The organism is Actinosynnema sp. NPDC023794 (genome assembly GCF_040639675.1).
Lineage (GTDB): Bacteria > Actinomycetota > Actinomycetes > Mycobacteriales > Pseudonocardiaceae > Actinosynnema > Actinosynnema luteola.
The window spans coordinates 1-57,671 of the sequence record NZ_JBFAFR010000010.1 but is presented as its reverse complement, the minus strand read 5'-3'; the positions used below and the strand labels follow the sequence as shown (position 1 = coordinate 57,671).

Annotated in this window: 40 protein-coding genes and 1 pseudogene; 19 read left to right on the top strand and 22 right to left on the bottom strand. The window is 70.3% G+C overall.

Annotated features, from left to right (window positions below; all coding sequences use genetic code 11):
- Positions 1-81: 81 nt before the first annotated feature.
- From AB0H12_RS21760 to AB0H12_RS21745, 4 genes and pseudogenes are all read left to right on the top strand, one after another.
- A pseudogene (locus AB0H12_RS21760) lies at positions 82-701 on the top strand (glycoside hydrolase family 32 protein); the annotation flags it as partial.
- Positions 702-1,169: 468 nt separating this feature from the next.
- On the top strand, positions 1,170-2,456 hold the full coding sequence (locus tag AB0H12_RS21755; protein WP_499624960.1) for a glycoside hydrolase family 32 protein: 1,287 nt from the start codon (positions 1,170-1,172) through the stop codon (positions 2,454-2,456).
- 63 nt (positions 2,457-2,519) lie between these two features.
- Complete coding sequence (locus tag AB0H12_RS21750; protein ID WP_499624687.1) at positions 2,520-3,464, top strand: carbohydrate kinase family protein; 945 nt, start codon at positions 2,520-2,522, stop codon at positions 3,462-3,464.
- Between the two features lie 38 nt (positions 3,465-3,502).
- The gene (locus AB0H12_RS21745; protein WP_499624686.1) at positions 3,503-5,374 is read left to right on the top strand and encodes a ricin-type beta-trefoil lectin domain protein; all 1,872 of its coding nucleotides are present in this window, start codon (positions 3,503-3,505) and stop codon (positions 5,372-5,374) included.
- Between the two features lie 105 nt (positions 5,375-5,479).
- On the opposite strand, the gene AB0H12_RS21740 is transcribed toward AB0H12_RS21745, so the two are convergent.
- On the bottom strand, positions 5,480-5,836 hold the full coding sequence (locus AB0H12_RS21740; protein WP_499624685.1) for a VOC family protein: 357 nt from the start codon (positions 5,834-5,836) through the stop codon (positions 5,480-5,482).
- A 139-nt stretch (positions 5,837-5,975) separates the two neighbouring features.
- Here AB0H12_RS21740 and AB0H12_RS21735 point away from each other — a divergent pair, with 139 nt between their 5' ends.
- Complete coding sequence (locus AB0H12_RS21735) at positions 5,976-7,463, top strand: hypothetical protein (RefSeq protein WP_499624684.1); 1,488 nt, start codon at positions 5,976-5,978, stop codon at positions 7,461-7,463.
- Between the two features lie 110 nt (positions 7,464-7,573).
- Here the strand turns inward: AB0H12_RS21735 and AB0H12_RS21730 are convergent, their stop codons facing one another.
- The 3 genes from AB0H12_RS21730 to AB0H12_RS21720 form a co-directional block, all read right to left on the bottom strand.
- Positions 7,574-8,377 carry a hypothetical protein gene (locus AB0H12_RS21730; protein ID WP_499624683.1) on the bottom strand — a complete coding sequence of 268 codons (804 nt, stop codon included), beginning with the start codon at positions 8,375-8,377 and terminating at the stop codon, positions 7,574-7,576.
- Positions 8,374-8,904, bottom strand: a complete 531-nt coding sequence (locus AB0H12_RS21725; protein ID WP_499624682.1) for a SigE family RNA polymerase sigma factor — start codon at positions 8,902-8,904, stop codon at positions 8,374-8,376. Before AB0H12_RS21725 ends, AB0H12_RS21730 begins: the two co-directional genes overlap by 4 nt.
- A 160-nt stretch (positions 8,905-9,064) precedes the next feature.
- A complete protein-coding gene (locus AB0H12_RS21720) occupies positions 9,065-11,782 on the bottom strand; it encodes an RICIN domain-containing protein (RefSeq protein ID WP_499624681.1) in 2,718 nt (905 codons plus the stop codon).
- Positions 11,783-12,413: 631 nt separating this feature from the next.
- Here AB0H12_RS21720 and AB0H12_RS21715 point away from each other — a divergent pair.
- A complete protein-coding gene (locus AB0H12_RS21715; protein ID WP_499624680.1) occupies positions 12,414-13,511 on the top strand; it encodes a ricin-type beta-trefoil lectin domain protein in 1,098 nt (365 codons plus the stop codon).
- 234 nt (positions 13,512-13,745) lie between these two features.
- On the opposite strand, the gene AB0H12_RS21710 is transcribed toward AB0H12_RS21715, so the two are convergent.
- Positions 13,746-13,907, bottom strand: coding sequence for a hypothetical protein (locus AB0H12_RS21710; RefSeq protein WP_499624679.1), 162 nt, complete (start codon positions 13,905-13,907; stop codon positions 13,746-13,748).
- Here AB0H12_RS21710 and AB0H12_RS21705 point away from each other — a divergent pair.
- Positions 13,897-14,262, top strand: coding sequence for a hypothetical protein (locus AB0H12_RS21705; protein ID WP_499624678.1), 366 nt, complete (start codon positions 13,897-13,899; stop codon positions 14,260-14,262). The two genes, AB0H12_RS21710 and AB0H12_RS21705, sit on opposite strands and share 11 nt — an antisense overlap.
- Before the next feature lie 155 nt (positions 14,263-14,417).
- On the opposite strand, the gene AB0H12_RS21700 is transcribed toward AB0H12_RS21705, so the two are convergent.
- From AB0H12_RS21700 to AB0H12_RS21690, 3 genes are all read right to left on the bottom strand, one after another.
- Entirely contained in the window at positions 14,418-14,606 is a 189-nt protein-coding gene (locus tag AB0H12_RS21700; RefSeq protein ID WP_499624677.1) for a hypothetical protein, read from the bottom strand.
- A 40-nt stretch (positions 14,607-14,646) separates the two neighbouring features.
- Complete coding sequence (locus AB0H12_RS21695; protein WP_499624676.1) at positions 14,647-15,093, bottom strand: hypothetical protein; 447 nt, start codon at positions 15,091-15,093, stop codon at positions 14,647-14,649.
- A 300-nt stretch (positions 15,094-15,393) separates the two neighbouring features.
- Positions 15,394-16,554 carry a S1 family peptidase gene (locus AB0H12_RS21690; protein WP_499624675.1) on the bottom strand — a complete coding sequence of 387 codons (1,161 nt, stop codon included), beginning with the start codon at positions 16,552-16,554 and terminating at the stop codon, positions 15,394-15,396.
- A 465-nt stretch (positions 16,555-17,019) separates the two neighbouring features.
- Between AB0H12_RS21690 and AB0H12_RS21685 the strand changes: the two genes are divergently transcribed.
- Together AB0H12_RS21685 and AB0H12_RS21680 are read left to right on the top strand one after the other, a co-directional pair.
- Positions 17,020-18,957: an FAD-dependent oxidoreductase gene (locus AB0H12_RS21685; protein WP_499624674.1), complete on the top strand. Its 1,938-nt coding sequence runs from the start codon at positions 17,020-17,022 to the stop codon at positions 18,955-18,957.
- Positions 18,958-19,018: 61 nt separating this feature from the next.
- Positions 19,019-19,561, top strand: coding sequence for a hypothetical protein (locus tag AB0H12_RS21680; RefSeq protein ID WP_499624673.1), 543 nt, complete (start codon positions 19,019-19,021; stop codon positions 19,559-19,561).
- Here the strand turns inward: AB0H12_RS21680 and AB0H12_RS21675 are convergent.
- Positions 19,551-19,958: a hypothetical protein gene (locus tag AB0H12_RS21675; protein WP_499624672.1), complete on the bottom strand. Its 408-nt coding sequence runs from the start codon at positions 19,956-19,958 to the stop codon at positions 19,551-19,553. The two genes, AB0H12_RS21680 and AB0H12_RS21675, sit on opposite strands and share 11 nt — an antisense overlap.
- Positions 19,959-20,071: 113 nt before the next feature.
- Here AB0H12_RS21675 and AB0H12_RS21670 point away from each other — a divergent pair, with 113 nt between their 5' ends.
- Entirely contained in the window at positions 20,072-22,315 is a 2,244-nt protein-coding gene (locus AB0H12_RS21670) for an NACHT domain-containing protein (protein ID WP_499624671.1), read from the top strand.
- 14 nt (positions 22,316-22,329) lie between these two features.
- Here the strand turns inward: AB0H12_RS21670 and AB0H12_RS21665 are convergent, their stop codons facing one another.
- Both AB0H12_RS21665 and AB0H12_RS21660 read right to left on the bottom strand, forming a co-directional pair.
- On the bottom strand, positions 22,330-22,875 hold the full coding sequence (locus AB0H12_RS21665) for an alpha-amylase family protein (protein ID WP_499624670.1): 546 nt from the start codon (positions 22,873-22,875) through the stop codon (positions 22,330-22,332).
- Positions 22,876-22,999: 124 nt separating this feature from the next.
- Positions 23,000-23,932: an SMP-30/gluconolactonase/LRE family protein gene (locus AB0H12_RS21660; RefSeq protein WP_499624669.1), complete on the bottom strand. Its 933-nt coding sequence runs from the start codon at positions 23,930-23,932 to the stop codon at positions 23,000-23,002.
- Between the two features lie 75 nt (positions 23,933-24,007).
- On the opposite strand from AB0H12_RS21660, the gene AB0H12_RS21655 reads away from it, so the two are divergent.
- The gene (locus tag AB0H12_RS21655; protein WP_499624668.1) at positions 24,008-24,457 is read left to right on the top strand and encodes an Lrp/AsnC family transcriptional regulator; all 450 of its coding nucleotides are present in this window, start codon (positions 24,008-24,010) and stop codon (positions 24,455-24,457) included.
- Positions 24,458-24,531: 74 nt separating this feature from the next.
- Here the strand turns inward: AB0H12_RS21655 and AB0H12_RS21650 are convergent, their stop codons facing one another.
- The 3 genes from AB0H12_RS21650 to AB0H12_RS21640 all read right to left on the bottom strand — a co-directional run bounded on the left by AB0H12_RS21650 (position 24,532) and on the right by AB0H12_RS21640 (position 26,936).
- Positions 24,532-24,915 (bottom strand): hypothetical protein, encoded by a 384-nt coding sequence (locus AB0H12_RS21650; RefSeq protein ID WP_499624667.1) that lies wholly within the window; start codon positions 24,913-24,915, stop codon positions 24,532-24,534.
- Positions 24,916-25,424: 509 nt separating this feature from the next.
- Positions 25,425-26,462 (bottom strand): LacI family DNA-binding transcriptional regulator, encoded by a 1,038-nt coding sequence (locus tag AB0H12_RS21645; protein ID WP_499624666.1) that lies wholly within the window; start codon positions 26,460-26,462, stop codon positions 25,425-25,427.
- Positions 26,463-26,723: 261 nt separating this feature from the next.
- Entirely contained in the window at positions 26,724-26,936 is a 213-nt protein-coding gene (locus AB0H12_RS21640; RefSeq protein ID WP_499624665.1) for a hypothetical protein, read from the bottom strand.
- 377 nt (positions 26,937-27,313) lie between these two features.
- On the opposite strand from AB0H12_RS21640, the gene AB0H12_RS21635 reads away from it, so the two are divergent.
- Entirely contained in the window at positions 27,314-28,708 is a 1,395-nt protein-coding gene (locus AB0H12_RS21635) for a glycoside hydrolase family 10 protein (protein ID WP_499624664.1), read from the top strand.
- 152 nt (positions 28,709-28,860) lie between these two features.
- Here the strand turns inward: AB0H12_RS21635 and AB0H12_RS21630 are convergent, their stop codons facing one another.
- On the bottom strand, positions 28,861-29,049 hold the full coding sequence (locus tag AB0H12_RS21630; RefSeq protein ID WP_499624663.1) for a hypothetical protein: 189 nt from the start codon (positions 29,047-29,049) through the stop codon (positions 28,861-28,863).
- 313 nt (positions 29,050-29,362) lie between these two features.
- On the opposite strand from AB0H12_RS21630, the gene AB0H12_RS21625 reads away from it, so the two are divergent.
- Entirely contained in the window at positions 29,363-32,503 is a 3,141-nt protein-coding gene (locus tag AB0H12_RS21625) for an RICIN domain-containing protein (protein WP_499624662.1), read from the top strand.
- Between the two features lie 186 nt (positions 32,504-32,689).
- Here the strand turns inward: AB0H12_RS21625 and AB0H12_RS21620 are convergent, their stop codons facing one another.
- Both AB0H12_RS21620 and AB0H12_RS21615 read right to left on the bottom strand, forming a co-directional pair.
- The gene (locus tag AB0H12_RS21620) at positions 32,690-34,345 is read right to left on the bottom strand and encodes a glycoside hydrolase family 27 protein (protein ID WP_499624661.1); all 1,656 of its coding nucleotides are present in this window, start codon (positions 34,343-34,345) and stop codon (positions 32,690-32,692) included.
- Positions 34,346-35,070: 725 nt separating this feature from the next.
- Positions 35,071-36,996 carry an alpha-L-arabinofuranosidase family protein gene (locus AB0H12_RS21615; protein ID WP_499624660.1) on the bottom strand — a complete coding sequence of 642 codons (1,926 nt, stop codon included), beginning with the start codon at positions 36,994-36,996 and terminating at the stop codon, positions 35,071-35,073.
- A gap of 269 nt (positions 36,997-37,265) precedes the next feature.
- Between AB0H12_RS21615 and AB0H12_RS21610 the strand changes: the two genes are divergently transcribed.
- Positions 37,266-38,234, top strand: coding sequence for an ArsR/SmtB family transcription factor (locus AB0H12_RS21610; protein WP_499624659.1), 969 nt, complete (start codon positions 37,266-37,268; stop codon positions 38,232-38,234).
- Positions 38,235-38,282: 48 nt separating this feature from the next.
- Here the strand turns inward: AB0H12_RS21610 and AB0H12_RS21605 are convergent, their stop codons facing one another.
- Positions 38,283-44,459 (bottom strand): RHS repeat domain-containing protein, encoded by a 6,177-nt coding sequence (locus AB0H12_RS21605; RefSeq protein WP_499624658.1) that lies wholly within the window; start codon positions 44,457-44,459, stop codon positions 38,283-38,285.
- Between the two features lie 164 nt (positions 44,460-44,623).
- Here AB0H12_RS21605 and AB0H12_RS21600 point away from each other — a divergent pair, with 164 nt between their 5' ends.
- The 3 genes from AB0H12_RS21600 to AB0H12_RS21590 all read left to right on the top strand — a co-directional run bounded on the left by AB0H12_RS21600 (position 44,624) and on the right by AB0H12_RS21590 (position 50,135).
- Complete coding sequence (locus AB0H12_RS21600) at positions 44,624-48,142, top strand: RICIN domain-containing protein (RefSeq protein ID WP_499624657.1); 3,519 nt, start codon at positions 44,624-44,626, stop codon at positions 48,140-48,142.
- A gap of 136 nt (positions 48,143-48,278) precedes the next feature.
- Positions 48,279-49,439, top strand: coding sequence for a sensor histidine kinase (locus AB0H12_RS21595; RefSeq protein ID WP_499624656.1), 1,161 nt, complete (start codon positions 48,279-48,281; stop codon positions 49,437-49,439).
- A 9-nt stretch (positions 49,440-49,448) separates the two neighbouring features.
- Positions 49,449-50,135 carry a response regulator gene (locus tag AB0H12_RS21590; RefSeq protein ID WP_499624655.1) on the top strand — a complete coding sequence of 229 codons (687 nt, stop codon included), beginning with the start codon at positions 49,449-49,451 and terminating at the stop codon, positions 50,133-50,135.
- A gap of 8 nt (positions 50,136-50,143) precedes the next feature.
- On the opposite strand, the gene AB0H12_RS21585 is transcribed toward AB0H12_RS21590, so the two are convergent.
- The 4 genes from AB0H12_RS21585 to AB0H12_RS21570 all read right to left on the bottom strand — a co-directional run bounded on the left by AB0H12_RS21585 (position 50,144) and on the right by AB0H12_RS21570 (position 55,604).
- Positions 50,144-51,835, bottom strand: coding sequence for an RICIN domain-containing protein (locus tag AB0H12_RS21585; RefSeq protein ID WP_499624654.1), 1,692 nt, complete (start codon positions 51,833-51,835; stop codon positions 50,144-50,146).
- Between the two features lie 48 nt (positions 51,836-51,883).
- On the bottom strand, positions 51,884-53,407 hold the full coding sequence (locus AB0H12_RS21580) for an alkaline phosphatase D family protein (RefSeq protein WP_499624653.1): 1,524 nt from the start codon (positions 53,405-53,407) through the stop codon (positions 51,884-51,886).
- A 9-nt stretch (positions 53,408-53,416) separates the two neighbouring features.
- Positions 53,417-54,979, bottom strand: coding sequence for a hypothetical protein (locus AB0H12_RS21575; RefSeq protein WP_499624652.1), 1,563 nt, complete (start codon positions 54,977-54,979; stop codon positions 53,417-53,419).
- Positions 54,980-55,223: 244 nt separating this feature from the next.
- A complete protein-coding gene (locus AB0H12_RS21570) occupies positions 55,224-55,604 on the bottom strand; it encodes a hypothetical protein (RefSeq protein ID WP_499624651.1) in 381 nt (126 codons plus the stop codon).
- A 1,117-nt stretch (positions 55,605-56,721) separates the two neighbouring features.
- Here AB0H12_RS21570 and AB0H12_RS21565 point away from each other — a divergent pair.
- Positions 56,722-57,573 carry an AfsR/SARP family transcriptional regulator gene (locus AB0H12_RS21565; RefSeq protein ID WP_499624650.1) on the top strand — a complete coding sequence of 284 codons (852 nt, stop codon included), beginning with the start codon at positions 56,722-56,724 and terminating at the stop codon, positions 57,571-57,573.
- A 2-nt stretch (positions 57,574-57,575) separates the two neighbouring features.
- Positions 57,576-57,671: MbtH family protein (locus AB0H12_RS21560; RefSeq protein WP_499624959.1), on the top strand; the 96-nt coding region annotated here is incomplete at its 3' end.

Sequence of the window (57,671 nt, the reverse complement as noted above, 5' to 3'; positions counted from 1 at the left end):
GCGGTGCCGAACGCGTACGCCGAGCCCTCGTTCACCGAACCCCACCGGCCGCAGTTCCACTACACACCCGCGAAGAACTGGATGAACGACCCCAACGGGTTGGTCTACCACGAGGGCGAGTACCACCTCTTCTACCAGTACAACCCGGACGGCAACACCTGGGGCAACATGTCCTGGGCCACGCCGTGAGCCGCGACCTCGTGCGCTGGCGGGAACTCCCGCTCGCCCTCCCGCACGACGACACCGAGATGGTGTTCTCCGGCAGCGCCGTCGTCGACCACGGCAACACCGCCGGCTTCGGCACGGCCGAGGACCCGGCCATGGTCGCGATCTACACCACGCACTCCAAAGCGGACGGTCGGCAGGCGCAGTCGTTGGCCTACAGCACGGACAACGGCAGAACGTGGACCAAGCACGCGGGCAACCCGGTGCTCGACATCGGCTCCCGCGAGTTCCGCGACCCCAAGGTCCAGTGGCAGGCGGGGCGTTGGCTGATGGCGGTCGCGCTGTCCACCGAGCACGAGGTCGGCTTCTACTCCTCACCCGACCTCAAGACCTGGACGCACCTGAGCGACTTCGGCCCGGCAGGCGCGACGGGCGGCGTGTGGGAGTGCCCGGACCTGTTCCCGCTGCGGGTCGACGGCGACCCCCGCAAGACCAAGTGGGTGCTGGTGGTCAGCACCAACCCCGGCGGCATCGCGGGCGGTTCGGCCGCGCAGTACTTCGTCGGCGACTTCGACGGCACCCGCTTCACCGCTGACGACGACGGCAGCTACACCCCACCGGCCGGCGTGGTCGTCCAGGACTTCGAGTCCTCCTACGGCGGGTGGACGACCACCGGCACCGCCTTCGGCGACGCACCGGCCACCGGCCCGCTCGAAGGGCAACTCCCCGTGGGCGGCGTCGAGGGAACCGGCTACGCCAACAGCTTCCACGGCGGCGACGGCGCGACCGGCACCCTGACCTCCCCGCCGTTCACCGTGGACCAGCCGTACCTCAACTTCAAGATCGGCGGCGGCAGGCACCCCCACGACCCGGCCGCCGCGACCGGTGACACGCCGCCGGCGCGCCAGGTCCTGGCCGACTTCGAGGGCGGCGCCTACGGGACCTGGACCGCCACCGGCGAGGCGTTCGGCACCGCGCCCGCGACCGGCGCGCTGCCCGGTCAGATGGAGGTCTCCGGTTGGCAGGGCGGCGGTCTGGTCAACACCTTCCTCCGGGGCGACGCCGCGACCGGCACGCTCACCTCACCGGAGTTCACCATCTCCTCGCCGTACCTGAACTTCCTCATCGGCGGCGGCAACCACCCCGCCGCCTCCGAAGCAGCCACCGCGGTGCGGCTGGTCGTCGACGGTCAGGTCGTGCGCAGTGCCACCGGCAAGGACTCCGAGGCCCTGAACTGGGCCTCGTGGGACGTGCGAGACCTTGCCGGGAAGGGGGCCCGCTTCGAGGTCGTGGACCAGAACACCGGCGGCTGGGGCCACATCCTGGTCGATCACGTGGTGCTCGCCGACGCCCCCGCCAAGCCGCGCTCCACCGAGACGTCGGTCAACCTGGTGGTTGACGGGAAGGTCGTGCGCACGGCCACCGGGGCGGACCGCGAAACCCTCGACTGGACCTCCTTCGACCTGCGCGAGCACCTCGGCAAACAGGCGCGGATCTCTCTGGTGGACCGCAACACCGCCGGGTGGGGACACGTGCTGGCCGACCGGTTCACCCTCGCCGGCGCACCCGCGAAGTCCACCGTCGAGAGGGCGGACTGGGTGGACTTCGGCAAGGACTACTACGCCCCCGTGTCCTGGGAGAACGCCCCCGACGGCAAGCGTTACGCGATCGGCTGGATGAACAACTGGCAGTACGCCGGCAACACCCTGACGTCACCGTGGCGCAGTGCGCAGAGCGTGGTCAGGCAGCTGGGGCTGCGCACCGTCGGCGGTGAGGTCAGGCTCGTCCAGGAACCGGTGCGCGCCCTCGACCGCCTCCACCAGGGCGCGCCGGTCGTCGTGCACGGCAGCACTGTCCGCGAGGGCTCGCGATCACTGGGCAGGCGTGCCGAAGGCCAGGCTCTGGACATCGAGGCGACCTTCTCGTCCAGGGATGCCGAGCGCCTCGGCCTGAAAGTGCACAGCGGTCCCGGGCAGGAGACCGTGATCGGCTACGACACCACCCGCGGCGAGCTGTACGTGGACCGCACCCGGTCCGGGCGCGTCGACTTCAGCCCCGACTTCCCCGCCGTGCAGCGCGCGCCGCTGGCCGCCGTGGACGGGAAGGTGACGCTGCGCGTGCTGGTGGACCGCTCGTCGGTCGAGGTCTTCGGCGGCACGGGCCAGGCCGTGATCACCAGCCTGGTCTTCCCCGACCCGGCCGCCGGTGACGGGGTGGAGGTCTTCGCCGAGGGCGGCGACGCCCGGATCGACCGCCTCACCGCGTGGCACATGGGCTCCTACCGACGCTGACAGCTCGCGGTGGTGGAGCCACCTCTCCCGGCTCCACCACCGCTTCCCGACAAGGAACACGACATGATCATCGTTGCCGGCGAGGCCCTCATCGACCTCGTGCCCGACCGCGTCGGCGGCTACCGGCCCCTCCCGGGTGGCAGCCCCGCCAACACCGCCGTCGGACTCGGCAGGCTCGGCACCCCGACCGCGCTGCTGGCACGCCTCGCCGACGACCGCCTGGGCTCGCTGCTGCGCACCCACCTGGAGACCTCGAACGTCGACCTCCGCCACATCGCCGAGTCGACCGCGCCGACCACCCTCGCCGTGGTGGACGTCGACCGGGACGGCGTGGCCGACTACTCGTTCTACATCGACGGCTGCGCCGACGGCGGCTGGCAGGTCGCCGACCTGCCGGCTGAACTCCCGCCGGACGCGGCACTGCACGTGGGCGGCTCCTTCGCCCTCGCGATCGAGCCCATGGCCACCGCGTTCGAGACCTTGCTCTCCCGCGAACACCCGCACCGCGTCACCACCCTGGACCCCAACATCCGCCCGATGCTCATCGACGACCACGCCACCGTGCGCGCCCGGCTGCGGCGCTGGCTCGGCATGGTCGACGTCGTCAAGGTCAGCGCCGACGACCTGCGGTGGATCGCCCCCGACCGACCGCTCGCCGACGTCGTGTCCGAGTGGCACGAGCAGGGGCCGGCATTCGTCATCGTCACCCGCGGGGCAGACGGCGTGCACGCCTCCGGGCCCACCGGGCACATCGATCTCCCCGGCCTCCCCGTCGACGTCACCGACACCGTCGGCGCGGGAGACGCGTTCATGGCGGGGCTGCTGGCCGCCTTCGACCGCGACGACCTGCTCACCCGGACCAACCTGGCCACCGTCACCCGCTCCGAGTTCACCGACGTCCTCGCCTACGCCCAACGCGTCGCGGCCATCACCTGCACCCGCCCCGGCGCCGATTCCCCCTGGTTCGACGAACTGCTCACCGCCGGAATCCGTCCCGCGACCGCTTGACCCGAACTCTCTTCCCACAGACGTGAAGTGAGGCCAGCATGCGCAGATCCGTTGTCCTGTCGGCAGTGGCGATCCTGATGGCGATCACCGCGATCGCCGCGCCCTCGGCGCAGGCGGCGCCCTACCCGGAGTACCCCTACGACGCGACCGACTACGACGAGCCGTTCCGCGGCCAGTTCCACTTCAGCTCGCAGGGCGGCTGGATGAACGACGTGAACGCGCCGCTGTACCACAACGGCGTCTACCACCTGTTCTACCAGCACAACCCGCACGGCCTGAACTGGGACACGATGCACTGGGGCCACGCGACGAGCAGGGACCTCGTGCACTGGACGCAGCAGCCGATCGCCCTCGAGCCGGGCACGCACAACGCGACCCTGTTCTCCGGCGGCGGCTGGGTGGACACCACCAACGTCACCGGCCTCAAGACCGGCGCCGACGCCCCCATCCTGCTGTTCACCAACACCAACGGCGTCTCCATCGCCTACAGCACCGACGGCGCCAGGACGTTCCGCATGTACGACGGCGGCGCCAAGGTGATCTCCACCCCGTACGAGTCCCGCGACCCGAAGGTGTTCTGGGACGCCGCGCGCAACCGCTGGGGCATGGTCTTCTGGGGCAACGAGGGCGGCAACGCCGCGAAGTTCTACAGCTCCACGAACCTGCTCGACTGGACCTACCGCGGCGAGTTCCGCGCCGACTGGCTGTTCGAGTGCCCCGACCTCTACCAACTCCCCGTCGACGGCAACAGCGCGAACCCGAAGTGGGTCCTGCAGGACGCGAGCGGTGAGTACGTCATCGGGACGCTCGACAGCGCCGGTGCCTTCGTGCCGGACACCGGCTGGTCGCGTCCGCAACGCGTGGACGTGGGCCGGACCGACTTCGGCGGGACCGCCTACGCCGGCCTCACCTTCACGAACATGCCCGGCAACCGGGTGGTCCAGATGTTCTGGCAGCCCGGCAACAAGGGCTCGACCTGGACCGGCAACGCGTCGTTCCCCGCTCAGCTCGGGCTCAGGACGTTCCCGGGCGAGGGCGTCCGGGTGACCCGCAACCCCGTCAGCGAGATCTCCACCATCCGCCAGGCCGCGCAGACGTGGAGCGACCTGACGATCTCCAACGACCTCGCGACCAACCCGTTCAACGGCATCACCGCCGACACCTACGAGATCGAGGCGACCTACGACCTGACCGGGGCCACGGCCACCGACTTCGGCGTCGAGCTGCACCGCCGCGCCGACGGCACCCGCGACGCCGCGATCGGCTACGACCGCGTCCGGCAGACGCTCGCCGACGCCCCCATGGCGCCGATCGACAACCGGGTGAAGCTGCGGGTCCTCGTCGACCGGGGGCAACTGGAGACCTTCGGCAACGACGGCCGGATCTCGGTCACCGACAACGTCGACTTCAACTCCTCCAGCGGCAGCCTCGGCATCCGCACCTACGCCAACAACGGCACGGTGCGCGTCGAATCCCTGACCTTCCGACGCTTGAGCAAGGCCTGGGCGAACGCGCCCAGCGGACCGGACCAGGGCATCGGCATGATCAAGTGGAACGGCGCCGACAAGTGCGTCGACCGCGACAACGCCACGGCCCTCGTGAACATCTGGGACTGCTGGAACGGCGGCAACCAGCGCTGGACGTTCACCGCGGCCGGGAAGATCAAGATCGGGAACGAGTGCCTCGACCAGCCAGGGGAGACCATCGGCAACGGCGCGAAGCTCAAGACCCACGCGTGCTGGGGTGGCGACAACCAGCGGTGGACCCGCATCGGCACGAACCAGTACCAGAACGCGTGGTCCAAGCGCTGCCTCGACCTCACCGCGGGGGACGCGGCCAACGGCCGCCAGTTGCAGGTCTGGGACTGCGTCGGCGGCCCCAACCAGCGGTGGAGCATGCCGACCACCTGACGATCGCCACAACCTGACGAAGGGCGGGTGGCGCCACCCGCCCGCCCTTCACCCTCACCCGCGCGGGCCAGGACCGGGTACCCCGCTCGAGGGTCGCCGGCCGGATCAGTTCACGCAGAGGCAGAAGGGGTGGCCTGCCGGGTCGAGGAAGACCCGGAAGGACGTGCCGGGCTGGTGCGGGTGCTTGGTCGCGCCGAGGTCGAGCACGGCCGCCTCGGCGGTGTCGAGGTCGTCGACGGTCACGTCGAGGTGCATCTGCTGGGGCGACTCCTGGCTCGGCCACACCGGCGGCGCGTACCCGTCCACCTGCTGGAAGCAGATGCACTGGCCGTGCTCCGCGCGGACCTCGGCCCAGTCGGAGGAGACGTCGACCCGCCAACCCAACAGGGCGCCGTAGAACCTCGCGAGCGCACCGGGGTCCGGGCAGTCGATGACGATGCTGGGGAAGCGGGCGACGGCCATGCCGGTCATGCTAAGGGCGATTGCGGACGATCTACGTCCGGATCACGCCGGGGAACGTTCAGGCACGATCGGTAACCATCGCCACTCCGCCGACGACATCCCCGTGACAACCCGTGACGAGCGTTCGGTGGTGTGACAGATGCAGTTGACCAAACCCTTCTCCCGCGGCGTGGTGATCTGGGACACGGACTGGGACGAACCGAAGAAGCTCGAGGTGCTGGACGCCAACACGCCCGATGATCACATCGGGCTGTTAACCGTGGCGGGGAGGAAGATCGCGGACCCGGCGGTCGCCCGGGACCTCGACTTCATCGTGGCGCGGATCCGCTCCAACGGCTTCGACACGTGGACGAGGTCGAACGCGCACAGCCTCCGGAACAGGCTCCGCGACATCGGCCGGGACGACGACGTCCGAGCGGTCGAGGTCGTCATCCGGGGCAAGGTGGCGGCCGTCGCCCCGCACGCGTCGCACTCGCAGCTCAAGACACCGTCCGGCAACACCCGCGCGCTGCACGTGAACTACACGACAAGGGATGACGGGACCCGCTTCGACACCGAGTACCAGCACGTGGAGTTCTTCGTCCGCTGCGCCGAGGAGCTGGGTTTCCGACTCCACATCTTCACCACCGAGCAGGGAAGCGCGGACCTGGGGTCCGCGGGTCTGCTCGGCGGCGCCGGGGTCGAGGTGCTCAGAGCCGCGTACAACCCCGCCAAGTGGGCGGAGGACAGCGTGGAGTTCCTGGTCTCGGGCCAGGTCGCGGTGCTGGAGAAGTTCGTCCCCATCGGCTTGGCCGAGGGGTTGACCGCCGGCCGCCGGCAGCGCTGGGCAGGTCTGATCAGCGATCCCGCCCACCAGGGCAAGCCCTTCGACCGGATGCGGGTGCGCGACTGGGTGCCCGAGGGGTTGTCCGTCAACAGCAGCCCGACCGGCGACGACCGCGCGCGGGCGGTGGAGGCCGCCGGGGCGGGGCCCGTGCGGCGCCTGCGCTTCTACGGCGAGGGCGGCAACCTCGTGACCGGCGACCTCGCGGACGGCCGGGTGGTCGTCCTCGTCGGCAGGGACGCGATCGCCGCGACCAGGGCGGAGTACTTCTTCACCGATGACGACGACGTGCTGCGCATCATCGCCGAGGACTTCGGCCTGGAGACCGGGCAGGTCGTGCCCGTGGAGCAGCCGGGCAAGTTCCACCTCGACATGGGGTTGATGTTCGTCGGCCAGGGCAGGGTGGTCCTCAACGACTGCCGGGCCGAACTGGAGGCGGCGCGCGGCGCCGTGGCCGACGGGGGCACGGACACCGAACTCGTCGCCAAGCTCGAACTGCGCAGCGGCCTGGAGGCGCTCGCCCGGGCAGACCTCGAGAGGGCCGGGCTGGAGGTCCGCCAGGTCACGTTGGAGGCCGGTTGGGCGCACAACTTCTTCAACGGCGAGTTCGTCACCGGACAGGACGGCAAGGCGTACTTCCTGACCAACGGCACGGCCAACGCCGAGGCGAAGACCGCGTTGGAGGCGCTGCTCGTGCAGGAGCTCGGTGTGGTGGCCGGGATCCGCTACTCGCCGGTCAGCGCCGCCGCCAAGAGCCTGGCCGAACAGGGCGGTGTCGGCTGCCGCGCCAAGGGCTCCCAGTGAGGTGACGACGAAGGGGCCCCGCACCGGGGGCCCCTTCGGGTCGGCGGCCGGCTCAGCGGGGTCACGACCTGAGCGCCGTGACCGGGTGAGGGCGCCGCCGGGGTGTGTCCTCACCCGGCGGGGGTGAAGCCACCCCAAACAGCGTGAGCGCCGTCGGCGGCCGTGGCTAGCGCGCCGTAGCTGTCGGTCTGGGCGTCGCGTGTGCCGTTGTGGTGGTTGTACTGAGCGGCGAAGGCGTGTTGTCCGACCGGCAGGGTGCGGTCCGGTTTGAGGGTCCAGCGGTGGACCACCGTGCCGTCGATCTCCTGGACGGTGGTGGTGAAGTCGTCGTCGGGGCCGGTCTGCCACTGGTCGGTGGGCTGCACGTCGCCGGTCTGCGTGATGCGCAGTTCCACGGTGAGCGCGGTGAGCGGCTGGGTGGTGGTGAGGGTGAGCCGGTTCTGGGTCCAGTAGGCGAGGCTGTTCGGATCGATCGAGCCCTTCGACGACAGCGGCCCGTCCGAGAGCTGGTCGTCGGGGGGCGGAGTCGAGTTCGGATCACCTGTCGACCGACCGGTGGTCGTCAGGTCCGGCTGGCCCTGCGCGGGCGGCGGGGCCGGGGTGTCGGTGGTGCGAGCGGGGTGGGTGGGGGCGGGAGTTCCGCTCGGGGATGCGGCAGCGGCACTGGTCGCGCTGTCCGGGTGCGTCGGTGCGGTCCCGACGATGCCGGCGACGGCGAGGCCGGCGGTGGCCAGGATTCCGGCCGCGGCGACGCCGGCGAGCGCCACCTTCGGCCAGGACCGTGCGATGCCGGGTGCCCGGGTGCGGACGGTGGCCCCGGCCATGCCGCGTTCCACGCGTGCCAGGATCCGGCCGCGGTCGGGCTGGTGCGCCTCGGCGGCCTCCCGCAGTTGCCTGCTGATCTCCTCGTTCACCGACTCCTCCTCCCCGCTACCACGTCCCCGGCCGCTTGCACGCCGAGCATGCGTTCCAACTCGGCCAGCCCCTTCGAGGTCTGGCTCTTCACCGCGCCGACCGAGATCCCCAGCGCGAGCGCGGTGTCCTTCTCCGACAGGTCGAAGGCGTGGCGGAGGACGACGCAGGCCCGCTTGCGGAACGGCAACCGGCCCAAGGCCGCCCGCACGTCCACCACGGCGGCCACGTCCGGGCCCTGTGTCTGCTGTGGACGATGTGACCAGAACAGCGCGATCCGGCGGCGCTCGCGCGTCGCGCTGCGGATCCGCTCCCGCGCCAGGTTCGCGACCACGCCTCGGGCGTACGCCACCGGGTGCTCGGCCTGGCGCAGCCGGTCCCAGCGCTGCCACAGGGCGATCAGGGCGTCGGCGGCCAGGTCGTCGGCGGCGTCCGTCTCGCCGGTCAGGAGACAGGAGAGACGTGACAGCTCGGCGTAGTGCTGTTGGAAGAAGGCGTGGAACTCCGCCGACGCGTCATCACGGAGCATGTCTCTCTCGGCTGCCTCTCCCTACCCATCCGCCCTCCAGGGCGGCAACGTACCAGTGGCCGATGACCACCTCCGGATGCCGGGCACCCCGCCGGCCCGGCCGTGACCGCCCGTCGGGCCGGCGCGAACGCCGGCCCGACGAACACGACGCGTCCGGTGCTCAGGACGGGTCTCCGTACAGCACGCCGCGGCCGTTGGTGCCCACGTAGACCCGGCCGTACACCTCGGGGTCCCCGGTGATGACGCCGCCGACGGCTCCGCCGAACTGGTTCCGGTCGTCGTTGATCCTCACCCAGGCGGCGCCGCCGTCGGTGGAGCGGAAGATCCCGGTGGCGTCGTCCACCGTGCCGATGAGGTAGAGGGTGTGGTAACCGGCACCGGGTGCGGCCTTGCCGAAGCCGACGGCGGCGGCTCCCCGCACGCTGCCCAGCTCCTGGAAGCTCACCCCGCCGTCGGTGGAGCGCGAGAGCCCGCCGCCGTCCGCGATCCACAGGTCGCCGGCCTTGCCGGGAGCCGCCTTGAGACGTCCCCCGCCGAGACCACCGGCACGGGCGGCGAAGGTCTTGCCGCCGTCGGTGCTGGCGAACAGGGTGCCGCCGCTGAGCGCGTAGAAGGTGTCCGCCGCGGAGCGGTCGGCGACCACGGCCGTGCCCGCGGGCAGGCCGGAGGACGCCGTCCAGGTCTTGCCCCGGTCCGTGGAGACGTAAGGCACCTGCCCCGACGCGGTCCACACGACGGTGCCGCCGTCCGTCGAGATCGCCACGGTGCCGCCGCCCGCCGCGCTCACCGGAGCCCCGTCGAACGGCGTCCAGGTCGCGCCGCCGTCGGTGGAGTAGGCGCCGCGCTCTTCGCCGCCGTACCCGACGCGCACCACGACGTTCGGCTCGGCCTGCGCGAAGTCGATGCCGGTCGTGTTGCTGAAGCGTGGCCCGGACGAGGCCGCGGCCGGCACCTCGTCCAGGTCGTCGTGGCGGAATCCGCCGATGTCGCCGAGCGCGCTGATCAGCTTGCCGCTGGGCGGCGCGACCAGGCCCAGGACCGCGGTCTCCTCCAAGCCCTTGACGGGGACCGTCCAGTGCGTGTCGCCGCCGCTGTCCGCCGCGGTCACGTCCTGGCTGGCCCACAGACCCGCGCCGGTGCCGTACAGGACGTGCCCGGAGTCGAACGGGTCGATGGCCAGTGCGCCCATCCAGTGGCCGATGCCGGTGCCGACGTACGGCGCCGCGGAGGCGTCCCGGACGGACGTGCCCCCGAGGGCCTTCCAGGTGGCGCCGCCGTCGGTGGAGCGGTACAGCTCGTCCGAAGGCCACCATCGGTCGAGGGTGGTGACCATCACCGTGGACGGGCGCCGCGGGTCCACCGCCAGCCCGGCGTAGCCGAAGTTGGTGCCGGGGATCGGCGAGATGTCCTTCCAGGCCCCGCTGGACGGCGTGTGCTTCCACACCGAACCGGCCTTCACCCCGTTCGGGCCCGGGACGTCGGTGTACGTCAGGTACAGCGAACCGTCGCCCGACAGGACGCCGTGGTGCGGCAACTGCCCCGTGGGCTGGCCGGGCACGGCCTGCCAGGTGCTGCCGCCGTCGGTGGAGCGGTACAGCGACGTGGTCTTGTCGGCGGCGCCCACGTAGATCGTCTTGCTGCCGGCGGGTCCGAAGGTCACGAAGGACAGGCCGACACCGCTGCTGCCGCCGTCCTTGACCGGGAAACTGGCCACCTGGCTCCACGTCACGCCGTGGTCGGTGCTGCGCCACAGCCCGTTCTTGCGGGTGCCCAGGTACAGGGTGCGGTGGTCCGCGGGGTCGATCGCGAGCCGTTCACCCATGGACCGGCCGTCCTCGTTGCCGCCCAGCTTGAACGGCAGGTCGGTGCGCTGGAACGTCCTGCCCTGGTCGGTGGAGCGCAGGATCGCCCCGTTGCCCGCCCAGTCGTTGGTGTAGGTGCCGGTCGCGAGGTACAGGCGTTCGGGGTCGACCGGGTCGGTCGCCACGCTCTCGATGCCCAGCATGTTCCAGTCCGCGACCCAGTCGGTCAGCGGCACCCACTGGCCGGCCTTGCCGTCCCAGCGGTACGCGCCGCCCATGTCGGTGCGCGCGTACAGCAGGCCCTTGCGGTTGGGGTTGAAGACGAAGCCGGTGACGAAGCCACCACCCGCGATCTGGACGTTGCGCCAGGAGTAACCGCCCTGGCCGGCCGCCGGCTTGGACGTCGTGGTCGGCGCGGCGGACGTGCTGGGGGAGGGCTTCTGCGCGGCGGCCACCGCGGGGGGCGAGGGCGTGGCGGCGGTTTCCGCCCTGGCCAGCTTCCACTGCTGGTCGGCGCCGCCCCGGTCGGCGGACTGGACGACCGCTTGGCCGTCGGAGCCGTCGTTCGCGCCCAGGACCATGCCGCTGTCGCGCGAGACGATCTTCACCGCGCCACCGCCGACCTCGGTGAGCTTCCACTGCTGGGTGGCGGCGCCGGTGTCCGACTGCTGTTCGACGTTGGCCGGCGCCGTCGAGCCGGTCCGCACTCCCAGGACCTTCCCGCTGTTGTGGTTGACCAGCTGGTAGTAGCCGCCGTCCACCGGCTTCAACCGCCACTGCTGACTCGCGGCATCGGCGGCGAGCTTCTCCTGCTGGATCCGGACGCCGTCCGCGTTGTCCGCCCCGGCCACGTCCAGCGCGTTGCCGTTGTGCACGGAGACGAACTGGTAGTAGGCGGCGGCGTCCACCGTCAGCGCCTCCGGGTCATCCTGCACGAACAGCAGGTAGGGGCCGACGAACGCCGCCACGCCCAGCGTCACGGCGATCGCCGTCCAACGCCCGCGGTGGCGTCTGCGCGGCACGGCGCCACCGCCGTGGCGCACGCGCCGGCCGTCGGCGGACCCGGACTCACTCATAGCAGCACTCCTCGACTCTGCCGTGCCTCGCACACGGCTCAGGGCGGCGCCACGCCTCCCGAGCGCGCTGCGCAGCACGCAGCGGTCAGGACCGGGCAACCCGGCGTTCGATCCTCATCGGACTGCCCCCAAGTTGCCGCTGCTGCCGAGAAGGTTGCCGCCGAGTCGAAGATCTTCTTCAGACGTCGTTCCCGCCGTGCGGACTCGCGGTGCGGGGCACCCCCGTGTGCGGACGAGCCCGGTCAGCGCGACGGACGCGCTGAAGCCGCTGAGCGGTCGACCACCGCTGGGGCTCTCGGGGCTCGCGCTGCGCGGATGTGAACGCTAACGCCACGGATTTATGGCCGCAAGACCGGTAAACCTGTTAAGACGACGGGAACGTATCAAATGCGCGCCTCGGGTGTGACGCCGGCGTTAGCGCCAACGCACGCGATTGTCTGGCAGCAGCGGACGTCTAGCGCGCAGTCTGTCCGGCTGTACGGAAGTTCTGCCGGCGGTTCCGTCGTCAGGCCACCAGGACCTCCGGGTCGGCGGTGATCGTCTCAAGTGGATTTGCTTCTTGACATGCCGTTGTCCCCACCTTCCAATGTGAGCGCTAACGCAACAGTATTAAGCGACCAGGGAGAACATGATGCAGGCAAGATCGCGGCGGCTCATCGCCTGCGCCGTCGCTGTGATCACCGCCTCGCTGCTGCCCGCCGCGCCGGCGGTCGCGGAGTCCAACGGTGGCACTCGGGTCATGCCGCTGGGCGACTCGATCACCGAGGGGACGCAGGTGCCGGGCGGCTACCGCATCGGGTTGTGGCAGCGGTTCGGGGGCGGGAACTACCGAGTGGACCTCGTCGGCTCGGAGTTCAACGGCCCGGCGTCGTTGGGCGACCACGACCACGAGGGCCACCCGGGCTGGCGCATCGACCAGATCGACGCGAACGTCGTCACCTGGCTGCGCAACACCAACCCGCGAACCGTGCTGCTGCACATCGGCACCAACGACGTGCTCCAGAACCACGACCTGGCCAACGCGCCCGCGCGCCTGTCGGCCCTGGTCGACCGCATCACCGCGACCGCGCCCAACGCCGACGTGTTCGTCGCGACGATCATCCCGATGGGCGGCGAGTCGCGGGAGGCCGCCGCGCGCGCGTACAACGCCACGATCCCCGGGATGGTGCAGGGCAAGGCCAACGCGGGCAAGCGCGTGCGCCTGGTCGACATGCACGCCGCGCTCACCGCCGCCGACCTGATCGACGGCGTCCACCCGACGGCCACCGGCTACGACAAGATGGCCGCGACCTGGTACAACGCGCTGCGCGCCGTGCCCGGCAGCATCGGCGACCCCGTCGCGCCGGCGGGCAGGCAGATCGTCGGCGTGCCCTCGGGCCGTTGCGCGGACGTTCCGGGGGCGACCACCACCAACGGCACGCAGGTCCAGCTGTGGGACTGCCACGGCGGTGCGAACCAGAACTGGACCTACACCTCCGGCAGGCAGCTGGTGGTCTACGGCACGAAGTGCCTGGAAGCCTCCGGCTGGGGTTCCGCCAACGGCACCCAGGTGGCGATCTGGGACTGCCACGGCGGTGCCAACCAGCAGTGGAACGTCAACGCCGACGGCACGATCACCAACGCGCTGTCCAACCTGTGCCTGGACGCCTCCGGCTGGGGTTCCACCAACGGCACCCGACTGGTCCTGTGGTCCTGCTCGGGCCAGGGCAACCAGCAGTGGAGGTCCTGACCGCGATCGGGTGCCGGTGATACCGGGTTGGACGAACGGCATTCCGTGACCGGGGGTGCACGTCGCACGAACGCGACGCGCACCCCCGGCGGGGTTTCCAGGTCGAAAGAGCACGTCCCGGCGCAGGATCGCCTCCGGGCGCACCGGCGACCGGATCCGACGGAGTTCGGCCACCGGAGGTCGGTGCGACCTCGTCGGGCCGCGACGAACCCGGCCATCGCGTGCGAGGTCGGATCAGCAGGGGCGATTGGAGGTGGTGAAGGAAGCGCTGGTGCTTCCGCCGTAGCCGGAGAACGTCAGCACGTTGGCCGGACTGCTGGTGGGCACCGAGAAGTAGGACGGGGTCAGCGTCACCACCGTCCCGGCGGGCACGCCGGCGGGAGCGGTGAGGTTCACCCTGGTAGGCGAGGCAGACGACGTCTGCACGGCAGGGTTGCTCGACCCCACGTGCAGCGACCACGGCGAGGCCGAGCGGCTGGCGGTGATCGACCAGGTGCTCCCCGCCGGGACCGCGGTGGCGGCGTTGAGGGTGAAGGCGAACACGTTGCTGAACGGCCCGGTGCACGTCTGCCCCAGTGTGACGCTCGCCGTCGAGGGTGCCGCGGTCGCGGCAGTGGCCGGGACCATGGTCAGCGCCGCGACCGCCCCGAGTGAGACCGTAACCTGCAGTACCTGTCGAATTCGCGTGATCATGTTCTCCCCCTTGTGCGGCGGCGCGAAGCGGTCGGGTGCGCCACTGAACGATTTGTGACTCCTGTATATCGTCGAAATCGACCGGGGCGCGGACCATTCGGGGTATTCGACGTGGAGTTGACCCGATCGGTCTAGTTCGCCAACGCCGTTCGGAACCCGTGAATGCGTGATTCCGAACTCTGATGACGCGATTCCGGATGTCGTCCGTGCAGGTCAGGCGACGCGGTGGTGCTCGTCGGGGATGTCGCTCGGTCGTCGCCCGGTGGACGTTCCGGGACCGCGATCCGATGCAGTGCCGGGATTGCCGCGTTTCACCGTCGTCGCCACCGCCGGATACGTTTGGATCGCACCGGCGATCTGCGTGTCGGAGGCGGGCAGCGCGGCCGATCCGGTCGGGAACATCAGCCTCGAGCGAGGCCACCGCCCGCACGAACGATCCGGGCTAACAGGCCGTCCAGGCGCCGTTCTCCTTGACCAGCTTGATCACACCGCCTGCCCGGACAAGTCGGATCGGCATCGGGGCGGCCATGGTGTCCAGCGCGGCACTGGCTTCGTCGGAGAGGTCGTCCGGCCCCGGCATGCCTTCGACCGGCAGCTGGTCGAGGACTCCGGTGGCCGTCGTGTCGGTCTTGTCGCGGACCTCTACCGCACGAACCGGGTACTTGACGTCGGCCAGCCTGGGGTCCAACCGGGCCATCTCCGCCAGCGTGCTCCGGAAGGTGTACTGCTCACGCCACTCCTCCGCGCACACCAGCTTCTTGATCGCGTCGTCATCCTGGTCGTTGGTCGCCTGAGCCAGCGCGGCCAGCGCACCCTCCGGCGTGTCCGCGGACTCGGCGGAGCTCGAACACCCGACAAGCCAGCCGCTCAGCCCGATCACACCGGCCACCAGTCGCAATCGCGCTGTGCGCGCACAAATGCTCACGTGCGCTGACGGTACTGACACGGCCCCCACCTCCGAACCGGAACTTTCCGCCTCGACGAGCACCCCGCACGCGTCAACCCGAACCGTCGCAACGAAACCGGGTGCAACCGACGGAGGCGCGGGATCAGCCGGTGGGCGCCCGGCCCGGTTCGGGCAGGAACCCTCGGCGCCACGCGGAGCAGGCGCCGACCCGGCCGGTCTTCGGGTGGGGAAGAAGGCCCGCCGGGTCGGTGCCGCCACGGGGACGTCCGGGCGATCAGGCGATCAGGACAGGACCAGTGACAAGCCGTAGGCGGACAGGATCGGGTTGACCTCCTGGTAGTACGTGGTTCCACCGCTGGAGCAGTTGCCCGAGCCGCCCGAGGTCACGCCCTGGGCCTGGTTCGAGCTGAGCCACGAACCGCCGGAATCGCCGGGCTCGGCGCAGACGTTCGTCCGGGTCAGGTTGTAGACGACGCCCTGCGGGTAGTTCACCGTCTGGTTGCGGGCCTGGATGTAGTTGCACCACATGCCGGTGGTCGAGCCCGAGCGGCACACGCCGGAGCCCACCGGGACCTGCGCGGAACCGCGCACGTAGTACCAGTAGCCGTTGTAGCCCTCCATGTAGCCCCACAGGTTCACACCCGCGACGGTCTGCACCCACGCGTAGTCGTAGTAGGGGAACGTGGAGCCGGCGAAGTAGCCGTAGAGCGCGCCGTACTGGTCGGTGGCCTGGGAGCCTGGAGCACCACAGTGACCTGCGGTCACGAACCCGCCGTACACGGCGAAGCCGATAGAGCACCGGCCCGCGTTGTTGATCCAATACGGCCAGCCGCCGACGACGTCGGCGTACGGCACCGGCGAGTGGTCCTCCTCCACCACGCGCACGGCCTGGTGGCGGGCCTTGGCCTCGTCGACGAACGCGCTCACGGCGGCGTCGACCTTGTTCCGGTTGACGGTGACGACGACCGTGTTGGTCCGCACGTCGACGTACCAGCCGTTCACACCGGCGGGCGCGGACTTGGCGGCCTGCCGGTCGAGGGCGGTCTTGACGGCGTCGAGCTGGGCGTAGCTGTGCGCGACCGGCACGACGTCGACGTCGAGACCGGTCTTGGCGGTGGCCGCCTCACCGGCGACCGCGACGGCGAGCTTGCCCGTCGCGGGGTCGAACCAGCTGCCCGCGTAGGCCGAGCCGTAGAGCTTGCGGGCGACGAGTTCGGCGCCGCGGGCCTTCTCCTCCTGGGCCAGACGCGTTTGGACGCCCTCGGCGGTGAGGTCGAAGTCGCGCTTCATCGCCTCGGCCATGCCGAGGGAGACCCGCGGTGCGGATGTGGGGGACGTGGTGGCCACACCGGTGGGCGCGGCGACTGCGGGCAGGGATGGAATGGCGAGGCCGATCGCGAGGACGACCGCGCCGGCTAATCGGGCAGTGCGTGCAGGAGTCACTTGGGCAGCCCTTTCACACAGAGATGCAGGGGAATGCTCCGGCCGGTCACCGGGGATGTGCGTGCGGAGCCCGGTGCCGCCCGTATCGCCGTCGAGGAACCCGGCGGATTCGGAACGATACATTCCGGCCCAATGCGCCGATACCGCCGAGTCGGTGGCGTCCGACCGCTATTTCGCAGTTCGTGACACTTGGAATTTTTCCGATCGTGCGGCGTGGTTGCCGATCGGCGAATTCGTCCTTCCGTAGTTTTCGGCCACCGCGGATCGGGTAACGTCATCCGGTTCGGTCCGACGGGGCGCCTGCCGGTGCCGGAACGAACCCCGGCGCGCAGGCCGGCACCGCACTTTGCGGGGGGCACGCCCACTGAGAATCCGCCAAGCCCTCGCGGGCGACTCGGACGGACCAATCGAAAGCACTCGATCCGGGTCTGTCAGCGACCGCGTCGACTGCCCGAAAATCTGGCGATGTCACGAAAAGCTGACGCACCCGGTCTACCCGGTGTCATCGTCGTGGGCGCGGGGATGTCCGGGTTGGCCGCGGCGCGGGCGCTGCGTGAACTCGGCCACCCCGTCACCGTCCTGGAAGCACGCGACCGGGTCGGTGGGCGGATCTGGACCGACGAGCACGGGGTCGACCTGGGCGCGCACTGGATCCACGGCACGGACGGCAACCCGATCACCGAGCTGGTCGAGGACCTGGGCATCCCCTACAGCTACGTGGGCGGTGACAGCGCCTACACCGGGGGTTTCGACAGCCTGGACCTGTTCGGCGCGGACCGCCGCCCGACGAACCACCGCCGCAAGAGCCGCACCCTGGAACTGGCCGACGACGTGCTGCACGAGATCGAGCGGCGGGCCTCGATCGCGCGCAAGGAGCAGCAACCGGACATCTCCCTCGGCGAGGCCCTGCGCGAGGTCCTCGCCGAGCGCCGGTTGCCGCCGGAGGACGAGCAGGCGGTCCGCTACCACCTCAACGTGCTCCTGCGCGAGGACGTCGCCGAGGACGCCGACAGGCTGTCCCTGCAGTTCTGGGAGGACGGCTACTTGGTCTACGGCTACGGCGACAGCACCCTGCACCAGGGTTACCAGTCGGTGGTCGACGCCCTCGCCGAAGGGCTGGACGTCCGGCTGGGTCACGTGGTCAGGCGAATCGACACCGGCGACGTGCCGGTGCGGGTCACGACCGACCGGGGCGACTTCGAGGCGGACAGGGTGCTGGTGACGGTGCCGCTCGGGGTGCTGAAGTCCGAGGCGGTGCGCTTCGAGCCGCCGTTGCCCGCGGCCAAGCGATCGGCGATCGCCCGGCTGGGGTTCGGCACCCTCAACAAGATCGCCCTGCACTACCGCGAACCCTTCTGGCCGACGGAGCAGTACGTCTTCGGCTACTTGTGCCGCGACACCGACCGCTATCCCACGGTCGTCATCAGCATGTGGAAGTCCCACGGCAAGCCGGTCCTGGTGATGCTGCTGGGCGCGTCGCTCGGCCGTGAGGCGGAGACGTGGTCCGATCAGGAGGTCTCCGCCTACGCCGGCTCGATCGTCGAGGACCTGTTCGGCGCCGCCGTGCCCGCGCCGGAGCACATCTCCCGCACCGCGTGGTCGTCCGACCCCTTCGCCCTGGGCTCGTACACCTGCATCGGCGTCGACTCCTCGTCGAAGGACATCGGCACGCTCGCCGAACCGGTCGGCGACCGGCTGTACTTCGCCGGTGAGGGCACCAATCCCTACCACTGGGGCTGCGTGCACAGCGCCTACGAGTCCGGCCTGCGGGAAGCCGCGCGGATCAGCGGCAACCCCACCCTCTACACCCCGCCGAGCGCCGGGACCCCGCGTCGCCGGACGCGCAACACCGACCGAGTGCTCCGCTTCGCGCGCATGCGGATGACGCACATCACCGAGCGGGAGCTGACCGAGCGGGTGGCGTGCCTGCGCGAGGGCGTCGACCCGCACGGGGTGCGGCTGTTCGCCTCGCTGGCCGACTCCGAACTGGAGACGCTCGCCTCGATGTTCGACGAGATCCCGTTCACCGCGGGCGATGCCATCTGCCGCGAGGACGACGCCGCGCACGGGGTGTTCCTCGTCGCCGGCGGCGAGGTCGAGGTCGACTTCGGCGGCATCTACGAACGCGTGGTCCTGGGCCGGGGTGGCCTGCTCGGCCACTACGACCTGTTCTTCGGCGCCCGCACCACGTCCGTCACGGCGCTGAGCGACGACGTGGTGGTGTTCTACCTGGACCACTACCGGTACCAGAGCTTCCTCCACGCCTTCCCCGACGTGCTGATGCTGATGATGTCGGACCTGGTCACGCGGTGGGAGCAACTGGAGAGCACGCTCGGCTCCACGACGCTGTCCGCTCCTGAGCGCACCCCGGGAGCGGCCCAGGTCGGGCTCGGAGGTGGGTGACCGGCGGCATGCCGGTCCGCATCAATCACGGAGAACTCGTCGACCGAAAGGGGAATCCGTCATGTCGCGCATCGCCAACACGCTCGCCGCGGTCCTGATCACCGTCGCGTCCATGGCGTTCGTCGCGCCCGGCGACGCCGCCGCTGACGGGCTCGACCTCACGTGCGCGCCACCCAGCAGCGCGGGCTTGCGGTTCGATCCGCCGGCGACCAACTACCCGCAGACCGAGACGCTCACGTCGACCAGGCGGTACGGTCCTTGCGTTTCCCCCACGCACCCGGACATCACCTCCGGCGTGTCCGACGCCTCAGGCACGTTCCCTGGCGCCACCTGCCTGAGCCTGTTCGGCGCGAATTCGATCACCATTCAGATCACCTGGAACACCGGGCAGACGTCGACCCTGTCCGGCAACAACGTCTCCAGCCTGGCCGGCGCCACGCTGACGGTCGTCACGACCGGCACGGTCACCGCGGGCGTGTTCGCCGGTGGGACGTTCGTCCACACCGTCGTCTACCCCAGCCCGGACATCCTCCTGTGCAACCTCGGCCTGGGAACGCTGTCCAGCCTGTACGGCCAGATCGTCCTGGAGGTCGTCACCCCGTGAGCGGGGTCCGCGACCCGGCGACCACCACCGGGAAGTCAGGGTTCGACGTGGCCCGCACGGCGCAGGAGCGGTACGCGAAGGAGAACCGGGCGTTGGTCGTCGCGACCAGCGCGCCGGCCACGATCATCTTGGTGCTCACCACGGTGCCCAGGCCGGTCGCCGTCGTGCCCCGGTGGTGGCGCCGCTCGCCGCCACGGCGCCGATCCCGGTGCCGACGGCCCGCGCCCCCGACCCCGATCGCGCCCGCCACCGCGGCCGAGTTGTGGTGCAGGTCCCGGCCGGCGATCAGGGTGTCCCGACCGCTCTGGATCACCGTCGAGGCGCTGTCGGCGATGGCGGTCTGGTCGACGTCGGGCTCGTCGTCTTCGTGCTCCACCGCCACAGGCCAGGTTCCCATCCCCGAACGGTGCCCGCACGAATGCGGCTCTGGTCGCCTTGCCGCCGCAGCTCGTCGAACTCCGGGGCGGGCGGAGGTGAAACACGCGGTGGCGGTTGTGACGATGAGCGGGCATGGCGGGTTTACCACGGTGGCCGATCCGATCGCTGGTGCTGACCGGCGCCGGCTTGGTGCTCATGGCGGGGGCGACGTGGTGGTTGCTGGCCAAGACCGGCGCCGACGACGGCGCGGGCCTGGCCAACGTCCTCGCGTTGCCCTTCGGCGTCATCGGTGCGGTGGCCGCCGTGATGGGCCTGCGTTCGGCCGGACCGGTGGAGGAAACCTCCGCCGTCGCGCGCCGCTTGCTCACCGCGGTGACCACGGCCGAGGCGACGACGTTGGCCCGTCTGCTGGGCGACACCGGCGCGCCACGTCCCGCCGACACCCCCTTCCAGCAGCCTCCGGCCGCCGCCGTGCACTGGCGCACGGATGGTGGTGCCACCGACGGCACCTTGAGCACGATCGCCGACTACTACCAGTCGTTGACCATGGGTCGACTGGTCGTGCTCGGCGAAGCCGGGGCCGGCAAGACCGTCCTCGTGCTCCAACTCCTGCTCGACCTGGCCGTACGCGCACAGGCCACGCTGGACGGTGCGGAGCACGCCCGGGTCAGGATCCCGGTGCGACTGAGCATGCCCACCTTCCCCGCTCCGGACGAGGACGCCGACCCGCAGACGGTCCGCCGGCAACTCGACGCCTGGGTCGCCGACCACCTGACCGCGGTGCGGGACATCCCCCGGCGGCAGGCCAAGGCACTGGTTTCCGGGGGACAGCTGCTGCTCATCCTGGACGGGCTCGACGAGATGGATCCCGACCAGGACATCTCCCGGCGAGCTCGCCAGGTCCTCGACGCGCTCAACCAACCTCAAGGCCCGGCCCCCGTACCGGTTGTCCTGACCTGCCGCACCACCTTCTACCGGCGTCTGACCGACCCGTCCCCCGTTCCGGGGGTGCCCCATCGCCCGCTGCAGGACGCGACCACGATCGTCATGCAGCCGCTCATGCCCGACCAAGTGATCACGTGGTTGGCCTACCGGTTCCCGGACTTCAGCCAACCGGACTCCATCCAGAAGCGCTGGCGGCCGGTCGTCGCCGTCCTGCGCAATCGCCCACGAGGCCGCCTGTCGCAGTGTCTGGCCTCCCCACTGCACCTCTACCTGGCGACCGCTGTCTACGCCCACCCCACCACGACACCGAAAGACCTGACCCACCTCGAACCCGGTGCGCTGAAAGCGCACCTCTTCGACCGCCTGGTCCCCGCCATCACGGCCAACCACCCGACGACGGGTAACGAACACCACGATCCGGCCGAGGTGACGACGTGGCTCCGGACACTTGCCCGTCACCTCGCGATGATGTCCACGCTGGGACGCTCCGGTACCGACTTCAACCTGGCCGACCTGTGGCAGACCATCGGAACCCCGCCGGGCGTTCGAATGCACAGGTGGGCCGTGCTGTCGGCCATGTCCCTGACTGCTGTGCCGCTCGTCCTGGCAGGAGCACTCGAGTTCGCACGTCGCGGTCTCGACCGCGAAAATCCGGCACAAGTTGTGCTGCTCGCTCTTGGCGCCCTGGTTCTCCTGGACCGTCTGAGGGATTTTCGCGGACCGACGGAGAACGTCTACAAGAACCTCGATGTGAAGTACATCCGGACTCGGGTGGCACGTCGGCGTATGCGCAGGAGCTTTCGCTCTGCGGCGGCAATCGGCGCCGTCGGGGCGCTCGTCTTGTGGTTCTTGCCGTCCAGGTACGACTCTTCGCCGATTCGACTGGCCGCTCTCCTTGCCGTGTTGATGTTGCTCTCGAGTCTGCTGTTCGGTGTTCTTGGTGTGCTCTTCGATTGGCTGCTCCTGGCTGAACTTCGTGCGCCTGCGCGGCCGAGTGATGTGCTGAGCAGGCATGTCGCCTGGACAATCGTCGTGGTTGTGTCGCTTGCCTGCCTGTTCAGCCTGCTGCTTGCCCTCGTGACAGATTGGCGGGTCGCGGTAGTGGCTGGTGTCGCGATGGGGCTCACCCGTGCTTTCCTGGGGGTACGTCCGCCTTCCGGGTGGTCTGACGCGCTCGACCGATTCAAGAAGAGGATCCGATGGCCGTCGGGGTCGGACTCCGGAGGCCGGATAATGTACGGGTCCGGGCTCCTCTTGCCGCGCTACGCCCTTGCGTACCTCGTGTTGAGGCGTCAGGGGCGGCTGCCGAGTCGTCCGGGGCGGTTCCTGGACTGGGCGTACGGGGCCGGGCTGGTGCGAATTTCCGGAACTGCCGTGCAATTCCGGCATCGTGATCTGCAGGCCTGGCTGATCGCTGCCGATCGAGCGTGACCCGGTGCTGCTGGTCAACCCCGACCTTGTTGTGCCGGTGGAGCCGCAGCGTCGTCACCACGCCCTCGCCCGGTCTCCTCCGAGAGCCACTCCCGGATCCCGTGCGTCAGCGCGTACTCGGTGGCGCTGGACACGGTGGTGCGGTTGACCACCGGCGGCAGGTCGTCGTCGAAGGCCTGGCCGAGGAACCAGGCGGTCGGGTGGGTCTCGCGCACGCGCGTGAGCACCCGGTGCCAGAAGCCCGCCGGGACCGACCACGCCGAGTCGAGGCGCCACCCGGCGATGCCGCGGTCCAGCCACGACGTCATGACGTCCGCGACGTAGGACCGGTAACCGGCGGAGTCGTAGTCGGGTGTGACGAGCGAGTCGACCCGCCACGGCGCCAGGCCGCCCTGGTGGTCCCGCGCGAACCGGTGATCGTCGAGTTCCGCGGGGTCGGCCAGTCTCCAGAACGCTCGGGAGGCGTGCGCGAAGACACCGTCGAGGACCACGCCGACGCCGTGCGAGCCCGCGGCGGCGACGACGGTGCCCGGACGGTCGTCGACCGCCCGGTGGGTCACGGTGTCGTGAGGAGGCTGAGCGGGAAGGCGTGCCGGAGCAGCGAGGGCGCTCCCGGCCTGTCACAGCTGGTCCCGGCCCACATCGCGCATGGTGCGAGCCTGGTGCCGCTCACGCCACGCCGTGCTACGCGGGCAAGTTCGGGCCGGGCGAACCGGGAGCGACCGAGTAAGGCGGACGGGCGCCGTTCACGTTGAACAGCAACGTGTATACCGACGTGGTGGCGGTGATGAACAGGCGGTTGCGCTTGGGGCCGCCGAAGCACACGTTCGACACGACCTCGGGCACGCCGATCCGGCCCAGCAGCGTGCCGTCGGGGTGGATGCAGTGGACGCCGTCCCCGGCGGCGGCCCAGATCCGGCCCTGCTCGTCCAGCCGGATGCCGTCGAACTGGCCGTTCGTGCAGCGGGCCACCTCGTCGCCGCCGTGCAGCCTCGCGCCGTCCACGTCGAAGCCCCGGACGTGGTTGCGGCGCGTGTCCACGACGTAGAGCCGCGCGCCGTCGGGGGAGAAGGCGAGGCCGTTGGGGCGCACGAAGTCGTCCGCGACGACCTCGACCGCGCCGGTCGTGGGGTCAGCCCGGTAGACGTGGCAGGCCCCGATCTCGGACTCCGCGCGCACGCCCTCGTAGTCGCTGAGGATGCCATAGGGCGGGTCGGTGAACCACACGCCGCCGTCGGGCCCGACCACGACGTCGTTGGGACTGTTGAACCGCTTGCCGTCGAAGCGGTCGGCGATGACCGTCGTCGAGCCGTCGTGCTCGGTGCGCACGACCCGGCGCTCGCCCTGCTCGCAGGTGACGACGCGGCCCTGCGCGTCGAGGGTGCGGCCGTTGGCGTAGCCGGCGGGTGAGCGGAACACCCCGACGTGGCCGGTGGTCTCGTCCCAGCGCAGGACGCGGTCGTTGGGGATGTCGCTGAACAGCAGGTACCGGCCGGCGGGGACGTAGGCAGGGCCCTCGGTCCACTTGCACCCGGTGGCCAGGCGCTCCAGCAGGTCGTCGCCGAACAGCAGCAGCCGGTCATCGAACGACTCCACCGTCGTCGGGATGACGTCCATCGTTTCCCCTTTGTCGCCGAACTACATCTGGTCGACAACCTATACTGCTTGATGACATCAGGTGAAGGTGGGGAGATGGACGATACAGATCGGGCCGTGCTGGCCGCGCTGCGGGAGGACGCGACGCAGTCGTACGCCGTGCTGGGCGCGCAAGTCGGGTTGTCCGCGGCGGCAGCGCACGAACGGGTGCGCAAGCTGCGCGAGCGAGGTGTGATCAGGCGGACGACGGTGGAGATCGACCCGAGCGCGCTCGGGTTGGACGTGCTGGCGTTCGTGCTGGTCGACTCGTCGGCGTGGGTCGGCTCGCCGGAGACGGCCGACGCGCTGCGCGCGCTGCCCGCGGTGGAGGAGGCGCACATCGTGGCCGGGACGGCGTCGCTGCTGCTCAAGGTGCGCACGGCGGGCACGCGCGCGTTGCAGGCGGTGCTGAAGGACGTGCACGACATCGCCGGCGTGTCCGGCACGAATGCGATCGTGGTGCTGGAGACCTGTTTCGAACGGACGCCCGACCCGCGCCCCGCCTGAGCGGACATCCGCCGGAACAGGGCCCGCTCAGGTCTCGCCAGGCTCGGTCGGTCGATCCGCCGGTGTGCCCGGACCTACAGGTAGCCGCCCTGCCGGCACGCGTCCAGCACACTTGTCGCCGCGTTCGCCGCTTCCTGCGTCGGGTAGGCCGGGTCGGTGCCGGCGTTGAGCGCGGACTCCAGCGCGGTGAGCCTCGCCGCCAGGAAGGCCAACGGCACGTCGAAGTCGGGATCCGTCGTTCTGGGCAGCTGGATCGAGAGCAGTTGTTGCGGATTCGTCAGGTCGGTGGACGCCAGGTGGACGCACAGCCGCTGTTCCCCGCCCTCGGACGGGGTGGTGGTGGTCGTCGTCGTTGTCGTGATGGTGGTCGTTCGCTCCGCGACGGACCCGCCACCACTGGGGGAACAACCGGAAACCGCCAACGCGGCCGTCCCCACGACCACCGCTCGTCGGATCATGCGTACACGGTAGCGATCGCGGCAAGAGACCGGTCCCGGCCGCGGCACGCAGCGGATCCGACGAGCTCGAGCGGTGGGGCCGTCGACGTGGACGAGGTCCCCAGGGTGGGGCCCGGCCGGATCTGCGCACCCGGCTGGGGCGTCGGGTTCGGGCGCGGGTCCACCACTGGTTGCCCCGGCCGTTGCAGGTCCAGGTGATCACGGGTGCCGTTGGTGGTGCCCTGGTTGTCGGCGTCGAGGCACTCGGCGGGCGCGGGCGGGACCGAGGACCAGCGCGTGCACGTCGCCGAGAGCGCGGGCACCGACCCCACGGGGCCCGTACACCTACAAGGGCCAGGTGTTCGGCTCGAACACCTGGTGGGGCATCGATGTCCAACCCGTGGACCGTCACCGGCCGCGCACCCGCATGTCGGGCAGGTGCTGCCCGACTCCCTGCTCGTGGTTGTGCTGGTCGTTAACGTTCTGCTCAGGTACTCGAACGTTACTGGAGCGCGTTGACCACCGTCACGTCACCTCGCGGGCCGGGTAGTGCTGGCGCGCGGGATGAGTTCGGTGGTGAGCATGAGGCGGTTCTGGGGGAGGGGGTCGCCCTGAGAGAGCGCGACGATCATGCCGGTGGCCGCGGCGGCCATGTCGCTGAGGGGTTGGCGGACCGTGGTGAGCGCGGGGATGGCCCACTGGGCGGACGGGAGGTCGTCGAAGCCGACGACGCTGAGGTCGTGGGGGATGCGCACGCCGGCCTCGTGGGCGGCCTGGTAGACGCCGAGGGCTTGGGCGTCGTTGAACGCGAAGATCGCGGTCGGGGGGTCGGCGAGCCGCAGCAGTTCGCGGGCGTGGGTGAGGCCGTCGACGACGTTGAAGTCGCCGACGCGGATGAGCGCGGGGTCGACGGGGACGCCGACCGCGTCGAGCGCGGCGCGGTAGCCGTCGAGGCGGGCGCGGCTGGACAGCACGTGGGAGGGGCCGGTGATGGCGGCGATGCGCCGGTGGCCGAGGTCGACCAGGTGGCGGGTCGCGGCCAGGCCGCCGTCCCAGTTGCTGGTCCCCACGGACGGGTACTCGTGAGTGGGGTCGCTGATGGGGTCGACCAGCACGAACGGGATGCCGCGGCTGGCCAGTTGCGCGCGCTGGGCGGAGTCGGGTGCGGAGAACACCGTGATGACGCCGGCGGGTTTGCGGGCCAGCACGCCGTCGATCCAGGTCCGGCCGGGGGTGTGGCGGCCGTGCAGCTCGGTGAGCACGACGGCGAGCTCGTGCTCGCCCGCCACGCGCTCGACGCCCTTGATGATCTCCATGGCGTAGGCGCCTTCGAGCTCGTGGAGCACCAGTTCGACCAGCGTCGCGCGGTTGGCCTTCTTCTGCCGGCGGTACCCGTGCTCCCGGATCACCGCCTCGACCAGGGCACGGGTCTCCGGTGCGACCTCCGCGCGCCCGTTGACGACTTTGGACACGGTGGCGGTCGACACGCCCGCCAACTCGGCGATGCGGGCGATGGTCGCACCACCGCGGTCGGCGGCGTCGGTCGACGGGTGGTCGGTGGAGGTCATGGCGGGAGTCTAGTACGGCATTTCGGCCGAACATTTCGGAAAGTTTCGCACTGACTCTTGACGGCCGACGTGCGGCGGCTTACTGTCTGCCGCGTTAACGATCGGAAATCTAGTCGAAACTTTCGAGCGGCCCGTGCACCGACCGCCCGCAACGCCACACCACCGCAGATCGCGGGGTCGCTCCCACCCGGGCACCTCCCGACCTCGCCCTCCCCGTCCACACTGGAGACACCCGCCGTGAACCTCCGCCGTACCACCTGGTCACCCGCCCTCGCGGAAGGCGTTCGTGGACAACGCGGCGACCAGCGTGTTCTCCCAGGCGGTCAACGAGGGCGCGCGGAAGTACCACGACGACCGCGGCGAGCTGACCCACGCGGGCATGGCGCAGGGCCGGTTCGCGACGCCGGCCGCGCCGTCGTGGATGCTCAACGCCATCCGCAGCGAAGCCCCGGACGGCAAGGGCAAGCGGGACATCGCCAAGTGCCCGGCGAGTGGGGCAACTGGGGCGGCGGCGATCCGGTCACGGCGTGGGACGACGCGGTGCGCAACACCGAGACCGCCATCGGCAAGTGACCGACGTGACCGGAACCCTCACCCCGACGCGCGTCGCCGCACCCGCGGTGAGGGCCCACCGGCACGACACCACCCTGGCCGACCCGTCGAGGACGGGTCGCGACAGACCTGATCGGCACCACGACGCCGATCACGGCCCCGGTCGGGAACATGCGCCCGACCGGGCCACGAGCGGGTGCGCGGCACCTCCCTCCCGCACCCGCTCGGCCGCACGGGCACGCCACCCGCCCTGGCACGCCCGTGCGGCCGGTCCCGACACCGATGTCAGGAGAATGAACATGTCAGCACCAGCAGGCCGCGCACGCCGCGTCCTCGCCGCCGCGACCGCCGCCGCGGTCACCGGCACGCTCGCCGTGGGAATGGCGGTCGCCGCGCCGTCCTCGGAGGCCGCCGCGCCGACCCTGGGACAGCTCGCCGCCGCCAAGGGCCGCTACTTCGGCTCCGCCACGGACAACCCGACGCTGAACAACTCGGCCTACACCGCCGTGCTGGGCAGCGAGTTCGACCAGATCACCGTCGGCAACACCCAGAAGTGGATGTACAGCGAGCCCAGCCGCGGGCGGTTCGACTTCACCCAGGCCGACCAGATCGTCGCCTTCGCCCAGGCGCACAACCAGATCGTGCGCGGCCACACCCTCGTCTGGCACAACCAGCTCCCCGACTGGGTCAACAGCGTGCCGGCCGGTGAGCTGCTCGGCGTGATGCGCAACCACATCGCCAACGTGGCCGGCCACTACAAGGGCAAGGTCGTGCACTGGGACGTCGTCAACGAGGCGTTCGAGGAGGACGGCACGCGCCGTCAGTCGGTGTTCCAGCAGAAGATCGGCGACAGCTACATCGCCGAGGCGTTCAAGGCCGCCCGCGCCGCCGACCCGAACGCCAAGCTCTACTACAACGACTACAACGTGGAGGGCATCAACGCCAAGAGCGACGCCATGTACAACATGGTCAAGTCGTTCAAGCAGCAGGGCATCCCGATCGACGGCGTCGGCCTGCAGGCCCACCTGATCCTCGGCCAGGTCCCCAGCACGCTGCAGCAGAACATCAAGCGCTTCGCCGACCTCGGCGTCGACGTCGCCATCACCGAGCTGGACATCCGGATGCGCACGCCCCGTGACGCGGCCAAGGACGCCCAGCAGGCCGCCGACTACCGCACCGTCACCAACGCCTGCCTCGCGGTGACCCGCTGCGTCGGCATCACGGTGTGGGACTTCTCCGACGGCTACTCCTGGATCCCCTCGGTGTTCCCCGGCGAGGGTGCCGCGCTGATCTACGACGAGAACTTCAACAAGAAGCCCTCTTACTGGGCCGTGTACGAAGCCCTCGGCGGCACGACGACGACCACCACCACCACGACCGGCAACAACGGCACCGGCTGCACCGCCACCTACCGCGTGGTCGGCCAGTGGAACGGCGGCTACCAGGGCGAAGTCACCGTCCGCAACACCGGCTCCGTCCGCATCACCGGCTGGACCGTCAAGTGGACCCTCGCCCAGGGCCAGACCGTGGGCAGCCTGTGGAACGGTGTGGCCGCCACCAGCGGCCAGGAAGTGACCGTGCGCAACGCCAACTACAACGGCACCATCGCGCCCAACGGCACCACCACCTTCGGCTTCACGGGCTCCTCCACCGGCGCCAACCCGGTCCCGACCGCCGTCTGCACGACGGCCTGACCACTCGATGACGGGTCTCGTGGAGCGGTCGCCACCTCTCCACGGGACCCGGTTCAGCGCCCGATGTCCTCGGACGGTGCGCCCTGGAGGTGGTGGTGACGCGCCGGATCGACGGTTTGGAGGCGGGCCGCCGTAGTTGGTTGCGGACGGGTTCACCCGTCGTCGTCGTGCGGCTCGAAGGCGTGGGGTGAGCGGATCTCCAACGGCAACGTCGCTGCGGGCGCCGACGTCCGCGCAGGGTGCAGTTCTGCGAACAGGTCCTCGATCGCCGATGTCCGCTGATGTTTGTCAATGTCGTAAAGCGTGCGGAATTGATCGAATTGAACCTTAGGGCTGTCCAAACGACTCCTTGACAAGCATAGCGACCGTGGTGAAAATCTATCGGGACGTCAAACGAACACCATCGAACACGATCGCACAAATGCGTCTCGGCGTCCTGGATCAGGATTCGAGGCATCCGCCGTGCGGTCGGACCTCTTCACCTCGCCAAGGAGTCGCCGCGTTCGGCTCGTCCTCCCGCCTGCGTGCGCAGGACCGGTGGGGCCGCCCGACGCGCGGTGACCCGCGAGCTGTGCAGCGTTGCCGTGTCAGGTCCCGATTGGAGAAGTCATGGTCCCTGGTCGTTCATCTCGACCGAAGTCGCGGTGGCGTTCGGTGAAGCCACTCGTCGCGGTGTTGACGGCAGTCGGGCTCCACGTGTCCGCGTTGCCGCCCACCGCCGCCGCCCAGGACGCGGCGGTCACCTACGTGACGATCGTCAATCGGGCCACCGGGATGTCGGTGGACGGCATGGGCCGCACCGCCGACGGCGCCGCCGCGGCGCAGTACCCGCCTTCGGGGTCGGCCAACCAGCAGTGGCTGATCGAGGAGTCCGGCTCCCACGTCCGGATCAGGAACCGGGCGACCGGGCTCTACCTCGACAGCGCCGGGCGTGCGGCGAACGGGGCGGTGTGCGCCCAGTGGCAGGCCACGTCGTCGCAGGGCCAGCAGTGGACGCGCGAGAGCGTCGACGGGCACGTCAAGTTCCGGAACGCGGCCACCGGGTTGTACCTCGACAGCGCCGGACGGACCGATTCCGGCGCCGACCTCAAGATGTACGCGAGCAGCGGTAGCGCCAATCAGCAGTGGTCCGTGGTGGGGCCGCCCGACCTCTCCCCTCGCGCCGTCGTGGTGGACGGCGACGACGTCCGCGCGGACAACGTCAACGGCCTGACCTTCAAGGGTTTCGGCCTGCTGAGCGGCAACAGCTCGAGCGAGCTGCTGATGGACTACAAGTCCGAGCAGCCCGCCAAGTACCTCGAACTGCTCCAAGTGCTGTTCGGCGGGAAGAACCCCGTGCTCACCAACGTCAAGGTCGAGATGGGCAACGACCGGAACAACTCCACCGGCCCGGACCCCTCGACGATGCGCTGGGAGACCGAGGACGTCAACGTCACGCGGCACCAGGGCTTCCAGCTCGCGGCGGACGCGAAGAAGATCAACCCCTCGCTGAAGGTGTCGATCCTGCGGTGGAACGCGCCCGCGTGGGCGAACACCAACGACAAGATCTACACCTGGTACAAGAAGTCGATCCTCGCCGCCTACCGGGCCTACGGCTACATGGTCGACTACGTCAACCCGGGCGTGAACGAGCACACCGCGGACCTGAACTGGTCCAAGCGGTACGCCGAGCTGGTGCGCACCGACAGCACGGGTTTCGCCGACACCACCGAGCGCGACCTGTACCGCCGGATCGGCGTGACCATCTCCGACGAGGCCGGCCTCGGCACCTTCGGCGACGAGATGGTGGCGGACGCCTCGCTGCGTGACGCCGTCGCGGTGGCGGCCTACCACTACAACACCGACGACACCGCTGCGGGCGACTTCAAGCGCCTGGCCGAGTCCTTCGACGAGGAGGTCTGGAACAGCGAGGCGCAGGCGACGTTCGGCAACTCCTCGTTCCGGCCGAACAACAACATGGCGGACCCGACCGTGGCGGGCACCGGGGTGGGCGGCAAGAACAGCGCCCTGGAGATGGGCAACACCGTCATCAAGGGCTTCGCCAACTCCCGGCGCACGAACTTCATCTACCAGCCCGCCGTCGGCTCGTTCTACGAAGGCGGCCAGTACGGCTACAAGGAGCTGGTCAGCGCCCGCGACCCGTGGTCGGGATGGCTGCACTACGACCTGGCGATCGACGTCCTGCGCCACTTCAGCTGGTTCGCCAAGACCGGGTGGGAGAACCCGGACAACACCGCCGGCATCTGGCGGGCCGTCCCGCAGGCCAGCCACACCGGAGCCACCGGCACCAACCCCGTCAACGGGCGCAACGGCACCCCCAGCTACCTGACCCTCGCCGCACCCGACAAGAAGAACTTCTCCACGGTCTTCGTCAACGACAGCGAATGGCCTCGGGTCTACCACCTCAGGGCGGTCGACATGGCCTACACGGGCCGCCAGGTCCTGAAGTTGTGGGAGACCCGCGCGGCCGATGCCGGCCAGCGCTTCAACGCCAACCACCTGCGGCACGTGGGCAACGTCAACAGCGGCCCGGACGGCACGTACACGATCACCGTGAAGCCGTACTCCGCGTTGACCGCGACCACGCTGCCCAACATCCCCAGGCCCGCGTTCGGCACCCCGCTCCCCGTCGAGGGCGAGCGGACCGTCCTCGACACCGACCGCACCGGTTCGGGCCACGACACGGGGGACGACGTCCTGTACGCGGACGACTTCGACTACCGCGACAAGACCGTGCCGGTGGTCGGCTCGGGCGGCGAGGTCGTCGGCAGCCAGGGGTTCGTCGAATCGCGCGGTGGTTCGAAGAGCGCGATCCCGCTCTACACCAGTGATCGGAACGGCGCGTTCGAGGCGCACCTGCCCGACGGGTCGGGCAACTACGTCCTGCGGCAGCAGGTCGACGAGGTCGCACAGGGTCTGGGAGGCGCCTGGAACCCCGGTGACCCGGTCACCCGGATCGGCGACAACCGGTGGCTCGACTACGAGGCCGGTGTCGACGTCTCCTTCGAGAACAACAGCACGCAGTCGGGCAAGAACTACGCCGCCATCGGCGTCCGTCAGCAGCACGGGGACAAGGCGGCGCCGTACAAGCTGAAGTTCTGGTTCGACGGCGGCTGGAGCGTCCTGGTCGAGGACCGCGTCGTGGCCGGCGGCAACGTCGCCACCGGCGCGGGCGGGGTCACCATCCCGGGTTTCGACACCGCGCACACCGCGTGGCACAACATCGCCCTGCGGGCGGTGGGGGACAAGGTCACCGCCTACCTCGACGGCGCCGCCCTGCACACCCTCGCCGACGCGACCCCGAAGCTGTCCGGACGGGTGGAACTGGGCAGCGGCTACTACTACACCCGGTTCGACAACCTCCGCGTCCAGACGGTCGGGACCAACCCGTCCAACTACGCCGAACTGCTGGACAACCTGGAGATGCACGACCTCGGCCAGACGCCCGCGGTCAAGCTGCGCTACGGCGGGTCGTGGTCGCACGTCAACGGCACCAACATGTACGACATCCAGCGCACCCTCTCGACCAGCCGGGGCGCCGGTTCCACCCTGACCTACACGTTCACCGGAACCGGACTCGACATCGTGGGGCAGAACAACGGGTCGGCGGTCCTGGAGGTGACGGTCGACGGGACCGTCGTCCACGCCTCCGCGGCCACCGTCGCGTCACCCCAGTTCCACCAGACGTACGCCTTGCGGGGTCTGGCGAACCAGGAGCACACCGTGCAGGTCAAGGTGCTGAGCGGCACCCTCGTCGTCGACGCCGTCGGCGTGGTCGCCGGACGGGCCGGCTGAGCACTGCCCGGTCTCGCCCGCCTCGACCGGCGGGCGAGACCGGGCAGGACTCGTTCCAGACACACCTGTAGCCGGACCCCGAGCACCCGGGAGCGGTCGCGCGAGGCGATGGTCGGGGTACTCGGGGTCCACACCCGCGTCTTGGCGGTCAGGGTCGCGCGGCGGCCTGACGGGTGATCGGCCGGATCAGGCTCGGGTCCAGCGCTGGTTGGTGCCGTCGTGGCAGGTCCACACGATCACCGGCGTGTTGTTCGCGGTGCCGTTGTTGTTCACGTCGAGGCACAGCCCGTTGCGCGTGTTGCTGATCGTGCCGCTGCTGTTCAGGGTCCACTGCTGGTTCGTGCCGCCGTTGCAGTCCCACAACTGGACCGGCGTGCCGGCCGTGGCGTTGGTCGGCGTTTCCAGGCACTTGCCGAGCAACTGCAAGGTGTTGCCGCTGTGCGTGAACTGCTGGTTGGCCGCGCCGTGGCAGTCCCAGATCACCGGTCGGGTGCCGTTGGTGGTGGAGCTCTCGGGCGCGTCCACGCATCGGCCGGCCGATGCGCTGCGCAGTGCGAAGGTCGTGGGTGGCGTGGTGGTGCCGCCGCCGCTCACCCGGAACACGGCCGTGCCGTGAGCGGGGACGCTCGCCGAGACGGGTCCCGTGGTCGTGGAGGTCGCCCCCGTCCAGAGGTCGCGCAGGGTGAAGGAGCTCCCGGTCTTGCCGATGGTGCTCGCGGTCGTCGAGATGGTCGTGGTGGTGTTGCCCTGGTTCAGCATGGCCACCGCCACGTCCCCGTTGGCCAACCGCTTGGCGAGCACGCGCCGGGTGCCGTCGAAGGACACCTGGACGCCCTGCAGGCCGAGCGGGTCCTGGTTGACCGCGATCAAGTCGCTGTTGTTGAGGATGCTCAAGGTGGCCGAGGACGCGTTGCGCACGTCGTTGCCGGCGATCAGGGGCGCGGCCATGATCGCCCACATCGCGAAGTGGCTGCGCTGCTCGGTGTCGGTCATGCCGCCGTTGCCGACCTCCATCATGTCGGGGTCGTTGAAGCCTCCGGGCCGGGCGTACGAGGCCAGCGGGACGGTCCAGTCGATGATGTTCTTGACGCCCATGAACGAGTTGCCGTCGCTGCCGGTGTCCCACCGGTTGGTGATGTCCTCGGTGGTGCGCCACATGTTCGCGACGTCGCCCCAGTTGCGCAGCGGGCCGGTCTTGGCGTGGATGCTGTTGGGGTTGATGCTGTAGACGATCGGCCTGCCGGTGGCCGCCAGGGCGTCCCGCATCTTCGCGAAGTCCCGCACCTGGTCGTCGATCGTGCCCTGCGGCGAGCACCAGTCGTACTTGAGGAAGTCCACGCCCCAGGCCGCGAACTGGCGTGCGTCCTGCGCTTCGTGGCCCTTGCTGCCGGTGGCGCCGGGGAAGGCGTTGAAGTACTGCGCGCACGTCTCGGCCGCCGGCACCTGGTAGAGGCCGAACTTCAACCCCTTGCCGTGCAGGTAGTCCCCGAGTGCCTTCATCCCGCTGGGGAAGCGGGTGGGGTGCGCGCGGAGGTTGCCCTGGGCATCGCGGTTGGGGTCGAACCAGCAGTCGTCCACCACGACGTACTGGTAGCCCCGTGAGGCCATCCCGTTGGCGACCAAGGCGTCGGCGGTCTGCCGGATGAGCTGTTCGTTGATGTCGCAGCCGAACGTGTTCCAGGTGTTCCAACCCATCGGTGGCGTGCGGGCCACGCCGTTCTCCAGGGCCTCGGCCGGAGCGGCCGTGGTGGTCGCGGCGACCGTGCCGGCGAGTACCAGGGCGGCGGCTGCCAACAGGGTGGCGAACCGCCCGCGGCGTGCGGATGTGAGCGATCGGGTCATGGTGTTCCTTTGTTGATGGATCGTTCCATGGACTGGTGATGGGTTGCCGGGGGGACGTGGAGGGTCAGAACGGTGCGGCGGCTGTCTGGACCGGATCGTCAGGACTGGCGCGCGAACAGGTCACCGGTCATCGGCGGGGGATTCCCGACGCGCGGTGGGCGGCGTCGACGTGGCCCGACCAGTGCTCGCAGCTGCGACGAAGCTGTGGACATCTCGGCCTCTCCGCTGTGACAGGCGCAAGTTCGACACTTCGAGGTGCGACCGGACCGGCGGTGTCGGCGTCGAATCCGGGGTGGTGGTTCGGTGATGTTAGCGTTAACAATTCGGGCTGTGTGACGGCACGTCGGCATTCGAAGGTGGTGACCCGCCGGCGTCTTCCTGCGGTTCGCGCGGCCGAGGTCGTCGTCCAGCACGCGCCTCGACGTACGACAGGAGTTTCCCGATCGGCCGACTGTCTGTCAACGACCGAACTGGATCGCTGCCCCCGCCAGGGAGCCGCCGCGGACGTCACGGAGCGTCGGCTTCTCGGCCGGCAGAGTCGCCGCACGCCCGGTGCGCGTCGCCGAGCCCCGCGTGCGGTCGCGCACTCGCCCGCGCCGTTGAGCGCGGGCACCACGGCCGCGCGGTCGCCGGTCTCCCGGAGGACCGCGAGGCTTTTCCCGGTACCCGGCGGCGAAGTCGCCCTGCCAGTGGTGGACACCGCACGCCGACTCGCCCCGGCCGGGTCAGCCCACTTGGAGCAGCGTCACGGAGTGAGGCGGAAAGGTGTGCGTGAGACCGCCGCCGGTCACCGGCAGCGTCGCGGTCCGCATCGTCACGCCGGTCACCGCCTCGTCGTTGTAGCTGGTGAACGCGGCGCTGTCGGTCGCGCGCAGGTGGGCGGCTCCCCCGGTGGACCCGCCGGTGAAGGTCAGGCGCGCGGTCACCGCGTCGGACTCGCCGGGCAGGCGGTTCACCACCATGACGTAGGTCCGGCCGTCCGCGCCGCGCGTCGCCGCGACGACCAGTGCCCCGTAGCAGCCGTCGTTGCCGTTGCCGCAGTTGGCGGGGTCGACCACGCGGATCGGGTTGCCGGTCACGGTGCGGGTCAGCCGCCGCCCGCCCGCCTCGAAGAGCGGCTTGACGACCTCACGGGTGACCGCTTCCGACGTGAACACCGGCTCGGCGCCGAAGAACAGGCCGTACCGGGCGGGCGTGGTGAACAGGTCGTTGCCCTCCGCGAACCGGATGTCGTGGTAGAGCCACCGCACCCACTGCGAGGCCATGTAGAGCGCATGGGTCATCGAGGTGTTCCACCGGTAGTACGGCGCGGGCAGGCCCGGATCGGGTCCCCACAGCGCGCCGAACTCGGACAACCCCAGGTAGGCCTTGCTGCCGTTGGCCGTGATCGCGGCCTTGAGCGCCTGGATCCCCTCGACCTCGGACCACGAGCCCATCATGTGCTGGTCGTGCCCGTCGAGCGGGTTGGACCAGGCGTCCCTGGGCTTGCCGGCGGCATCCTTGTCAGCGGCGAAGTTCGTGTACGGGTGTGCCGTGAGGCAGTCGTACTCGCCGGCGTGGCCCAGCGCCCTCATCCTCTTCGGGAACGCGACCGTGCCCCAGCTCGAACACACCTGGATCGTCGGGTCGACCTGCTTCATCGCCCGGTAGAACGCGGGAAACCCGCGGTGCGTCGACTGGTAGGACGCGGACACGCGCCCACCGGGCGGCAGGCGGCGGCCGTGGACGCCGTCGCCGAACCTGACGTGCCCGTCGACGGGGCGGTCGACCGCGAAGACGGGGTCGTCGGGTCCGGCGGACGCCAGGTCGGCCACCCGTCGCCACGCCACCCCGTCGACGGTCACCCGCACGCTCTCGGTGACCACCGGCGCGTGCTTCACCTCGAACACCTCGCCCGCCACCCCGCTCGCCGCGACTCCGCCGACCGGGTGGGCGCAGTCCTTGCCCAGCGGCTCCGCGGTGAGCTGGACCGTGCCACCGGTGATGTACTGCTCGACCGCCACCGCCGGGTCCTGGTCCATCCAGTAGCGCTGGTCCCGCAGGTAGTGCTCGTTGCCCAACTCCCAGTACCGCACCCCGTACGGCTCCGCGTGCCCGTGGTCCGCGCGGACCTGCGCCCACGCGGTCCCGCCGTTCGGGTTCGTCCCCACCTCCGCGTTCATGAACTCGACCCAGTCGGCGGCGTTCTCCGGGGTGATGACCGCGAACGGCACCATGATCTGCGCCTGCGCGCCGACCTGGGACACGAACCGCATGTGCTCCATCGGCCCGTACGTGCTGTCCGCACGGGTCCAGTCCCGGCCGTCGATCTGGCACCCGCGTTGCGCCGCCGGTCCGATGGCCCTCTTCCAGCGGAAGGTGTTGGCCACCGTGCCGCCGGGGTAGCGGATCACCTTGAGGCCCGCTCGTCGGACCGCTTGCACCGCCTCCGGTCTCGGCGCGTCCGCCGCCGGGTCCCACATCCCGTAGCCCAGGCCGGTGTGGCGGTGGTTGGCGCCGAGCAGCTCGGCCCGGACGGGCCCTTCGTCCCGGTCGACCGCGACGGTGATCAGGACCGGTTCGGCGGCCGACCGGGACGCCGCGGCGGCTGGGAACCCGGCGAGGGCGGTGGCGGCGACGACGGCCGCGGCAAGGCATCTGCGTGGTACCACGGGCCGGACGCTAGGGATGCCGGAGCACGCCCGACAAGCGTTTCGGCCTGCGTGGAAAGGTTCGGGAGGCGGCGTTCGCACGAACGGCTTCGCGCGCGAGCACGAGTCGGGGATGAGCCGTTCGTCGTCAATCGTTGGCGGTATAAACCTAAACTTTGGCGGTATTTTTCCGTCCACCGATGCCGTCGAAGTCCCGCCGTGCCCTAGCGTCGGACGCCGGGTGGGGGATCACCCGACGCAACGTTCGACGGAGCGCTCCGGGGGGAGCAGTGCTGCGCATCTACTTCACGCCTGAAGACCTTGCCAGAACCAGGATCAGCGCCGCACCCCATCCGATGTGGGAGACGCTGCTCAGCCTGTACCGGCTGCGGACGCGGACGGGTGAGGTGATCTTCGAGGAGTGGCGGAGATCCGTGGGACCCAAGGCGCCCGCGGACACCCGGCTGCTGACCGACCTCGTGCCGAGGTCCGGGTACGCGGCGGACTTCCTCACGCCGGTCACCGACGACCTCACCCTGGCCCACGGGCTGGAGGCCCTGCGCCTCACGCCGAGACGAAGACTCCGCGAGGACCTGTCCATCCTGGCGGGTGCGCGACGCCCGCCGTCGTGGACGACCGCGCTCGCCGAGGGGCGTGCGGACACCGTCGTGCGCCTCGCCGACGCGGTCGAGCGGTACTTCGAAGCCTGCCTCGCGCCGTACTGGACGCACGTGGCCGGCCGCATCGGTCAGGAACGCGCCAGGCAGACGGCGCTGATGGCGGACGGCGGCTGGGAACGCGTGCTCGAGGACCTGCACCCGACGGCGCGGTGGCGCTACCCGGTGCTGGAACTGGGCTACCCGGCCGATCGGGAGCTGCTCCTGGACGGCAGGGGCCTGCAACTGGCGCCGTCCTTCTTCTGCCAGGGCCTGCCGATCACGTTCCTCGACGGTGACTACGAACCGATCCTGGTGTACCCGGTCGAGCACGAACTCGGCTGGTCCGCGCTCGGTGGCACGCGTGCCTCGCTGGCCTCCCTGCTCGGCCGGACGCGTGCCAAGGTGCTGGCGGCCATCGGCGAAAGCCCTTGCACGACCAGCGAAGTGGCCCGCCGCACGGCGACGACCCTGCCGACCGCGAGCCAGCAGGCCTCGGCCCTGCGCGGCGCCGGCCTGGTCACCAGCCGTCAGAACGGGCAGTCGGTGCTGCACTCGATCACCTCGCTCGGCCTCGCCCTGCTGGCCGGCGGCTCCGCGTAGTCGGATCGGGGTGGCCCTGGGCACCTCGGCGCCCAGGGCCACAGCCGTTCAGACCTTCTGCGACCAGTGGTTGTCGTCGTAGGACCAGCTCGCCGGGTAGACCACGGCATCCTTGGCCAACAGGCTGCCGTCGATCAACTTGTTCCGGAAATCCATCTTCTCCAGTCCTTGCACCTTCGACATGGCCTGCGTGTGCAGCCGCGCGGTTCCCGTGAGGGCGCTGCCCTGGACCCTGACCGCGACCTTGGCCGTGTCCAGGCCACGGTCGATCTTGGTCCCGATGCCGAAGGTGACGATGCCGGCGACCTCCAGCCCGGCCTTCCCCCTGTCACCCGCTCGCCACGCCACCACCGCGTCGACCGCGCTCATCACGGCGACAACAGCGCCGCAGACCGTGCAGCCGAAGAACATCGCCGCCACGCCGAGGCCCAGCTTGACCGCGCCCCAGGTCTTCCCACCGGGTTTGAACTCCGACAGCACCTTGCCGGCGCCTTCCAACACATTCCCGATGTCGCGCCCAATGCGCTTCTTGGCGTTCTTGAGCGTGTTCGAAGCAGCCTTCTTGGCGCGGTTGAAGTGTTTCTTGGCCTTGTCGACCTTTGGTTGGACGTGTTTCTTGTAGAACTTCTTGACCAAGCCCTTCGGGTCCTTGACCACCTTCCGGATCGTCTGCGTCACCTTCTGGACGCTGGGGATCTTCTTGATCACGTTCTTGACGACCGGGACGGTGACGGCCTTCAGCGTCTCGACGGCGTTGTGGATCATCGGGGTGTACTTGGTGACCCACGACGTCACCGGCTGGACGACCGTCTTCACGATCGGCTTGAAGACGGTCTTGGTGATCGTCTTGATGCTGAAGCCCCAGCGACCGTCCGGGTCGGTGTAGGTCACCGGGCTGTTGTTCGCGTAGGCGTAACCGTTCAACTGCTGCGGGTCCTCGTGGTCGATCACCGGGTCCACGGAGATGAACCGGCCGGTCGACTGGTCGTACTCGCGCGCGCCGAGGTGGACCAGGCCGGTGGTGGGATCGTTCGTCCCGCCGACGAACCCGCGTTCACCCGGCCATGCCGACGGCGACGCACCGCGCACCTCGCCGTACGGGGTGGTCCGCCGTCGTTGCACGGCTTGGGTTTCCGAGTCGATCGACAGCTGCGCGGTGTTGTGGTGGTCGGTGGTCTGCCACGTCAGCTTGCCGTCCGGGGTGCGGACGGCGACCACGTGCCCCGAGTGGCTGTAGTAACGGGTGGCGGACAGGGCGGCGTTGGCGTCCAGGCGCACCTCGGTCGGACCGAGGTACAACGTGGTCCCGTTGGCGTCACGCCGGATCAGCCGTTCGCCGGAAGCGTCGTAGAGGAACGACGTGGTCTTGCCGCCCTCGGTCACCTTCGACACGCGGCCTTCGGCGTCCCAGTCGAGCGCCTGGCCCTTGCGGGCGGTGGTGTTGCCGACCGCGTCGTAGGCGTGCTCGTCCACCTTGTCGCCCGTGGTGACCTTGCGCAGCGTGTGCGGCTGCGGTTGGCCCGGAGCGGGATAGGAGTAGTCCGACGTGGTGGACTTGCCGTCCGCGCCGGTCCTGGTCTCGCTCAACCGGTTGCCCACCTTGTCGAACGCCCACGACGTGCCGTACGGGGCCGGACCGCCCAGCTCACCCGAACCGCACTCGCCGGACTTCGGCGTGTGCGCGTTCGTGAGCCGGCGCAGGTAGTCGTAGGCGAAGCACTGGGTGTCCGCATCGGCGGCGTCGGAGATCCGCCTGATGTTCCCGGCCGCGTCGTACCGGTAGGACACGTCGGACAGGTAGCTCGCGCTCGAATCGCTCTGCACCACCGCGCGGGACAACCGGCGGGTGCCGTCCTCGTACTCGAACGACTGCTGCACCGCCTTGCCGCCGGTGGACAGCGTCGCGTTCTCGATCTCCCCGTACGGGGTGTACTTGGTCCCCGTGACGTAGGAGGTCTTGCCGCTCAACGTCGTCGGCAACCCGTAGTTGTCGTACCCGTAGGTCAAGGTCTCCTCGGCGAAACCCGCCACCGCGGGCAGTTTCTGGGTCGCGATCCCGCCGTCGACGGTGTACGTGTTGGAGAACTCGTACGTGCCGGCGAGCTTGCCCTCGTTCGCCGGGATCGTGAGCTTCGACCCGGTGGGCTTGCCCGCCGGGTCGTAGCCGGTCACCGCGAAGGTGTACGCGGCGTCGTCCACCCACCGGGTCGAGGTGGCCGGCATGCCGGGAGCCACCGTGTCGAAGGTCCACTCCGCGCGCTTCTTGCCCGACGTCGACCCCTCGTACAACCCGGTCTGACGACCGAGGTCGTCAAAGGTGGAGACGAGGGTGACGCCGCGGGCGTCCTTGACGCTCGTCATCTGGCCGACCTCGTCGTAGCCGTACTCGGTGAGGCCGCGATCCGGGTCCAGGCTGCTGGTCTTGCGGCCGCGCACGTCGTAGGTGTAGCGCCACGCGTTCCCGGCCGGATCCGTGACCGACAGCAGGTTCCCCTCGGCGTCGTAGCCGTAGGTGGTCCGGTCGTAGTCGCCGGTCGGCGTCTCGCCCTTGTACTGGCGCAGCTCCACCACGTTCCCGTCGACGTCCAGGATCCTGGTCTCCGGCGTCTCACCGGTCGGCGGGTCGACGTCCTGCCGGTCGGGCTTGTTCGAGTAGGTCGTGCGCCACTTCTCGACGCCCCTGACCTTGAAGATCGACGCCGTCGGCCGGTCGCCGCCGTCGTACTCGGTGATGGTCTGCGAGGTCAGCAGGTCGTCATCGGGGATGAGGATGTCGTAGCCGGGTGGCGCGTCGTTGAGGTACGGCCCGTTCTGCTTCACCTCCAGGCCGCGCGAGTCGTAGACGTGGTCGATGACCGTGCGGCCACCGCCCGGCGCCGGGGCCTGGGTCTGCCGCAGGCGCATGTCGCCGTCGTACAGCTCGTAGTCGGTGTCGTAGGAGCCGTCCGGCTGGAGGTCCTTGGTGGTCACCACGCTCGGACCGTCGTTGCGGAACAGGTAGGCGTGCTCCCGGTCGGCCGGACGGGTGTCCGGGTTCGCCCCGGGCAGCCACTCCTTGAGCACGCGGCCCAGCGCGTCGTAGGTCGTGCGGGAACGCCGGTCGCCGGGCAGGACGACCGAGGTCTCCTCGCCCCACGCGGGGTCCACTTCGGTGACGGTCCGGTGGCCCAACGCGTTGGTGACCGCGATGCTCGTCGGCGCGCCGGTCGCCGGGGTGTAGGTGGTCGTGCCCTTCCGGTTCTTGGCGTCGAGGACCTCGATCGGCCGCCCGTAGCCGTCGTGCTTTGCGCGGGTCGTCGTGACGTGGACCGGGGTTCCGTCGGCCCAGCCGGAGAGTTCCTCGATGCGGGTGACGTCGCCGACGGTCGGCGCCGCGCCCAGGGTTTCGCTGCCGTCGTAGTAGAACCGGTCGTCGTCGGTGACGTTCGCCGGTGTGACCGGCACGTCGCAGCCGTCGGACACGGTCTGCTTGCGGTACGGCAACTCCACCAGCGATCCCTGCGTCGCGTAGCTGTAGCGGGTGCAGGTGTCGTCGTCCGGTGTGCCGGTGTCGTTCAGGTCGAACGTCTGCTGGAGCACGCCGCGCGGGTCGTAGGTGTTGTCGCTGCCGGTCTCCCGCCAGGTGCCGTCGGAGAGCAGGTTGCTCTGCCGGGACTTCTTCTCGCCGGTCTGGAACGACTCGGTCGTGCCCCAGGCCGCCTTGCGGGTCGCCGTCGGGCCCTGCACCCAGTGGTCGGTGATCGACCGGGAGCGCACCGCCCCGCCGGCCTTCGCGTAGGTGATCTCCTCCAGCTCGTAGCCCGACAGCGGATCGCTGTCGCGCCAGTGACCGCTCTTGGAGTCGACGACCTCGACCGACTTCCGGCCACCCGCCGCGGTCTTGTCGCCGTCCATGCCGCGGTAGTACCGGGTCTCGGTCAGCGACTGCTCGCCGCCCGCGTCACCCTTCTTGACCAGCACCTTCTCGTACCCGCGCCACTGCGACCACGTCTTGCGCTCGACCGGGACGAGGCCGTCCTCGTCGTCGTGCCGCCACGCGGGCGTGCCGGCGTACTCGACGGTCGTCTCCTCGGCGACCACGCCCGTGGTGAGGTCCTTCTCGGTCACGCCGCCGACCACGTACTTGTGGAACCAGTCGGTGCGCTCCTTGGCCACGCCGTCCGGGGTGTCCGGTGACCACTTCAGCGGGTGGCACCGCAGAGCGTTGGCGTCGGGCGCGGGCCGCGTCCCGGTCGGGGCGCAGTTCGGCGGCTCGTAGGTGACGACCACCTGGCCGCCGGACTCGGTGTTGATCTTCTTCATCCGCCACCAGTTCATCGGCGGCACCATGTCGTTGGTGGCGTCCACCCGGTTGTTCAGCTGGATGCCGTCGAACGTGGTCGGCGGCAGCTCGACCGGCGTGCCGGCCTGGCCGGTCTGCCTGATCGACGACAGCCACAGGCCGGCCCTGGTGCCGTCACCCGGGGCCTGGAAGTTGTGGGTGAGCTTCCAGGTGTTGACGTCGCGGAACGCCGAGCCGGTCCACACCTTGGTGGTCACGCTCTCCAGCCGCTTCTGCGTCCAGAACGTCTGCGAGTACTTGTCCTTGCAGCTCGTCGTGCCGGCACACGACTGGTCCCACGGCGTGTCCGGCCAGTTCGCGGGCTTGGACGCGACGCAGTCGGCGGCGGGGATGCCGGGGATGCACCGGTCCGCGGCCTTGAGCACGACCTGGCCGACCGGCTTGCTGGTGTAGATCTTGTCCTTGGGCTGGCCGTAGTCGATCCGGGCCAGGCGCCCGGCGCGGACGTAGGACGAGACCTTGGTGGCGGTCAGCTCACGCCCGTAGTTGTTGGTCTCGGTGTCGTAGAAGTAGCTGATCGTGTTGCCGTGCCGGTCGACCACGTAGTCGAGGTTCCACCGCCAGGCCTGCACGCAGGACGAGTCGGCGAACGCGGTTCTGTGGCACGGCTCGTTCGCGTGGTTGCCGTACACCCGGTTGGTCCACACCGACTCGGTGATCTCCTTGCCGGTGCTCCAGCCGGGCAGCTGGTTCAGGCCGAAGTAGAACTCCGTGCCGTCCCGGGTGGTGATCTTCCAGTGCTCGCCGTTGTCGTCGGGGTTCTTCCCGCCGGTCAAGCGCTCCACCACGGTGCCGTCGTCCTTGCGCGGTCGCCACTTCTTGGTGGCGTCGTCCAGCACCAGCTCGCCGCCCTTGCCGTTGAGCGTGAACGTGGCGTTGTCGGTGCGCCAGCACGTGTCGCCGGTCTTCTTGGTGTTGTTCGCGTTGGTGTTGTTCACCGGTTTCATGTCCGTCGAGCAGGCGACGTACCGGCGTTCGACGTACCCGCCCGGCTCGAAGGAGAAGCCCTCGCCCGCCCAGGACGGCTGGTTGTTGGCCGCCGACGTGCGGCCGTCCATCGAGCCGGACGAGTAGGACAGGTTGAGCTGGGGCGCCGCGGCGTTCACGTTCGGCGGCACGGCCATCGGGTAGTTCCAGCTGAAGTCGCCGGAGGAGCCGCCGGCCACCCAGGTCGAGGACGGCGACAGCGACGTCTCCTTGTAGTCCCCGGCGCCCGAGGACTCGCCCGCCATCACCCCGTACAGCCCGGACTTCGCCTCCGGAGTCGCGGTGGCCCGCGCGGTCAGCCGCCCGGAGCCGTTGTTCCGGGTGGCCAACGGGGTGGCGCGGCACTCGCCCCGCTCCGGTGTGGTCAGGGCGCACTCCGGCAGCGCCACCAGCCGCAGTCGGACCGACCAGTCGCCGCCGTACGCCTGCGCGAAGCCGGAGTAGTCCACCTCGACGTCGACGGGCCCGGCCTGCCGCACGCCGTCGGCGCGGTTGATCCGCAGCACCGGGCCTTGCAACCGCTGGTCGAGCACCTCGACGCGGACCTTGCCGGGTAGGGCGGCAGCCGTCGACACGTCGCCGTGCACCCGCCCGACGGAGACCGGTAGATCGCCCGCGCGGGCGGTGTCGCCGGCCGTTCGCAGCCCGTCCAGCGCCACTTCCGCGACGCCCGCCTTGGGCCAGGTCACCTCCGGTGTCCTCGTCACCGCCGCCGCGTCGGCGACGTTCGGTTCGGGTGGCACGGCACGGGCGTCGTGCCCCGGAACGGACGGCTCGCGGTGCGGCTGGAACACGGCGGCGCCCGGCTGGGCCAGGGCCGGTGCGGACACCACCGCGGTCGTCGCCACCGCCAAAGTCACCACGCCGGCTATCAACCGGCGCACAGGTCTTCTCATCAGTCGCCTCCTCGGCATCGAACGCAGAACCGAAACCACAGCGACAGCCGAGCGTAGGAACGGGCGATTTCACCGCGACAGCGTTTCAACGCTGCTGGAAACGCTTTCCGCCGCACGACGCGCCCCCATAACGTCCAAGTGATCCCTCACGCCTAGGAGCGCTGATGTCCTCACCCCGAAGATCGGCACCGCGCAGGTCGGCCGCGCACCTCGCGCTGGCCCTCTGCGTCGCGGTCTCGCTCTGCACGCCGCCCGCGCAGGCCGCCGGAACCGCCCCGGCGCCCGCCCGGGAGCCGGTCGAGCTCGTCGAGCTCCGCACCGAGACCACGCGGGTGTTCGCGAACCCGTCCGGCACCAGGACGTTGGAGCAGTACGCGGCCCCGGTGCGGACCCGGAATGCCGGGGCCTGGGTGCCGATCGACACCTCGCTCACCCGTGCCGCCGACGGTTCGATCAGTCCACGTGCGACGGTCACCGGGCTCCGGCTCTCCGGTGGCGGAACGGGGCCGTTGGTGACGGTCGAGCGCGACGGCCGGGAAGTGGCGCTGTCCTGGCCGGACGCCCTGCCCGCGCCGCGACTCGACGGTGACACCGCGACCTATCCCGAGGTGCTGCCAGGGGTGGACCTGCGGGTGCGGGCCGACTCCGACGGGTTCTCGCAGGTGCTCGTGGTCCGCGACGCCGCAGCGGCGGCCAACCCGGCGCTGCGGGCGATCAGGTACGGCACGGCGACCAAGGGCCTGACCATCAGACCCGGCGCCGACGGTGCGACGGCCGCGGTGGACGACACCGGGCGGGTCGTGTTCGCCTCGGACACCCCGATGATGTGGGACTCGCCCCGCCAACGGGTCGCGGCGGCGGGCAAGGCGCCGAAGGGCCGGGAGCGCGCGATGGACCTGCGCGTCGGCGAGGACGAGCTGGTGGTCACGCCGGACCCGGCGATGCTGACCGGCCCCGACACCACCTTCCCGCTCTACCTCGACCCGTCGTTCAGCGCCGGGCAGAACCGGTGGAGTTACGTCAACAGGGACTCGCCGGGCACGTCGTACTGGAGCACCAAGGAGACCAACAAGGCCAAGGTCGGCAAGACCTGGGGCACCGCCGGGCTGTACCGGTCGTTGTTCCAGATGAACTCCGGCGCGATCGCCGGCTCGAAGATCACCCGCGCGTGGTTCTCCATCACGATGGACCACTCCGCCGCCTGCGCGGCGACCTCGGTCGACCTGTGGAGCACCAAGGCGATCGCCCCCGAGGTGCCGTTGACCTGGAACAACTCCGGCAGCCACTGGTTGACCTACCTGGCCTCGGCGAAGGGGACCGCCAACGAGTCGACGGCGTGCCCGAAGCCGGACTTCCCGATGGAGTTCTCGTCGGCCGCGCTCACCAAGGTGGTGCAGGACGCCGCGACCGCCAACAAGGACACGGTGGCGTTCGGCCTCCGGATCGACGCGGACGTCGAGACCAGCCAGGACCAGTGGAAGTACTTCTACGCGAACACGGCCAGGATCAACGTCGAGTACAACTCCAGGCCGCGAGTGCCGACCGGCGTCGGCACGGTGCCGCCCAAGCCGTGCGGCACGGCGACCGCCCCGACCCCGTTCAACACCGGCACGCCGACGTTCTCCGGCGTCCTGTCCGACCCCGAGGGCGACAACGTGTCCGGCATCCTGGAGATCCTTCAGGGCGACACCGTGATCGCCACGTCGACCACGCCCCTGATCGGCTCCGGAGGCGCGGTGAGCTGGCCGTCGCTGACGCCCGGCGCGTTGCCGGAGGACCAGCCCGGCACCGTGTTCAACTACCGGGCGCGCGCCAAGGACGCCGCGTTGACCAGCCCGGACACCACGCGGTGCTACTTCACCGTCGACACGGTCGAGCCGGACGCGCCGAGCGTGACGTCGGCCGACTACCCGAACGGCACGGCGGTCCGCGCCGTGGGGGAGACGGGCGTCGTGACCTTCCACCGCGCCGCCGCCGACACCGACATCGCCGGGTACCGGTACGGCTTCCAGCCCGACCGCGTGCTGTCGTGGGTCGGCGCGGAGGCGGACGGGCGCGCGAGCGTGCCCATCACCCTGTGGTCCGACTCGCCCGGCGGGACCATCGGGATCAACCGGACGCTGTACGTGCGGGCCGTCGACCGGGCCGGTCACCCAAGCCTCGACCTGACCAGCTGGAACCTCACCGCCACACCCCGCGCGGTCACGACCCCACCGGTCCGCGGCGACACGAACGGCGACCGGCGCGCGGACGTGACGACCGTGTTCGACCAGGGTGACGGCCGCACGGCCGCCTGGAACTTCATCTCCACCGGCGCCGGGTTCACGGCCGGGCACATCGGCTGGGACGGCGGCGTGAACGGCGGCTTCCCGGCGCACCGGACGATCAACGTCCGCGGCGACTTCACCGGCGACGGGCGCGGCGACGTCGCGGTCTTCCGGGAGGATCCCGACCGTCGGGTCCGGCTCTACTTGCTGCGCTCGGACGGCAACCGCTTCGTGGTGGAAGGCGAGTCCTGGTCGGGCACGACCTACCGGCTGTCGTACCTGAAGGTGGTCGCCGGCGACTTCGACGGCGACGGCGACGACGACATCGCGGCCTTCCAGGGCTACCAGGGCGAGCAGACCAAGCTCTGGGTGCACACCGCGAACGGCGGCCGGTTCGGCGAGCCGGCGCTGCGGTGGGACAGCGGGGCGGCCAAACTGGACGTGACCACGACGAGCTTCGTCGCGGGTGACTTCGACGGCGACGGCCGCGCCGACCTCGGCCAGCTGCGCGGCTACGACGGCGCGCGGACCGAGCTGTGGGTCCAGCACGGCTTCGCCGACCCGGTGGTGCGCTGGGACAGCGGCGCGGGCAACCTCAACCGCGCGAGCGCGACCTTCGTCGCCGCCGACGTGAACGGTGACGGCGCGCGGCGGGACGAGGTCGTGGTCATGTCCGACCGCGGCGGCAACACCGCCCGGCTGAACGTGCTCGCCCCCGGCGACGGCGCGTGGACGGACCAGGTCTGGTGGACCGGCACGTCCTTCGACACCAACGCGGCGGTCGTGTCGGCCGGTGACTTCTCCGGCGACGGCAAAGCCGACGTGGCCGCGCTGTACGCGACGGGCGACGGCAACCGCCGCGTCTACACGTTCACGTCGACCGGAACGTCGTTCGCGGACAAGCGCGCCGACTGGGAGGGCCGGATCGGCGACACCACGACACCGTTCTACGTCGAGCCGGGCAGGGTGTACCGGATCCACCCCAAGCACAGCGAGAAGTGCATCGGCGTCGCGAACACCGCCAAGGACACCGTGCTGACCCAGTCCGACTGCGTGATCGGCAACAAGAACCAGCAGTTCACCGTCGAGCGGCAGGGCGCCACGGACTACTTCATGCTCCGGGTCGTCTCGTCGAAGCTGTGCGCGGACGTGAAGACGTGGCAGCACACCGACGACGTGCCGCTGCTGCAGTGGACCTGCAACGGCGCCGGTTTCCCGCAGGCCAACCAGCAGTTCCTCTTCGACTACGTCGAGGGCAGCGGCGTGGACGTCGCGGTCCGGCCCCGGCCCGCGCACAGCTTGAAGTGCCTGGACATCAGCGGTGCGAGCCAGGGCAACGGCGCCGCCCTGATCCAGTGGACGTGCGGCGACGCCACGAAGTCCAACCAGCTCTTCTACCTGCGTCCGGAACCGTGACGTTCCGGGGAGCGGGCTCCTGCCGCGACGAGTCGCGCACCGCGGGCACCGGGGCCACCACGGCCTCGGGCCCGCGGTGCGCGGGCAACACCACCTCGTAGTCCGCGTGCTGTCACTCGGCGCCTATGCTGGTTTCATGCGCGGGGGCCGCAGGGGGACCATCCCGGCGTTGGACACCGCGGCGGCCGTCGCGATGGTCGCGACGGCCTGGCTGGTCGGCCGGCAGTACGCGCCCACGAGCTGGGGCGCCGACCCGGTGGCCTACGGGCTCACCGCGGCGATCTTCCTGCCGTTCGCGCTGCGCAGGCGTGCCCCGGTGCTCGCCCTGGCGACGAGCACCTCGGCGCTGGTCGCGTTCCTGGCACTGGGCTACGACCAGCTCGCGTTGAACTTCTGGGGACCGGTGCTCCTGCTCTACACGGTCGCGGCGCTGCGCCCGCCCAGGGTCACCGCCCGGTGCACCGCGGCGGTCGTGCTGACGTTGCTGTGGGCGGCGCTGGTGGCGGACCTGCCCTGGTACATCGCGGTGGCCGAAGCCGTGGTGATCCCGACGGTCGCGTGGGCCATGGGCAACGTCGGGCGTGAGCTGGCGCTGCGCAACCGGCAGCTCGCCGTGCTCACCGAGCAGCTGCGGACCGAGCAGGAGCTGCGCACCGAGCGCGCGCTGACCGAGGAGAGGTTGCGCATCGCGCGGGAGCTGCACGACGTGGTCGCGCACCACATGTCGGTGATCGCCGTGCAGACCGGGTTGGCCGGGTACGTCTTCGACGACGACCCGACGACCGCGCGTGCCGCGGTGGACACCATCGGCGCCACCAGCCGGGAGGCGCTGCGGGAGATGCGCCGCCTGCTGATGCTGCTGCGCACCGCCGACGAGCCCGGCGACAGCGCGCTGAACCTGGCGCACCTGCCCGAGCTGGTCGAGCGCCTGCGCGCGACGGGCCTGCCGGTCACCCTCGACCTGACGCCGTCGGAGGTCGAGCGGCTGCCGCCGGGACTCCAGCTGTGCGCCTACCGGGTCGTCCAGGAGGCGCTCACCAACGTCATCAAGCACGCCGGGCTCGCCGCCACGGTCGTGCGGGTGCGCCACGAGGCCGACCAGCTCACCGTGCGCGTCGCCAACGAGCCGGGAACACCGTCGGCGAGCGACTCGGGCGCGGGGCTCGGCCTGATCACCATGACCGAGCGCGCCGCGCTCTACCAGGGAACACTGTCCGCGGGCCCCCGGGCGGACGGCGGTTTCGTGGTCGAACTCACGCTGCCGACGGCCCTCGACCCGACGGCGCCGACGATATAAGTGTCGGTGATGAGGGGATCACGCGAGGCCACGGTCCTGGTCGTCGACGACGAGGTGCTGATCCGCGCCGGCTTGGCCGCCCTGCTGCGCGCCGCGCCGGGCCTGGAGGTCGTCGGCGAGGCGGCGGACGGTTACGAGGCCGTGGCGCTCGCCGCGCAGACCCGTCCCGACGTGATCCTGATGGACATCAGGATGCCCGGCGCGGATGGCATCACGGCCACCGAGCGCATCCTGGCCGACGCGCCCGACCCCAAACCGCGCGTCATCGTGCTGACCACGTTCGACCTGGACGAGTACGTCTACGCCGCGCTGCGCGCCGGGGCGTCCGGCTTCCTGCTGAAGGAGACCGAGCCGCACCAGGTGATCGCCGCGGTGGAGACCGTCGCCGCCGGGGACGTGCTGTTCGCGCCGTCGGTCATGCACCGGCTGGTCGAGGCGTACGTCCGGCAGCCGCGCCGCGTCCCGACGCCGGCCCCTCCGAGCCTGGGCCAGTTGACCCCGCGGGAGCTGGAGATCCTCCGGCTCGTGGCGACCGGCCGGACCAACCACGACATCGCAGACGTGCTCACCGTCAGCGAGGCCACGATCAAGACGCACCTCAACCGCACCATGATGAAACTCGGCCTCACCAGCCGGGCGCAAGCCGTGGTGGTCGCCTACGAGACCGGCCTGATCACCCCTCGCAACCAGGCTTGATCCGTGGGTCAGGAGGTGCCGCGGGCCTGGAGGTGCCAGAGCTGGGGCCCGGCGCCGGTGCAGTTCCAGAGCTGCGCTTGGACGCCGTTGTTGAGCGTGCCCTGCGGGATGTCGAGGCAGAGGTCCTCGTCGTTCTGCGCTGTGAACAGGTAGGCGGAGCGGCCCGTCCGGGATGGCTTCCAGTTCTGCGCCCCGGTGTTGTTGCAGCTCCAGAGCTGGATCCTGTCGCCGGGGTCCACCGAGATGTTGCCGTTGGGCATGTCGACGCACGTGGTGGGTGACGAGCCGGCCTTCGTGACGGCGAACAGGCCGCTTCCCCGGGCGACCGCCTTGAACTCCTGGGCCGCCCTGGTGTCGTCGCAGGGCTGCTGCACGACCCGGGTCCCGTCAGCGGTCGAGTTCCCTTCCGCGGTGAGGCACTTCCCGCTCTTCAGGTTGACGATCCGGTAGGTCACCGCGGTGCTGATACCGGCGCTGTCCAACGAGCCGTAGGTCGTTCCCGTGGCGAAGAACGCCTCGCAGCGGTCGTCGACCCGATCGGTCGTGAGGTGCAGCACACTCCTGCCGTCCGCGGACGGCAGGAGTGGTGAGCTGTAGTTCTGGCACGTCGTGTGCGCTTCGTCGGCGCCGAAATCCGTGATCTTCACGGGTGAGTCGAGCTCGTACCAGCGGCCCAGCCCGTTGCTGGTGTTGGCGAAGATCGTGCTCCCGCTCTGCGGGTGCAGGACCGGGGCGGGACCGGTGTCGGGGTCGCCCTCGGTGTCGGCGCCGCGCACGAGCCGCCCGATCAGGAGCAGCCGCCCGTTGGGACCTCCTCCGGGCGCCCAGGCGAGCGTGGGCGCGTGGGCGAAGTGCTTGCCGTCGGCGGTTCTCGCGATCGTCCCGCGATCCGTCGGGGCGCCCCAGTCCCAGCCGTCGGGCGAGGTGCGGGTGTAGATCCGGCACCCGTGGCCGGCCTCTCCCACCGGCCCGATGTTGCAGTACTCGTAGGCCATGGCGGACGTGCCGTTCGGCAGCCGCCGCACGACGGCCATCCCGGGGGAGTCCTCCTTGGCGAGGTCTTCGTCGTCGTAGGCGTCCACCGCGACGGTGTTGACCGTCGGTCCCCAGGTTTCGCCGCCGTCGGTGGATCGCTTGCGGGCGAGTGCCTGCCCGTACCTGGGCTGCTGGGTCTTGTCGGAGAAGTGGACCACGAGTTCACCCGCGTTGGTCACCGCGAACTCCGGTTCCCACACGCCGTGGCCCACGGTCCCGGTCACGAGCGGCGTGCTCACCTGGCGCCAGACGCGGCCGTGGTCGGCGCTCTTCCACGCCACGATCCTGGAGTTCGGGTTCGGCCGGTCGCGCCCACCCCGGAAGGTGTTGATCGAAGTGGCCCAGATCAGGGTGCCGGCCGGGTCCGCGCCGAGTGGCCGGGGGAACTCGAACAGCGTCGAGTTGCCGGACCACTCGCCTGCGGCCGGTCGGGTCTGGATGGTCGCGATCGGGTGGAACGAAGCACCGCCGTCGGTGCTCTCGTGGATCGTCCCGCTGTCGGTGGTGTTGGTCGAGGCGAGGATCCGTCCTCGATGTGCGGCGTCGGCGTGCTCCAGCCTGATCACCCGCGGATACGACGACGTCCCGTCGGTGAGGGCGACACCGCCGGGAGCGTTCACGGGGGTCAGCAGCGCGGCGGTGACGAGCCCGACGAGTACGAGCATCGTGACTCCCTTCGGGGATCTCGATCTGGTTCACCGACCACCTGGTGGTCAGGGGTTCTGCACGCCTGGGCGGCCTTCTTCGATGACGAAGGACCGTTGGGTCGACGCCGCCGCGCCCCGCGTCGTGATCTTCGGGACGACGCGGAAGTCCACGTCGATCCGGGTCTGGCTCACCTTGGTGCGGACGTAACCCCGGTGCTGGGAGTGGAACTTCAGGTGGGGGTTGTGGGCGCCGTGCGGGATCGTGGTGCTGTCCGTGCCGTCGCCTCCCGACGAGACCGAACTGGTGACGAGCTCCGTGCCCACGACCGGTGCGCCGGGGTTGGTGTAGTCGATCTTGAGGTTGTTGGCCCACGCCCGGTGCACGTCTCCGGTCAGCACCACCGGGTTGCGCACGCCGCGCTGCACCCAGCCCTTCTGGATGCGGTCGCGTGAGGCCGGGTAGCCGTCCCACGCGTCCATGTTGCCCGCGTCGCCCGCGTCGACCTGGCGGGCGAAGAACACCTGCTGGCCCATCACGTCCCAGATGCCGTGACGCCGGCCCAGGCCGTCCAGCAGCCAGTTCTCCTGCGTCGTGCCGGGCAGGCTGCGCGCGGGGTCGCCGGCCGGGGGGCAGTACCGCCACCCGTCGCCACACGCCTGGTCGTGGCGGTACTGCCGGGTGTCGAGCAGGTGGAACGTGGCCAACCCGCCCCAGCGGATCCGGCGGTACAGCAGGATGTCCGCGCCGTTGGGCTTGGCCCCGCCGCGCAGCGGCATGTTCTCGTAGTACGCGCGGTAGGCGTCGGCTCGTCGCTGCTTCCACTGCGCCGCGGTGAGTGTCGGGGAGTTGTTCGCGCGCGTCGTGTTCGCGTAGTTGTTCTCCACCTCGTGGTCGTCGGGAACGACCAGCCAGGGAGCGGCGGCGTGCGCGGCTTGGAGGTCGGTGTCGGTCTTGTACTGGGCGTAGCGCCGCCGGTAGTCGGCGAGGCTCACGATCTCCGCGCCCACGTGGTGCCTGACCCCGTCGTCGCCGGCGCCTCCCTCGTAGATGTAGTCGCCCAGGTGCAGGACGAGGTCCGGCCGGTCCTCGGCGATCCTCCGGTACACGGTGTAATAGCCGTCTTCGTAGTGCGCGCACGACGTGAACGCCATCAGCAGGTCGCGGCCCACGACGTCGAACGCGGGTGCGGTGCGGGTGGTGCCGACGGGGGAGAGGTGACCGCCCGTGCGGAACCGGTAGTAGTACGCGTAGTCGGGCTGGAGGCCGTGCACTTCCACGTGCACCGAGTGGGCGTCGGTATAGTGCGCCGTCACCGTCCCGCTTTGCACGACGTCGGCGAACAGCTCGTCGGTGGCGACCTGCCACTCCACGTCCACGGACTGGTTGGGCATCCCGCCGTGCCCGTCGCCGTTGAGCGGGGTCGGCGCGAGCCTGGTCCACAGCACCACACCGTCGGGCAGCGGGTCGCCCGACGCGACGCCGAGGGTGAACGGGAACGCCAGGGCGGCCGACGCGTTGCCGCTCCAGCCCAGCGCACCGGCGGTGGCGATGCCACCGAGGACGAAGATGCGGCGGTTGAACTGGGTCATGTCCGGCCCCTAGCGAGGTGAGTCGAGGTTGTCGTTGAGCACGTGCGCGCCACCCGCGATCGGGGCGCCCGGTCCGAAGCCGGACGGTGTGCCGATCTCCGCGCGGGTGAGTCGTCGCGAGCCGGTGACCGCGAGGGCGTCGCCGGACAGCCGGATCGTCAGCAGGAACAGCGCGCCGGTCTGCGTCGAACCGCCCTCCCACGGGGTCGCGACGACGAGTTCCGGTGTGCCGTCACCGGTGAGGTCGAGGATGCGCAGGCCGTAGCCGAACCCCTCGCCGGGCTGTTCGTCGCCGTTGATCGGCGCCGCGTTCTGGCCGAAGGCGGTCGGTGCGGTGGCCAGCAGCCCGTTCGGGGAGCCGCGGAACAGGAACACGCTCCCGGCGCGGGTGTTCTCCTTGATCGCGCCGGCGGCGAGGTCGTCGACCTTGTCCCCGTCGAGGTCGCCGACGGCCAGCGCGCCGCCGAAGTGGTCGCCCGCCTCGGTCCCTCCCGGAACGGACGGGGTGTCCTGGTCGATCACCTGGACGCCGCCGGTCAGCCCGGTCCGGGCTCCGCGCACGGCGACCAGCGCGCCGGAGAACGCCGGCCCGCCACGCCGGTGGTCGGCCTGCACCACCAGGTCGGCGTTGGCGCCGCCGTGGAACTTGCCGATCACCACGCTGCGCCACTTCCCGGCGGTGGCCGCCACGCCCACGCTCACGTATGACGACGCGGTCGCGGCCAGGCCGTTGGCCGAGCCGTGCAGCAGGTGCACCGAGCCCCAGGCGCCGGTCGTCCCCGTGATCACCTCGCCGGCCGACAGGACGGCGAGGTCGTCGCGGTTGTCGCCCGTCACGTCGCCCGCGGCCAGCGCCCACCCCATCAGGTCGCCGGCTTCGGCCGCGCCGGCGAGGTCCGGGTCGTCCTGGTGGAATCCGGCCACACCACGGGTGGCGAGCCCACCGCCGCCACCGTAGAAGACCCAGGCGCCACCGGCGCGGGCCTTGGTCTCGATCGCCTCGCCCGGTGCGCCGACACCGAGGTCGGCGTACCCGTCGCCGTTGAAGTCACCGGCTGCCAGCGACGCGCCGAACAGGTCACCGGCCTCCACCGCCCCGGGCACGTCCGCGGTGTCCTGCGTGATCGTGCTCAGGGCGCCGCTGATGGTCCGCAGGTAGGGCGCGGTGCTCCGGCCGTAGAGGACGGACACCGCGCCCGCGCCCGCCATGCCGTTCACCGACTCGCCGGGGTTGCCGATCGCCACGTCGGCGAGGCCGTCGCCGTTGAAGTCCCCGGTCGCCAGGGCGGCGCCGAACCGGTCGTCGGCCTCCATGCCCGACCCGACGCCCGTGGCGTTCTGGTTGACCAGCGCCGCCGGCGCGCCGGGCAGCACCGTCCCGCCCGGGACGACCTGGACGGAACCACCGAGGTCGTGCGGCATGAGGTGGGTGTCGCCGCTGTAGGTCAGCTGTGCGCCCGTGGACATCACGAGGTCGGCGACGCCATCACCGTTCACGTCCGCGCGGGCCGCCGCCGGGGTCTGCGCTGCCGCCGCAGCCGGCGTGAGGGCGGATCCGAGCGTGACCGCCACGACAAGTGGGACAAGCGATCTCTGCATCGACACGGGTGCGACGCTAAGAACGGGCCGCGACCGCCGACAAGCCTTTCCGCCACGCTGGAAAGGGTCCGCCGGAACGGACCCGTTCGCCTTGGATCCACTTCGGGAGGTGCATGCGAGCGGCCGGTCTGACGGGTGATCGGTGTGGTGGGTGCGCCGGACGTGCCAGAGGGTCGATCGTCACCTGTTTCCGTTGCAGAACAACGAAAACGGGTGTTCAGGGTCGGGGGATGCTGGCGACGAAGTGCTCGTCGCCGCTGTGGATGAGGGTGATGTCGACCCGCGTGAAGCCGCCGGCCGGGCCCGGCTCGGTCCAGCCGAAGGGCTTGACGCCGTTGGACGCCGTCCGCGTCTGGACGTTGAGCAGCCTGGACGCCTGATAGAACTCGAACTGGACCGTGGTGCTGCCCGCGGTCTCGTAGTCGAACACGTCGCCGATCACGCCCACCGAGCGGTTGTACCAGGTCAGATCACCGACCACGCCGCCCCGGTTGGTCCAGGTGCCGCTGAAGGGGGACGTCGGCTCGGCGACGGCCGCGGTCGGGGCCACCAGCAGGGCCAGGGCGGTCAGGGTGGCACACGCGGCGAGGCGTTTCATGCTGCTCCTTTTCGAGGCGATTCCCGGCGGGAAGCATAGCCGCGGTCTCGGTGTCCGGAGCGCGTTTGCGCGCGATCCGCGTGCGTGACATGCCCTTCGCGCCGGCCCGTCGAGGAGCGGTGGGGTGGGCGCCGGGCTCGGCGGGCGCGCCGAGAAGCGACCTGGCCCACCTGGAACGGCTGCGGCGGCCGGCCCTGCTGGTCGTCGACTACGCCGAGACCAAACCCGAGCTGATCACCGTGCTGCTGGAGCACCTGCGCGCAATGAGTGGGAACACCCGGTCAAGTTGTTGCCACTGGCCCGTTCCACCAGTGCCTGGTGGCGGCTGTTGCGGAGCAGCACCGCTGCCGTCGAGGAAATCCAGGACAACGCGGAGGACCGGCGGCTGGCGGACCGGGTGTTGTCCCCCTGGCCGCCGAGAAGTGCTTCGACCGTGCGCTCACCAGGCTGGTGGGACTCCTGCCTGCCGTTCCCCGCAGCCGCGGTGTCGACTGGGCCACGGCGGCGTAGAAGGTTCAAGCCGGTGATTCGACCTCCGTGTCGATGTCGACACGGAGTTGCAGTTCTTTCGCGCTCCGCCGCGACGCTGTGCGACGTCACGGGCCAATGCGATCGATCCGGCGCGGCGGGGCGGCGGCCTGATCGACTCGTCGCGCCGGTGACGGCAGAAGATCGGTGCCGGATTCGTTCCAGAACCGCCGTGCCTCATTGAAGGCGAACACCTTGGAGGATCATGCGGACCTGCGAACACGCTGTAGGTGGGAGGTGTTCGAGGTGTTCGAGTCGACCTCGAACAGATCCGAACGCGCCACAACTTGTCCTGTGCGAAGCAGCACGTCACTGTTGATCGCAGGTGATCGACTCCGAGGGGGCGCGGCACGGTTGTGCCACGTCGGTCGATCCCTCCGCACACGCGACACCGGTGCGGTGTCGGGCGGCTCCGCCGCTCATGGGGCCGGGCTGTGCGCATATCGCGCCAAGAGCCCTGGTCGTGCGCACGCTGTTGGAATTCGATGAGGTTCCGTCGTCGTGAAGGGGTGTTGGGCGACAGCGTCGTTGTCCGTGCGGCTGAAACGTCGTGGAGAACGAGCGGAACCACTGGGGGTGTGGGGAAAAGGTGAGTACTGTTCAAGTCAACTTCGGTCTGCTCGGCCCGTTGGAGATCCGGCGGAACGGGCAGGTGGTTTCCGGTCCTTCGGGCAAGAAGCGATCCATGCTCGCGATGCTGTTGCTCCACCCCGAAGGCACGGTCACGAGGGACAGGCTGGCCGGCGAGCTGTGGGGCGACTTCCCGCCACCGTCGGCGGCGGCCAACCTGCGGACGCACGTCTCCGGGTTGCGGTCGTGGCTGGGAAAGCTGTTCCACGACGCCGCCGAGAGCGAACTGGTGAGCACCGGCACCGGCTGGGCGCTGAACATGACGAAGTGCGGGGAGGCCACGACGGACGTGGACCGCTTCGAGGTCGACCTGGCGCACGGCAGGAAGTTGGCCGATGACGGGCACCTCGTCGATGCGGAACCACTCCTGCGCCGGGCGGCGATGTCGTGCCGCGGCCTTCCGCTCCAGGACGTGCCGCAGGGTGCTCGGCTCGCAGCTCGCGCGGCCGTGCTGACCGCGCAGTGGCTCTCGGGCGTCGAGGAGTACGCGGACGTGCTGATCCAACTCGGCTCGTACGAGCACGCGCGCATAGTGCTGCACGAGTTGGTCGGCGCGCACCCTACCCGCGAACGGGCTTGGGGACAACTGATGATCGCCTGCTACCGCGACGGCGACCTGACCGCGGTGGTGAAGGCCTACCGCGGCGCGCGGGAGGCGTTGGTCGAAGAGCTCGGGGTCGAGCCGAGCGTCGAGTTCACCTCCCTCTACCAGGCGATCCTGCGGCGGGAAACGGCTTTGGAGGAGATCAGGCCGTTCCGGGTTGTGCGCCCGCCTGTGCGGAGGAGTGTGCGCGAACCGATGACCATGTAGTGGTGACGAATCCGTTCGAGGACCCCGACGGCACCTACCTGGTGCTGGTCAACCACGAGGAGCAGTACTCGCTGTGGCCGCAGTTCGCCGACGTGCCG

What these genes read in the sequence shown, in the direction of transcription:
- AB0H12_RS21755 (WP_499624960.1), top strand. Translation starts at nt 1,170, where the DNA reads ATGGAGGTCTCCGGTTGGCAGGGCGGCGGTCTGGTCAACACCTTCCTC.
- AB0H12_RS21750 (WP_499624687.1), top strand. Translation starts at nt 2,520, where the DNA reads ATGATCATCGTTGCCGGCGAGGCCCTCATCGACCTCGTGCCCGACCGC.
- AB0H12_RS21745 (WP_499624686.1), top strand. Translation starts at nt 3,503, where the DNA reads ATGCGCAGATCCGTTGTCCTGTCGGCAGTGGCGATCCTGATGGCGATC.
- AB0H12_RS21740 (WP_499624685.1), bottom strand. Translation starts at nt 5,836, where the DNA reads ATGGCCGTCGCCCGCTTCCCCAGCATCGTCATCGACTGCCCGGACCCC.
- AB0H12_RS21735 (WP_499624684.1), top strand. Translation starts at nt 5,976, where the DNA reads ATGCAGTTGACCAAACCCTTCTCCCGCGGCGTGGTGATCTGGGACACG.
- AB0H12_RS21725 (WP_499624682.1), bottom strand. Translation starts at nt 8,904, where the DNA reads ATGCTCCGTGATGACGCGTCGGCGGAGTTCCACGCCTTCTTCCAACAG.
- AB0H12_RS21720 (WP_499624681.1), bottom strand. Translation starts at nt 11,782, where the DNA reads ATGAGTGAGTCCGGGTCCGCCGACGGCCGGCGCGTGCGCCACGGCGGT.
- AB0H12_RS21715 (WP_499624680.1), top strand. Translation starts at nt 12,414, where the DNA reads ATGCAGGCAAGATCGCGGCGGCTCATCGCCTGCGCCGTCGCTGTGATC.
- AB0H12_RS21700 (WP_499624677.1), bottom strand. Translation starts at nt 14,606, where the DNA reads ATGTTCCCGACCGGATCGGCCGCGCTGCCCGCCTCCGACACGCAGATC.
- AB0H12_RS21685 (WP_499624674.1), top strand. Translation starts at nt 17,020, where the DNA reads ATGTCACGAAAAGCTGACGCACCCGGTCTACCCGGTGTCATCGTCGTG.
- AB0H12_RS21680 (WP_499624673.1), top strand. Translation starts at nt 19,019, where the DNA reads ATGTCGCGCATCGCCAACACGCTCGCCGCGGTCCTGATCACCGTCGCG.
- AB0H12_RS21675 (WP_499624672.1), bottom strand. Translation starts at nt 19,958, where the DNA reads ATGGGAACCTGGCCTGTGGCGGTGGAGCACGAAGACGACGAGCCCGAC.
- AB0H12_RS21670 (WP_499624671.1), top strand. Translation starts at nt 20,072, where the DNA reads ATGGCGGGTTTACCACGGTGGCCGATCCGATCGCTGGTGCTGACCGGC.
- AB0H12_RS21660 (WP_499624669.1), bottom strand. Translation starts at nt 23,932, where the DNA reads ATGGACGTCATCCCGACGACGGTGGAGTCGTTCGATGACCGGCTGCTG.
- AB0H12_RS21655 (WP_499624668.1), top strand. Translation starts at nt 24,008, where the DNA reads ATGGACGATACAGATCGGGCCGTGCTGGCCGCGCTGCGGGAGGACGCG.
- AB0H12_RS21650 (WP_499624667.1), bottom strand. Translation starts at nt 24,915, where the DNA reads ATGATCCGACGAGCGGTGGTCGTGGGGACGGCCGCGTTGGCGGTTTCC.
- AB0H12_RS21645 (WP_499624666.1), bottom strand. Translation starts at nt 26,462, where the DNA reads ATGACCTCCACCGACCACCCGTCGACCGACGCCGCCGACCGCGGTGGT.
- AB0H12_RS21640 (WP_499624665.1), bottom strand. Translation starts at nt 26,936, where the DNA reads ATGTCCCGCTTGCCCTTGCCGTCCGGGGCTTCGCTGCGGATGGCGTTG.
- AB0H12_RS21635 (WP_499624664.1), top strand. Translation starts at nt 27,314, where the DNA reads ATGTCAGCACCAGCAGGCCGCGCACGCCGCGTCCTCGCCGCCGCGACC.
- AB0H12_RS21620 (WP_499624661.1), bottom strand. Translation starts at nt 34,345, where the DNA reads ATGACCCGATCGCTCACATCCGCACGCCGCGGGCGGTTCGCCACCCTG.
- AB0H12_RS21605 (WP_499624658.1), bottom strand. Translation starts at nt 44,459, where the DNA reads ATGAGAAGACCTGTGCGCCGGTTGATAGCCGGCGTGGTGACTTTGGCG.
- AB0H12_RS21600 (WP_499624657.1), top strand. Translation starts at nt 44,624, where the DNA reads ATGTCCTCACCCCGAAGATCGGCACCGCGCAGGTCGGCCGCGCACCTC.
- AB0H12_RS21595 (WP_499624656.1), top strand. Translation starts at nt 48,279, where the DNA reads ATGCGCGGGGGCCGCAGGGGGACCATCCCGGCGTTGGACACCGCGGCG.
- AB0H12_RS21590 (WP_499624655.1), top strand. Translation starts at nt 49,449, where the DNA reads ATGAGGGGATCACGCGAGGCCACGGTCCTGGTCGTCGACGACGAGGTG.
- AB0H12_RS21585 (WP_499624654.1), bottom strand. Translation starts at nt 51,835, where the DNA reads ATGCTCGTACTCGTCGGGCTCGTCACCGCCGCGCTGCTGACCCCCGTG.
- AB0H12_RS21580 (WP_499624653.1), bottom strand. Translation starts at nt 53,407, where the DNA reads ATGACCCAGTTCAACCGCCGCATCTTCGTCCTCGGTGGCATCGCCACC.
- AB0H12_RS21570 (WP_499624651.1), bottom strand. Translation starts at nt 55,604, where the DNA reads ATGAAACGCCTCGCCGCGTGTGCCACCCTGACCGCCCTGGCCCTGCTG.